Origin of the sequence: Pseudomonas sp. KBW05 (genome assembly GCF_003852405.1) — a bacterium.
Lineage (GTDB): Bacteria > Pseudomonadota > Gammaproteobacteria > Pseudomonadales > Pseudomonadaceae > Aquipseudomonas.
Window position 1 is genome coordinate 1 of the sequence record NZ_QAJM01000055.1, and the last position, 55,949, is coordinate 55,949.

The following is a 55,949-nucleotide window of genomic DNA, read 5'->3' on the forward strand; positions in this document are numbered from 1 at the left end:
CGCTCCCACACAAGCCCGCTCTCACATTTGCACCGTGTACATTCTTTGGGCACAAAAAAACGCCCCGAACCAGTCGGGGCGTTTTTGCTAGCAACCGATCAATGCATCAATCAGTGCTGGTGACCGCCTTCACCGTGAACGTGGCCGTGAGCCACTTCTTCCTGGGAAGCGTCGCGGATGGCAACGATCTTCACTTGGAAGTTCAGGCGCTGGCCAGCCAGCGGGTGGTTGCCGTCAACGGTGACGTCGTCGCCGTCCAGATCACGGATGGTGACGATCTGCATTTGGCCGTCCGGCGCGGAAGCGTGGAACTGCATGCCCACTTCCAGCTCGTCAACGCCTTCGAACATGCTGCGGCTCAGGGTGCTGACCAGTTCGGCCGAGTACTCGCCGTAGGCATCTTCAGGTTCTACGGCAACCGTCAGTTCATCACCGACGTTCTTGCCTTCCAGAGCCTTTTCCAGGCCTGGGATGATGTTACCTGCGCCTTGCAGGTAGACCAGCGGCGCGCCGCCGGCGGAGCTGTCGATGACCTCACCAGCGTCGTTGGTCAGGGTATAGTCGATGGAGACAGCCTTGTTAGCGGCGATCGTCATGGGGCGAGACCTTTTGCATAAGAATGAAGAACGGACAAGTCTAAACAAGGATTTGCCCGAAAGCGAACAGAACCCGGACAGACGGGGTCGCACACGCGACTCGACGGTCACCGGTTTTCATCTGGACGACGACCAGCATTGGGTTGCCGAGCTTTCTTGCGGCCACACCCAGCACCTGCGCCACCAGCCGCCATGGCAGTCCCGCGCCTGGGTGCTCGACCCCGCACAGCGTCAGAAAAAAATAGGCCAGCCCTTTGCCTGCGGCTGGTGTGCGCAAGCGCACGAATAACGATAACCTTGGCGCCTGATTCGCGGTAGACACTCAGCCATAGAGCGTCACCCAAGCCATGCACCTCTAGAGAATTCGCATGCAGACTTTTTTTATCGCGCCCACCGATTTTGGTGTGGGTCTGACCTCCATCAGCCTTGGGCTGGTGCGTACCCTTGAGCGGGCCGGGCTGAAAGTCGGGTTCTTCAAGCCCATTGCCCAGCCGCACCCCGGCGACACCGGCCCCGAACGCTCCACCGAACTGGTGGCGCGCACCCACGGCTTGAAGCCGCCACAACCCCTGGGCCTGGCCCATGTGGAGCGCATGCTCGGCGACGGCCAGCTCGATGAGCTGCTCGAAGAAATCATCACCCTGTATCAACAGGCCGCCGTGGGCAAGGATGTGCTGATCGTCGAAGGCATGGTGCCGACCCGCAGCGCCAGCTATGCCGCCCGGGTCAACCTGCACCTGGCCAAGAGCCTGGATGCGGAAGTGATCCTGGTCTCGGCCCCGGAAAACGAAGTGCTCACCGAACTCTCCGGCCGTGTGGAATTGCAGGCCCAGCTGTTTGGCGGCCCAAAAGACCCGAAAGTGCTCGGCGTCATCCTCAACAAGGTGCGCACCGACGAAAGCATGGAGGTCTTCTCCGCACGCCTGAAGGAACATTCGCCCCTGCTGCGCAGCGGTGATTTCCGCCTGCTTGGCTGCATTCCCTACCAGCCGGAACTCAACGCCCCACGCACCCGCGACGTGGCCGACCTGATGGGCGCGCAGATCCTCAACGCCGGCGACTACGAAAGCCGGCGCATGACCAAGATCATCATTTGCGCGCGCACCATGCGCAACACCGTGGAACTGCTCAAGCCCGGCGTGCTGGTGGTAACGCCCGGCGACCGCGATGACATCATCCTCGCCGTCAGCCTGGCCGCGATCAACGGCGTGCCCCTGGCCGGCCTGCTGCTGACCAGCGACACCCTGCCCGACCCGCGCATCATGGACCTGTGCCGTGGCGCGTTCCAGGCCGGGCTGCCGGTGCTGTCGGTGAGCACCGGCTCCTACGACACCGCCAACCAGCTCAACAGCCTCAACAAGGAAATCCCCATCGATGACCGCGAGCGCGCGGAGATCATCACCGATTTCGTCGCCAGCCACCTTGATGCGCGCTGGCTGCACCAACGCTGCGGCACGCCACGGGAGATGCGCCTGTCGCCGGCGGTGTTCCGCTACCAGTTGATCCAGCGCGCCCAGGCGGCCAACAAGCGCATCGTCCTGCCAGAAGGCAGCGAGCCGCTGACCGTGCAAGCCGCCGCCATCTGCCAGGCGCGTGGGATTGCCCGTTGCGTGTTGCTGGCCAAACCGGCGGACGTGGAAGCCGTCGCCCGCGCCCAAGGCATCGAATTGCCCGAAGGCCTGGAGATTCTCGACCCGGACTTGATCCGCCAGCGCTACGTCGAACCGATGGTGGCCCTGCGCAAGAGCAAAAGCCTCAACGCGCCGATGGCCGAGCAGCAACTGGAAGACACCGTGGTGATCGCCACCATGATGCTGGCGCTGGATGAAGTGGACGGCCTGGTCTCCGGCGTCATTCACTCCACCGCCAACACCATCCGCCCCGCCCTGCAGCTTATTAAAACGGCGCCGGGCTGCACCTTGGTGTCGTCGGTGTTCTTCATGCTGTTCCCGGAGCAGGTGCTGGTGTACGGCGACTGCGTGATGAACCCGCACCCAAGCGCGGCGGAACTGGCGGAGATTGCCTTGCAAAGCGCCGACTCGGCCGCCGCGTTCGGCATTACGCCGCGCGTGGCGATGATCAGCTATTCCAGCGGCGATTCGGCCAGCGGCGAAGAAGTGGAAAAAGTCCGCGAAGCCACCCTGCTCGCCCACGAACAGCAAAGCTCGCTGCTGATCGACGGCCCGCTGCAATACGACGCCGCCGCCAACGAAAACGTGGCCCGCCAATTGGCGCCGAACAGCCTGGTCGCCGGCAAAGCCACCGTGTTCGTATTCCCCGACCTGAACACCGGCAACACCACCCACAAGGCCGTGCAACGCAGCGCCGATTGCGTGAGCCTGGGGCCAATGCTCCAAGGCCTGCGCAAACCGGTCAACGACCTGCCACGCGGCGCCCAGGTGGATGACATCGTGTACACCATCGCACTGACTGCGATCCAAGCCGCCAACCGACCTATGGATATCTAAATGCTGGATTTTCTACCTGCCGCCCTGCGCGGGGTGATCGCGTCGTTGTTGCTGACGCTGAACACGATCCTGTTGTGTTCGTTCCTGTTTATCGTCGCGCTGTTCAAGGCGCTGCCGTTCTCCAAGCGCTTCAGTGAATGGCTGATGAACCACACCCACGAAGCCTGGGTGACCAACAACAAAGGCTGGATGAACCTGGTGCGCCGCACACGCTGGCACATCAAGGGCCTGGAAGGCCTGGACTACCAGCACTCGTACCTGGTGACCAGCAACCACCAGAGCTGGGTCGACATCATGGTGTTGCAGTACGTGCTCAATCGCCGGATTCGCCCACTCAAATTCTTCCTCAAGCAGGAACTGATCTGGGTGCCGGTGATTGGCTTGGCGTGGTGGGCGCTGGGCTTTCCGTTCATGAAGCGCTACACCAAGGCGTACCTGGAAAAGCACCCGGAGAAGAAAGGCAAGGATCTGGAAACCACCCGCAAGACCTGTGCGAAGTTTCGCGACAACCCAGTGGGCATTTTCAACTTTGCCGAAGGCACGCGGTTTACCCCGGGCAAGCATGCGCAGCAGAAATCGCCGTTCCGTTATCTGCTCAAGCCCAAGGCCGGCGGGATCGCATTTGTGCTGGACGCCATGGGTGAGCAGTTGAAATCACTGGTGAACGTGACCATTCACTATCCTGCTGGGCGCCCTGGTTATTGGGATTTGTTGTGCGGGAATGTGCAGGACGTGGTGGTGCAGTTTGAAGAGGTGCAGATCCCGGCTGAGTTCATTGGCAAGAATTATGAGCAGGATGGGGAGTATCGGACGGCGTTCCAGGGTTGGATCAATAAGCTGTGGGAAGACAAAGACCAACTGCTGGAAAAACTGCACACACAATTCCCAGGCAAACAGTAATCCAAATGTGGGAGCGGGCTTGCTCGCGAAAGCGATGTGTCAGTCAGCAAATGTATCGACTGATCCACCGCATTCGCGAGCAAGCCCGCTCCCACATTTGACCGAGTTGTTTTCAAGCCCTACAAAAAAGCCCGCCACCGATTACTCGATGGCGGGCTTTTTTGTAGCCGCAACCCTTAGATCGCGCCGCGCTGACGCAACAGCTCCAGCACTTGCTTGACGCTCTCTTCCAGCGACAACGCCTGGGTGTCGATCACCAGGTCGGCATTCAACGGCACGTCGTACGGGAAGGACTCACCTGGGATGTTATCCCCACCGGCAGCATACAAGCCCTGCGGATCACGCTCGGCACACACCAGCGGCGACGCCTGCACGTAGACCGTCAGCAAACGATCACCGCCGATCAGGGCCTTGGCCTGTTCACGGCCTTCGGCATCCGGTGCGACAAACGCCGCCAGGGTCAGCAGGCCCGCTTCGTTGAACTGACGCGCCACGTGCGCGGCACGACGCCAGTTCTCGGTGCGGCCGGCACGGTCTTGCGGCAAGCCTTTGTTCAGGTCGTGACGCAGGTTCTGGCCATCCAGGACGAATACCGCACGGCCCATGTCGAACAGCTTGCGCTCAACCGCATAGGCCAGGGTGCTCTTGCCCGCGCCCGACAGGCCGCTGAACAGCACGGTGGCCGGTTGCTGGCCGAAGCGCTGTGCACGTTCTTCGGTGGCCACGTGGGCCAACTTGCCGTGCTGCGCCGAACTGCCGTGGGTCACCGGCGGCGCGATGATCATGCCCGCCGCCACGGTGCCGTTGGTCAAACGGTCGATGACGATGAACGCACCGGTGGTGCGGTTGCTGTCGTAACCGTCCAGGGCGATGGCGGCGTCGAGGCTGACCTTGACCCGGCCGATCTCGTTCAATTGCAGCGAACTCGCCGGGCCTTCGGCCAGGGTGTTCACGTCCACGCGGTGCACGATGCTGGTGATGGAACCCGGCACGTAGCTGGTGGCGCGCTTGATGTCGTATTTCTTGCCCGGCAGCATCGGCTCTTCGGCCATCCACACCAGCATGGCGTCGAAGGCGTCGGTCACTTGCGGCACGTTGTCGGCATGTACCAACAGGTCGCCACGGGAGATGTCGATCTCGTCTTCCATGGTCAGGGTCACGGCCTGACCAGGACCTGCGTGCTCCAGTTCACCTTCAAAGGTGACGATGGATTTGACGCGGCTGCTCTTGCCCGACGGCAGCACCACGACTTCGTCGCCCTTGTGCACAATGCCGCTGGCCAGGGTGCCGGCAAACCCACGGAAGTTCAGGTTCGGACGGTTGACGTACTGCACCGGGAAACGCAGGTCGGTGTAGTTGCGGTCGTTGGCGATCTCGACGGTTTCGAGGATCTCCATCAGCGACTGGCCGGTGTACCAAGGCGAACGCTCGCTCTTGTTCACCACGTTGTCGCCCTTGAGCGCCGACATTGGCACAAAGGCCATGGTGCTCGGTTTGAACGCGATACCTTCGGCGAACTTCAGGTAATCGGCCTTGATCGACTCGAATACGCTTTGGTCAAAGCCGTTGATGTCCATCTTGTTGACGGCAATCACGATGTGCTTGATGCCCAGCAACGAGGCGATATAGCTGTGGCGACGGGTCTGGGTCTGCACGCCATAGCGGGCGTCGATCAGGATGATCGCCAGGTCACAGGTGGACGCACCGGTGGCCATGTTGCGGGTGTACTGCTCATGGCCGGGGGTGTCGGCGATGATGAATTTGCGCTTGGCGGTAGAGAAGTAGCGGTACGCGACATCGATGGTGATGCCCTGCTCACGCTCGGCCTGCAGGCCGTCGACCAGCAATGCCAGGTCGATGTCGTCACCGGTGGTGCCGACTTTCTTCGAATCGCGGGTGATGGCTTCCAGGTGATCTTCGTAGATCATCTTGGAGTCGTGCAGCAGGCGCCCGATCAGGGTGCTCTTGCCGTCGTCGACGTTGCCGCAGGTCAGGAAGCGCAACATTTCCTTGCGCTCGTGCTGGCCCAGGTAGGCGAGGATGTCCTCGCTGATCAAATCAGATACGTGCGACATGACAACCCCTTAGAAATAACCCTGACGTTTTTTATCTTCCATCGAGCCTGCACCATCGTGGTCGATGACACGGCCCTGGCGCTCGGAAGTTCGCGTCAGGAGCATTTCCTGAATGATGTCCGTCAGCGTCTCGGCTTCGGACTCCACCGCGCCCGTCAACGGGTAGCAGCCAAGGGTACGGAAACGTACTTTCTTTTTGACGATTCGGGCTTTGTCTTCGTCGGACAAGTGCTCAAGGATGCGGTCGTCGTCGATCATGATCAACGTGCCGTTCTTCTCGATCACTTCACGCTCGGCGGCGAAGTACAGCGGCACGATCGGAATGCCTTCGAGGTAGATGTACTGCCAGATGTCCAGCTCGGTCCAGTTGGACAGCGGGAACACACGGATCGACTCACCCTTGTTGACGTTGCCGTTGTAGACGTTCCACAGCTCCGGGCGCTGGTTCTTCGGGTCCCAGCGGTGCTTGCTGTCGCGGAACGAGTACACACGCTCTTTGGCGCGGGATTTCTCTTCATCGCGACGGGCACCGCCAAATGCTGCGTCGAAACCATGCTTGTCCAGGGCTTGCTTGAGGCCCTCGGTCTTCATGATGTCGGTGTGCTTGGCGCTGCCGTGGGTGAACGGGTTGATGCCCTGCGCCACGCCATCCGGGTTGACGTGGGTGATCAGGTCCAGGCCAAGCTCTTCGACCATCTTGTCGCGGAACTTGTACATCTCCTGGAATTTCCACTGGGTGTCCACGTGCATCACCGGGAACGGCAGCTTGCCCGGAAAGAACGCCTTGCGTGCCAGGTGCAGCATCACGGCGGAGTCTTTACCGATCGAGTAGAGCATCACCGGGTTATCGAACTCGGCGGCGACCTCGCGGATGATGTGGATGCTTTCCGCCTCCAGCTGTTTCAGATGCGTCAGTTTGTCGACCATGGTTACTCACGGAAAAACGATCTTATGGACGGCCAGCGGGCCGTGTTCGAGCGGGGCATGCTAGCACAGCACCTTCTTCTAATCAGGGAGCTGGCTAGATCGAAACGGTATATGAATATGCCCCCAGGTTTGGGCCGAACTCGGTCAACTGTGGGAGCGGGCTTGCTCGCGAATGCGGTGGTTCAGTCAAAACATCTGTGACTGATACTCCGCCTTCGCGAGCAAGCCCGCTCCCACACAAGCCCTTTCCACATGAGTTCTGTGGTGGGGCTTAGATCGGATTTGGACAGTCGATGAACAGATGCTCCAGCGCAAACCGCCGCGCCAGGTAATCCCCCAGCGCCTGCACACCGTAACGCTCGGTGGCGTGATGACCGGCGGCAATAAAGCTGATGTCGTTTTCCCGCGCACTGTGAAAGGTCTGCTCGGACGCTTCGCCGCTGAGGAACAGATCGACGCCAGCTGCAATCCCATGGTCGATGTAACCCTGGCCACCGCCAGTGCACCAACCCACGCGCCGGATCATCTCGCTGCCTTCTATCAGCAGCGGCTCGCGGCCCATGACTTCCTGTACGCGGCGGGCGAAATCACGCGGCGACAACGGCTCGGCAAGGGAGCCGACCAGGCCGACGACCTTGGCGTCATTGGGGTCCAGCGGGCCTTCGACGGTGATGTCCAGCTGGCGCGCAAGCTGCACGTTGTTGCCCACATCGGGGTGCAGGTCCAGCGGCAGGTGGTAGGCCAGCAGGCTGATGTCGTGCTTGAGCAGGGTTTTCAGGCGGCGCTGCTTCATGCCGGTGATGCAGGGGTTTTCGCCTTTCCAGAAATAACCGTGGTGCACCAGCACCAGGTCAGCCCCGGCTTCGACGGCGGCGTCCAGCAGGGCTTGGCTGGCGGTCACGCCGCTGACGATGCGCATTACCTGCGGGCGCCCTTCCACTTGCAAGCCATTGGGACAGTAATCGGCGATTTTGGAGCTGTTCAGGTAGCGGTCAGCTTCATCGACTAATGTGCTCAGGGCAACGGCCATAAAAGACTCCTAAATATCCCGTTCGAAGGCACTCACAGCCTCGTATAATGCGCGACATTATGGGCGCTCTCCCGCCCCCTGCAACCTGTCAGGACTTACTTGATGCTCAAGGCACTGCGTTTTTTTGGATGGCCATTGTTGGCTGGCGTGCTGATCGCGATGCTGATCATTCAGCGTTATCCCCAGTGGGTGGGCTTGCCCAGCCTGGATGTAAACATGCAGCAGGCACCGCAAACCAACGCGGTGGTGCAAGGCCCGGTGACCTATGCGGACGCGGTGGTCATCGCTGCGCCAGCCGTGGTCAACCTGTACACCACCAAGGTCATCAACAAACCGGCGCACCCGTTGTTTGAAGACCCGCAGTTCCGTCGCTATTTCGGCGACAACGGGCCCAAGCAGCGGCGCATGGAGTCGAGCCTGGGTTCGGGCGTGATCATGAGCCCGGAAGGCTACATCCTCACCAACAACCACGTGACCACCGGCGCCGACCAGATCGTGGTGGCCTTGCGTGACGGCCGCGAAACCCTGGCCCGCGTGGTCGGCAGCGACCCGGAAACCGACCTGGCGGTGCTCAAGATCGACCTGAAAAGCCTGCCCTCCATCACCCTCGGCCGCTCCGACGGCCTGCGCGTGGGTGACGTGGCATTGGCCATCGGCAACCCGTTCGGCGTCGGCCAGACGGTGACCATGGGCATTATCAGCGCCACCGGACGTAACCAGCTCGGCCTGAACAGCTACGAAGATTTCATCCAGACCGACGCCGCGATCAACCCCGGCAACTCCGGCGGTGCGCTGGTGGATGCCAATGGCAACCTGACCGGCATCAACACGGCGATTTTCTCCAAGTCCGGCGGCTCCCAGGGCATCGGCTTTGCGATCCCGGTGAAGCTGGCGACGGAAGTGATGAAGTCGATCATCGAGCACGGCCAGGTGATTCGCGGCTGGCTGGGCATTGAAGTGCAGCCGCTGACCAAGGACCTGGCCGAGTCGTTTGGCCTGACCGGGCGCCCGGGCATCGTGGTCGCGGGGATCTTCCGTGACGGCCCGGCGCAGAAAGCCGGCCTGCAACTGGGCGACGTGATCCTCAGCATCGACGGCGAACCGGCCGGCGATGGCCGCAAGTCGATGAACCAGGTGGCGCGGATCAAGCCGACCGACAAGGTGAGCATCTTGGTCATGCGCAATGGCAAAGAGATCAAGTTGTCAGCGGAAATCGGCCTGCGCCCACCGCCGGCGCCAGTGAAAGAAGAGGAATAAATACCCTCGCCCAGGTGCCTGTTCGCAGGCACCTGTAAGCTTATATTTCATAGCGATTCATTCTCATCTGTCATGTTATATTGTTTCAATATCGCTATTGGAACGCTCTATCATGCCGTCTCGAAGAATCGCCCCCTTGGCTGGCCTGGCCTTGGGCTTGCTGCTCGACCCCGCCTTTGCCGAAGACAACACCCTGGAACTCGACACCATCAGCGTCACCAGCGACGCCTACGAGTCCGCCACCAGCCCGGTCAAAGGCTACCTCGCCACCCGCTCGGCCAGCGCAACCAAAACTGACACGGCGCTACGCGACATCCCACAATCCATCAGCGTGATTCCCGCCACGGTGCTCAAGGACCTGGGCAGCACCAGCGTCGAGCGCGCCCTGGAATTTGCCGGCGGCGTGTCCAAGCAAAACAACTTCGGCGGCCTGACGCTTTACGAATACAGCGTGCGCGGCTTCACCACGTCCGAGTTCTACCAGGACGGCTTCAGCGCCAACCGTGGTTACCCGAGCACCCCGGACGCGGCCAATATCGAGCGCATCGAAGTGCTCAAGGGCCCCGCCGCCAGCCTGTACGGGCGTGGCGATCCTGGCGGCACGGTGAATATCGTCACCAAGAAACCCCAGCCCGAGGCCTTCACCACCCTGCAAACCAGCGCCGGCAGTTGGGACCGCTACCGCACCGCCCTCGACGTCAACACCCCGCTGGACAGCGAAGGCCACGTGCTGTCGCGGGTCAACCTGGCGGTGGAAGACAACCACAGCTTCCGCGATCACGTGCAGAGCAAACGGGTATTCGTCGCGCCGTCGTTCAGTTGGCAGCTGGACCCGGACACCACGCTTCTTGTCGAAAGCGAATTCGTACGCCACAGCTCCACCTTCGACCGTGGCATCGTCGCCGCCCCTGGCGTATCGCGTTCCACCTTCCTCGGCGAGCCCAACGACGGCGACATCGACAACCACAACAACCGCCTCCAGGCCGCCCTCGAGCATCACCTCAACGATGCCTGGAGCCTGCGCCTGGCCAGCCACTACAAACAAGGCAGCCTGTGGGGCGACGCCTCGGAAAACCGTGCGCTGAACGCCGATGGCCACACCCTCAACCGCCGCTACCGCGAACGCTCCATGGGCTGGCACGACAGCATCACCCAGTTGGAACTGCGCGGCCTGTTCGACATCGGCAGTTGGCAGCATGAGTTACTGGTGGGCACGGAATACGAGGACTACCGCAAGAAGGAACGCGTGACCGCGATTGCCGGCAGCCCCTACGCCATCGACCTCTACAACCCGGTCTACGGCCAGGCCAAACCCAACGGCGCGCGCGGCGGCACCGACTTCTTCGAGCAAACCAAAAGCCACGCGCTGAACCTGCAAGACCAGATCGTCTTCACCGACCGCCTGCGCGGCATGCTCGGTGCGCGCTTCGAGCACTTCGAACAACACATCGACAACTACATCGGCAACACCCCGCCGACCAAGCAAACCCACGACGCCCTCACCCAGCGCGCCGGCTTGCTATACCAGCTCACGTCGCAAGTCGGCGTGTTCGCCAACGCCTCCACCTCGTTCAAACCCAACAGCGGCCTGGACGCCAACAACAAAGGCTTCAAGCCCGAGGAAGGCGTGGGCTACGAAGTGGGGATCAAGAGCGAGCTGTTCGACGACCGCCTCAGCACCACCCTCGCCGCGTTCCATATCGAAAAGGAAAACGTGCTCACCCTGGACCCGGCCACCAACCTCAACCGCGCCATGGGCAAGGCCCGCAGCCAGGGCTTTGACCTGCAACTGACCGGGCAAGTGACGGATGCCGTACGGGTGATTGGCGCGTTTGCCTACATCGATGCCGAAGTGACCAAGGGCGATAAAGCCATTCCCGCTGGCAGCCGCATCCTCGGCGTGGCCAAGCGCAGCGGCAGCCTGTTGGGGGTGTATGAATTCCAGGACGGCGCGTTGCGCGGGTCGGACGTGGGCGCGGCGTTTACTTATGTGGGGGATCGTTCCGGTGAGGCCGGCACGAGCTTTGAGCTGCCGGCGTATCACACCGTGGATTTGTTGGCGCATTACAAGGCCACGGAGAATGTCACCGTGGGTTTGAACCTGAATAATCTGTTCGATGAAAAATATTACGAGCGGTCCTACAGCAGCTATTGGGTCAACCCGGGTGAACCGCGCAACCTAACCGTCAGCCTAACCCTCAATTTGTAACGCGGTAAAAACTGTGGGAGCGGGCTTGCTCGCGAATGCCGTATGTCAGTCACTTATTATTTGACTGATCCACCGCATTCGCGAGCAAGCCCGCTCCCACATTTTGATCTTCACTTGGTTCGGTTACAGCGTTGCCGGCGCCCGCTCACACAAGGCATTCAACGCCTTCGCCCATTGCGGATCATCATTCAGGCACGGCACCAGCACCAACTCCTCGCCCCCCGCCTCGCGGAACTGCTCCAGCCCGCGATCACCAATTTCCTCCAGCGTCTCGATGCAGTCGGCGACAAACGCCGGGCACATCACCAGCAGCTTTTTCACGCCTTGCTGGGCCAGGGTTTCCAGGCGAGCTTCGGTGTAGGGTTCAATCCATTTCGCCCGGCCCAGGCGCGATTGAAAGGCCACCGACCATTTATCTTCCGGCAAGCCCATGCGCGCGGCAAAATCCCGCGCCACGCTGAAACACTGCCCGCGATAACAGGTAGCGCGCACTTGCGCCGAGGCGTTCGCGCAGCAATCGGTGGCGCCGTCGAAGGTGTGGCCAGGGTTGAGCTTTTGCAGGTGCCGCTCCGGCAAGCCGTGGAAGCTGAACAGCAGGTGATCGTAATCCTGCTGCAAATGCGGCTTGGCGCTGGCCACCAGGGCGTCGAGGTATTCCGGTTGGTCGTAGAAGGGTTGCAGGATCGCCAACGGCAGGTCGAGCTTTTTCTCTCGCAGCACGCGGCGGGCTTCCTCGACCACGGTGGTCACGGTGCTGTCGGCAAACTGCGGGTACAACGGCGCCAGGGTGACCTTGCGAATGCCCTGACTGGCGAGACGGGTCAGCACGCTTTCAATCGACGGCTCGCCGTAGCGCATCGCCAATTCCACCGGGCCGTGGGTCCACTGCGTGGTCATTTGCTGTTGCAGGCGGCGGCTGAGCACCACCAGCGGCGAGCCCTCCTCCCACCAGATCGAGGCGTAGGCGTGGGCCGACTGCTCGGGGCGCTTGATCAGGATCAGCGACACCAGCAAGCGCCGCACCGGCCACGGCAGGTCGATCACATAAGGGTCCATCAGAAACTGATTGAGGTAGCTGCGCACATCAGCCACCGAAGTGGACGCCGGTGAACCCAGGTTGACCAGTAATAACGCGTGATCCGTCATGCAACATCCTATGGCTAGAGGCGGCTGGACAAGTCGTCCAGGGCCGCGCGCAACTCAGTGAACTGAAAAGTGTAACCGGCCGCCAGCAGCCGTTCGGGGACGGCCTTCTGCCCGCCCAACAGCAACCCGGACAACTCGCCCAGCCCGACCTTCAGCGCAAACGCCGGCATGGGCATGAACGCCGGGCGGTGCAACACCTGGCCCAAGGTCTTGGCAAACTCGCGGTTGCGCACCGGGTGCGGCGCGCACGCATTATAAGGACCGCTGGCCTGTGCGTTGTGCAGAAGAAAATCAATCAGGCCGATTTGATCCTTGATATGCACCCACGGCATCCACTGCCGACCGTTGCCAATCGGCCCGCCCAGCGCCAGTTTGAAGGGCAGCAACAGGCGCGACAAAAAGCCGCCCTCGGCCGCCAGCACCAGGCCGGTGCGCACCAGTACCACACGAAGCCCCAAGGCCTCGGCGCGCTGGGCGGTTTCTTCCCAGGCGACACACAACTGGCTGGGAAAATCGTCTTGCACCGGGCCGCTGGCTTCGGTCAATTCGCGCTCGCCACCATCGCCGTACCAGCCCACCGCCGAACCAGAGATCAACACCGCCGGTTTTTGCGCCAGACTTTCCAGCCACGCCAGCAGGGTTTCGGTCAGGCCGATGCGGCTGCTCCACAACAGTGCCTTGCGCTTGTGGGTCCACGGGCGGTCGGCAATGGGCGCGCCGGCCAGATTAATGACCGCGTCCACCGGGCCGATAACCTGTTGTAGGCGGCCGACTCCCGACACCTGAGCGCCGCAGACCTTGGCGACCTGTTCCGGGTGGCGGCTCCACACGGTCAGGCGATGACCCTGGGCAAGCCAGTGTTGGCAAAGTTGGCGGCCGATCAAGCCGGTACCGCCGGTCAGCAAAATATGCATGGGACGCTCCTCATGTAACGTTCGCTGCCGATCACTGGTCTATTTTATAGGCAGGGATCATTTGTAATCGGGCGTAACGTTGGCTTAAGCCTCTGCTTTAACCATAGGTCACACCGTATAGAACAGGTACGCCAAAACTTATACCAAAAAACAATATTGTACAGCTATTGGTGTCGGCGTAGTCTGTACCCAACGGTAAAACGAGGCCTCCCATGACTGTTCCCATCGCGATCATCGGCACCGGCATCGCCGGTCTCTCCGCCGCCCGAGCGTTACGAGACGCGGGGCACGTTGTACAACTCTTCGATAAAAGCCGCGGCAGTGGCGGCCGCATGTCCAGCAAGCGCAGCGATGCCGGCGCCCTGGACATGGGCGCGCAATACTTCACCGCCCGCGACCGGCGCTTCGTCAACGAAGTGCAGCGCTGGCAAAGCAACGGCTGGGCCGCGCAGTGGAAACCCCAACTGTACAACTTCAAATCCGGCCAACTCACCCCCTCCCCCGATGAACAGATCCGCTGGGTCGGTACACCGCGCATGAGCGCGATCACCCGCGCCCTGCTCGACGACTTGCCGGTGACGTTCGGTTGCCGCATCACCGAAGTCTTCCAGGGCACCCAACACTGGAACCTGCTCGATGCCGACGGCGGCAACCACGGCCCGTTCAGCCATGTGGTCATCGCCACGCCCGCGCCCCAGGCCACCGCCCTGCTGGCGGCCGCGCCCAAGCTGGCCAGCGCCGCCGCCGGCGTGAAGATGGACCCGACCTGGGCCATCGCCCTGGCGTTCGACACGCCCTTGGACACGCCGATGGAAGGCTGCTTCGTGCAAGACAGCCCCCTCGACTGGCTGGCCCGCAACCGCAGCAAGCCGGGGCGCGACGACACCCTCGACACCTGGGTACTGCACGCCACCAGCGCCTGGAGCAAGGCCCACCTGGACCTGCCCAAAGAAGCGGTGATCGAACACCTGCACGGCGCTTTCGCCGAACTGTTGCACAGCGCCATGCCCGCGCCGTCCTTCAGCCTGGCGCACCGCTGGCTCTACGCGCGCCCGTCCGCCAGCCATGAATTCGGCGTGCTCGCCGACGCCGACCTCGGCCTGTACGTGTGCGGCGACTGGTGCCTGTCCGGGCGCGTGGAAGGGGCCTGGCTCAGCGGCCAGGAAGTGGCACGGCGCTTGATCGAGCACCTGCAATGAACCGCATCAACCCCGCCAAATTGCTGCTGTCCAAATGGACAGCAGCGCACCCGCGCAACAAGGAAAAACACTTCCTGGTGACCGAACTGTTTCGCGACGACGAAGGCACCGTGCTGGCTATCGAACTGCAAGCGGTGATGACCCGGCGCGCCGAGCGCCTGGCGTGGCAGACCCTGCAAAATGCCGACGACTGGAAGATCGGCTGGCAATAGTCCGACCGCACAACCTGTACAAATAATTTGACTTGTACAACATCGGACCTATGATGAGATTTAGTTGTACAAGATAAACATCTTGTACAGGAATCTTGCCGGGGTTTGCCTATGTCCAGCACCAAACCGAAGATCGCCATCAGCGCCTGCCTGCTCGGCGAGAACGTGCGCTTCAACGGCGGGCACAAACAATCCCTGCTGTGCAGCCAGACCCTCGCCGACTATTTCGACTTTGTGCCGCTGTGCCCTGAAGTCGCCATTGGCCTGGGCATTCCCCGCGAGCCGATCCGCCTGGTGGGCGACCCCGCCCACCCGCAAGCCGTCGGCACCGTACACACCGAGCTGAACGTAACCCAGCCCCTGCACGACTACGGCCTGCAGATGGCCGAACAACACACCGACCTGTGCGGCTACATTTTCATGCAGAAGTCGCCGTCCTGCGGCCTGGAACGGGTCAAGGTCTACCGCGCCAACGGCACGCCAGTGGACGGTGGCGGACGCGGCATCTACGCCCAGGCCTTCTGCGCCCAGCACCCCAACCTGCCGGTAGAAGAAGACGGTCGGCTGAATGACCCGGTGCTGCGGGAAAACTTCCTGACCCGCGTGTTTGTCTACGCCAGCTGGCAGCAACTGCTCGCCGACGGCCTGAGCCGCCACCGCTTGCTGGCCTTTCACTCGCGCTACAAATACTTGCTGATGGCCCACAGCCCGGCGCACTACAAGCGCCTCGGCCACTTGCTGGGCAGCATGGGCAAAGGCGTCAACCTGGATGAACTGGCCGCCTGCTATTTCAGCGACCTGATGACCGGCCTGACCCAGTGCGCCACACGAGGCACCCACACCAACGTGCTGCAACACATCAGCGGCCACCTCAAACAGGCCATCAGCGCCGACGACAAGCAGGAAATGCAAACCGTCATCGGCCAATACCGCCACGGCATCGTGCCGCTGGTGGTGCCGTTGACCTTGCTCAAGCATCACTTTCGCCAACACCCGGACCGCTACATCGCGCAGCAGGCCTACCTGCAACCGCACCCGGAAAACCTCAGCCTGCGTAATGCGATCTAACCCATGAAAGTTGCCCCACCAGAAGACCTCGCCCAAGCCTTCGAAGACGGCTGGCTGCCGATCCGCGAAGTGGCGCGCCAGACCGGCGTCAACGCTGTGACCCTGCGCGCCTGGGAACGCCGTTACGGCCTGATCGTGCCCCAGCGCACGCCCAAGGGGCATCGGCTGTTCAGCGCTGAACACGTGCAACGCATCCACACCATCCTCACCTGGCTCAACCGTGGCGTGCCGGTCAGCCAGGTGAAAACCCTGATCGACTCCGCCCAGACCAGCCCTGATGCCGTCGAAAACGAGTGGCATGCCCTGCGCCAAAACCTGCTGCACGCCATCAGCGAGTTGGCCGAGCGGCGCGTCGATGACGTCTTCAACCAAGCCATGGCGCTCTACCCGCCGCGCACCCTGTGCGAGCAATTGCTGTTGCCGCTGCTCAACGACCTGGAGCAGCGCTGGCAAGGCCAGTTCGGCGCGCAGATGGAGCGGGTGTTTTTCCTCTCGTGGCTGCGCAGCAAATTCGGCGCGCGCATCTATCACAACAACCGCCAGCTCCAGGGCGCGCCGCTGCTGCTGGTCAACCAGTCCGACCTGCCGCTGGAGCCGCACCTGTGGCTCAGCGCCTGGCTGGCCAGCAGCGCCGACTGCCCGGTGGAAGTCTTCGACTGGCCGCTGCCGGCCGGCGAGCTGGCGCTGGCGGTGGAACACCTGCAACCACGCGCCGTGCTGTTGTATTCAAGCAAGGCCCTGCATCTGCCGACCCTCGGCAAGCTGCTGGCCGGCGTGCCGTGCCCGACGCTGATTGCCGGACCAACGGTATGCATCCACCAGGCCGAGTTGGCCGTATTAACCGGTGACCTCCCCCAATTGTGCGTGGCCGAAGACCCGTTGTCGGCCCACCAGCTACTGATCCAGCGTGGAATCGTCTAAATGCATTTGATCTGGCTGCGCACCGACCTGCGCCTACACGACAACACCGCCCTGGCCGCCGCGAGCCAGCGGGGCCCGATCGCGGCCGTTTACCTGATCACGCCTGAACAATGGCTGGCCCATGACGATGCGCCGTGCAAAGTGGACTTCTGGTTGCGTAACCTGCGCGAACTGAGTGCAACCCTTGGCCAACTGAACATTCCCCTGCTGATCCGCCACGCCGCAACTTGGGACCAGGCGCCCGCCGCATTGAGCGAGCTGTGCCGCGAACTGGCGGTGGCGTCTGTACACGTCAACGAGGAATACGGCATTCACGAAAGCCGCCGCGATGCCGCTGTGGCCACGGCGCTGGAAGCCGACGGTGTGACGTTCCACAGCTACCTCGACCAACTGTTTTTCCAACCCGGCAGCGTGCTGACCAAGACCGGCACCTACTTCCAGGTGTTCAGCCAGTTCCGCAAGGTCTGCTACACCCGCCTGCACAGCGCCTTGCCGCGCCTGGTCCCGACGGCCAAGACCCAAGCAAAGCTGAACGTTGAAAGCGATCCGATTCCGCAGACCGTCGCGGGTTTCGAGCCACCCAGCGATACCCTGCGCGCCCTCTGGCCCGCCGGCGAAGACGAAGCGCGCCGTCGCCTCGACGCGTTCGCCGACCAGCAGATCAGCTACTACAAGGACGAACGCGATTTCCCGGCCAAGCCCGGCACCAGCCAACTCTCGGCGTACCTCGCCGCCGGCGTGGTATCGCCGCGCCAATGCCTGCACGCCGCGCTGCAAACCAATCAGGGCGAGTTCGAAAGTGGCGACATCGGCGCCATCACCTGGATCAACGAGTTGCTCTGGCGCGAGTTCTACAAACACATCCTGGTGGGTTACCCACGGGTGTCGCGCCACCGCGCGTTCCGCCCCGAGACCGAAGCCGTGGCCTGGCGCGATGCGCCCAAAGACCTCGCCGCATGGCAAGAAGCGCGCACCGGCCTGCCGATCATCGACGCGGCCATGCGCCAACTGCTGGAAACCGGCTGGATGCACAACCGCCTGCGCATGGTGGTGGCGATGTTCCTGACCAAGAACCTGCTGATCGACTGGCGTGAAGGCGAGCGTTTTTTCATGCGCCACCTGATCGACGGCGACCTGGCCGCCAACAACGGCGGCTGGCAGTGGAGTTCATCTACCGGCACCGACTCAGCGCCGTATTTCCGGATTTTCAGCCCGCTGAGCCAGTCGGAAAAATTCGACGGCGAAGGCGTGTTCATCAAGCGCTGGCTGCCCGAACTGGCCGCGCTGAATAAAAAGGAAGTGCACAACCCCGAAGCGGTAGGCGGCCTGTTCGGTGTGGCGGATTACCCGCGCGCCATCGTCGACCTGAAAAAATCCCGCGAACGCGCCCTGGCCGCCTTCCGCAGCCTGCCCTCGCGCGAAGCCGCCGGAGGCATTCATGAGTGACTTCCTGCGCCGGTTCGCCCAAGCCTTTGCCACGCTGGACAAGCACAACCTGCACCTGCTCGACAGCCTCTACAGCCAGGACATCGTCTTCGCCGATCCGCTGCATCAAGTCCACGGCCTGCCCGCCATGCACCGCTACTTTGCCGAGCTGTACAGCAATGTCAGCCAGTTGCGCTTCGACTTTCACGGCTTCGACCAAGTCGCCGAAGGCGAAGGCTACCTGCGCTGGAAGATGAGTTTCTGCCACCCGCGCCTGGCCGGCGGCCAGTTGATCCGCGTGCAAGGCTGCTCGCACCTGATGTGGCACGACAAGGTCTACCACCACCGCGACTACTTCGACGCCGGTGCCCTGCTCTACGAACACCTGCCGGTACTCGGCCGCGTCATCCGTTGGCTGAAAAGGAGAGTGGCATGAACCTGACCCCGCCCCGCCGTTATTGGCTGACCGGTGCCAGCAGTGGCATCGGCGCCGCGCTGGCCGTGGAGTTGCTCAACAGCGGCGCCCACGTGGCGCTCAGCTCACGCAGCAAAGGCCCGCTGGAAGCCCTCGCCCAACGTTATCCGGGGCAAGTACTGGTGGTGGCCGGCGACCTCACCAACAGCCAGACCGTGCGCGAGATCGGCGAGCATATCGCCGTGGTCTGGGGCTCATTGGACACGGTGATCCTCAATGCCGGCACCTGTGAATATGTGGATGCCAGACAGTTCGACTCGTCGATCATCGAACATGTGGTACGCACCAACCTGCTGGCCAGCAGTTACTGCATCGAGGCCGCGCTACCCCTGTTGCGCGCCGGGCAAACCCCGCACCTGGTCGGCGTGGCCAGCGCCGTGACGTACCTGCCCATGCCCCGCGCCGAAGCCTATGGCGCGTCCAAGGCCGGCTTGCGTTATCTGTTCGAAGCGCTGCGCATCAGCCTGTCGCCGGAAAACATCGACGTCACGGTGATCAGCCCGGGTTTTGTCGAAACGCCACTCACCGACCGCAACGATTTTCCCATGCCCCTGAGCTGGACGGCCGACAAAGCCGCGCGGCATATCTTCGCCAAGCTGGACAAGCGCCCGCTGGAAATCGCCTTCCCCGCGCTGTTTATCGCCACCCTGTGGCCGCTGTCGAAACTGCCCAAGCGTGCGCAGTTGTTCATCGGCAAACGCATGTTGCGCAGCCCGCCACCGCAGAAGGACCGCCTGTGAAAATCGCCATTATCGGCAGCGGCATCGCCGGGCTGACCAGCGCCTATCTGCTCAGCCGTCGCCATGACATCACCCTGTTTGAAGCCGGCGACCGCATCGGCGGGCATACCCACACGGTCAACGTCAGCGTCGAAGGCAAAAGCTATGCAGTGGACACCGGTTTTATCGTGTTCAACGACTGGACCTATCCCAATTTCATCCGCCTGTTGGGGCAGATCGGGGTGAAGTTCAAACCCACAGAGATGAGTTTTTCGGTCCACGATGAGCAGCAGCTTTTCGAGTACAACGGCAACAACCTCAACAGCCTGTTTGCGCAGCGACGCAATATCCTGTCGCCGGGGTTCTGGGGCATGTTGCGCGATATCCTGCGTTTCAACCGCCAGGCGCCGCTGGACCTGCAGGAACAGCGCATCAGCGCCGAAATGACCCTGGGCGATTACCTGAAGGCTGGCGGCTATGGCGAGCGGTTTATCCGTCACTACATCGTGCCGATGGGGGCGGCGATCTGGTCGATGTCCCTGGCGGACATGCTCGGTTTTCCCTTGCAGTTCTTTGTACGTTTCTTCAAGAACCACGGCTTGCTGTCGGTGAGCAACCGCCCGCAGTGGTGTGTGATCGAGGGCGGTTCCAGCAGCTACATCGAACCACTGACCCATAGATTTCGCGAACAGATCCGTCTCGATTGCCCTGTGGATAAAGTCGCGCGCAGTGAGGCTGGCGTGGTTATCCACAGCTCGGCCGGTGTCGAGCATTTCGACCGCGTGGTGTTCGCCTGTCACAGCGACCAGGCCCTGGCGTTGCTGGCCGACCCGAGCCAGGCCGAGCAGGAGGTCCTCGGTGCCCTGCCCTACGCCGACAACGATGTGGTGCTACACACCGACACCCGCCTGCTGCCGGATCGCAAACTGGCCTGGGCCAGCTGGAATTATCGCCTGAGTGGCAATGCGCAGAGCCAGGCCGCCGTGACTTACGACATGAACATCCTGCAAGGCATCGACAGCGCCACCACCTTTTGCGTCAGTCTCAACCAGACGGCGATGATCAACCCGCTGAAGATCCTCGCCCGCTACACCTACGCCCACCCGCAATACAGCCTGGCGGCGGTGGCGGCGCAGGCGCGCTGGCAGGAAGTGTCCGGCGTGCGCAATACCTTTTATTGCGGCGCCTACTGGGCCAACGGCTTCCACGAAGACGGCGTGGTCAGCGCCCTGCGCGTAGCCGACGCCTTTGGGGAAAGCCTGTGAACAGCGCCCTGTACAGCGGCTGGATTGCCCATCGCCGGTTTGCGCCCAAGGCTCACGCCTTTCGCTACCGCATCGGCCTGCTGTACCTAGATTTGAGTGAAGAACAGCAAGTGCTGGGGCTCTCACCCCTGGCCGGGCCGAGCCGTTTTGCGCCCTTTGGTTTCCGCCAGCAGGATTACCTGCGTGCATTCACGCGCAGCGGCATGAGCTTGAGCGATGCCGTGCGCCAGGAAGTCGGCAAGGCCCTGGGGCATACACCCCAGGGCGTTATCTGCCTGCTGACCCAGGCCCGCAGTTGGGGCCTGGCGTTTAACCCAGTGAGTTTCTTCTACTGCTTTGAGGCTGACGGACAACTGGCCGCGATCCTGTGTGAAGTGACCAACACCCCATGGCGCGAGCGCTACCACTACGTGCTACCGGCCCAGGCCCTCGGCGCGGACGAGCACCAGCACTTCGCCGTGGCCAAGGCCTTCCATGTGTCGCCGTTCCTGCCCCGGGACCTGGAATACCGCATGAGCTTCAGCCCGCCCGCCAGCAAACTCGGCGTGCACATGGCCGACTGGCAGGGCACGCAAAAGGTCTTCGATGCCACCTTGAGCCTGGAAAAAGAAGCCCTCGACCGCGCCAGCCTGCACCGTTACCTGTGGCGCTTCCCGTGGATGACCGCCAAGACCTGCGTTGCGATCTACTGGCAGGCCCTGCGCCTGTTGCTCAAACGCACGCCGATTTTCCCCCACCGAGCCGCCGATGGCGCCTCCCGTACTGCAGTCGGGTATACCAAGGATCGCCGCCATGAAAACCCCTAGCTTATCGGTCAAAACCCATCGCCTGAACGTCAACGGCATGACCAGCGCCCTGCTGCGCAAGGCCGTGCTGCGCCAACTCAGCCAACTGCGCCACGGCCAATTGGTGGTGATCGAAGACGGCGAACGCCAGGTCTTCGGCGCACGGGAAGCGCACCTGCTGGGGGAAATTCACATCCTCGATTCGGCCGTGTGGGGCCTGGTGGCGGCCAGCGGTTCCATCGGCGCGGGCGAAGCGTTTATCCACGGTTACTGGAGCAGCCCGGACCTGACCGCCGTGGTGCGCGTGATGGTCAGCAACCTCGACGTGCTCGATGCGATGGAAGGCGGCCTCGCGCGCCTGGCCCGCCCGTTTACCCAGGGTCTGCACTGGCTCAACCGCAACACGCGCAAGGGTTCGCAGAAAAACATCGCCGCCCATTACGACCTCGGCAACGACCTGTTCGAAGAATTCCTCGACCCGACCATGATGTATTCGGCGGCGCAATTCCTCACCGCCGACGACACCCTGGAACAGGCACAACTGAACAAACTGGAGCGCATCTGCCAGAAACTCGCGCTCAAACCCGCCGACCATCTGCTGGAAATCGGCACCGGCTGGGGCAGCATGGCGCTGTACGCGGCGCAGCATTACGGCTGCAAGGTCACCACCACGACGTTGTCCAAGGAGCAGTTTGCCTACACCGAACAACGCATCGCCGCCCTGGGGCTGGGTGATCAGGTGACGCTGCTGTTGCAGGACTACCGCGACCTGAGTGGCCAGTACGACAAGCTGGTGTCCATCGAGATGATCGAAGCGGTGGGCCACCGCTTCCTGCCCACCTACTTCAAACAGTGCGCGCAGTTACTCAAGAGCGATGGCTTGATGTTGCTGCAAGCCATCACCATCCGCGACCAGCGCTACGAACAGGCGAAGACCAACGTCGACTTTATCCAGCGCTATATCTTCCCCGGCGGCGCCTTGCCCTGTGTGCAAAAGATGCTCGAGATCGTCAGCCGCGATACCGACATGAACTTGCTGCACATGGAGGATTTCGGTCTGCACTACGCACGGACCCTACGCTTGTGGCATGAGAATTTTCGCCGCGCCCATGGCCGCCTCGCCGAGCTGGGCTACGATGAGTACTTCCTGCGCTTGTGGGAATTCTACCTGTGCTACTGCGAAGGGGGCTTTATGGAGCGTACGATCGGTACCGCACAATTGCTGCTGGCCAAACCCGCCGCAATCAACCCGCCGCTGCTCGGGCGTTTTGATGCTTAAACCGCTGGCCAATGCCGTCCTGTTCCAGTGCGGCTGGTTCGCCTGCGTGCTGGGCGGCAACAGCCCCTGGTTGCTGGTCGCGGCGGCCGCACTCGCCGTGCATCTGCTGTGGATCAGTTCATGGTCGCGCGAGGGCCAGGCGATACTCGCCGTGACCCTGCTGGGCACGGTGATCGACACCTCGTTGCGCATCTTTGGCGTGTTTCATTTCAGCATGCCCGGGCCGTTGATTCCGCTCTGGCTGGTGGTGCTCTGGGCGCTGCTGGCAACCACCTTGCGCCATTGCCTGGCCTGGAGCGCACGCCCCTGGTGGCGGGCCAGCCTGCTGGGCGCGGTGGGCGGGCCATTGTCGTATTACGCGGGCAGCCAACTGGCCGGGGTGAGTTTCGGCTACGGCACCACGCCGACCGTGATCGGCCTGGCGTTGCTGTGGGCCCTGTTGTTCCCGGTCCTGCACTGGGTGGCCCGACAACTGGAGCACTGACGCCCGTCAGAGCATTCATACGCGCAACAGCGGCTTGCCTTACACTGCGCGCCTATGACTAACATCCCCCACACCCAAATCGCCGAACCCGCCGTCACCTGCTCGACATGTGCGGCCTGCTGCTGCCAGCTGGAAGTGATGCTGATCACCGACACCGGCGTACCGGAGCGTTACATCGACACAGACGATTGGGGCGGCGAAGTGATGCTGCGCCTCGACGACGGTTGGTGTGCGGCGCTGGACCGGGACACGATGATGTGCACGATCTATGAGCGGCGGCCGTTGATTTGCCGGGAGTTCGAGATGGGGGCGCCGGAGTGTCTGGAGGAAAGGCAGGGGATTGCGACGGCGTACCGCTGATCCTGAGACAAGTGGGTATCCAAATGTGGGAGCGGGCTTGCTCGCGAATGCGGTGGGTCAGCAACAGATGCATTGACTGACACACCGCATTCGCGAGCAAGCCCGCTCCCACACAAGCCCACTCCCACATGGGATTTTCAGTGGCCAGAAAATTTAAAGCGCCAGGGTGTAGTGCAACGCGTAGCTCTCGACCCCATCGTTATTACTGCTCAGCCCCGCATTGGAATAGTGCGTGGCGCGAATGCCGACTTCATGCCCCCCATTGAAGCGCAAGCCAAAGCCCAGCCGGTCTTCGAACTGAAAGGCCTGGCCAATATTGTTGTCTTCGACCCGCGTACGCGAAAACACCGCCAGGCCAACCCCCGCCTCGATGTACGGCTTGACCGCCTCCCCGGCAAATTCATACACAAACACTGGCGAGAACGACAGGCTGCTAACGCTCGCACGTTTGTCACCGTCCCAGTAGGTGTAGGCGCCGCTCCAGTAACCGGTCAAGCGACCGGTTTCGCTCTGCCACCAGCTTTTATCCCACTGCGATGTCAGCCCCAACCGGTAGGTCATGGTTGAATCACTGGTACTCCCCACCCCCAATTCCAGGCCCGCGGCCTGGGCTGAAACGGAGTGTCCTACAACGACGGCCGCAATCGCAGCCAAACAGAACAAGCGCTTCATAAGAAACATCCCTTCCGAACGTAGTTATATGGTTTGTGTACAGGCTATCTCGCTAATAGAAGCCGGCGCGTAGACAGAAGTTCCCGCCGATAACGCCGTCATTTCACGAAATTTTCACGCCCCGAAGCTTCGCACAACGCCGGGATATTTCCATAGTGTTGGTAGGATATTTCTTAGGTGATACACATCGCCGCTGGTCCAGAACTGTGCAGGCTCGGGGTTACCGCTGGCCAAGAGGTCGCGCTCGCCCAACAAACGCTTGAGCTGGCGGGCCACTGCGGCGCCGGTGTCGATGAGAATGATGCTGGGAGGCAGCATCTGTGCCAGGAGTGGCTTGAGGAAGGGGTAATGGGTGCAGCCGAGAATAATGGTGTCGCACCCGGCGCTGAGCAACGGGTCGATATAACCCTGCAACAACTGGCGCAGCGCAGGGCTGTTCAGGTCGCCGGTCTCGATCAGCTCTACCAGGCCCGGGCAAGGCTGGGTGATCACGCGCACATCGGTGGCGAAGCGGTCGAGCAAGGCGGCGAACTTGGCGCTTTGCAATGTGCCGGTGGTGGCGAGCACGCCGACCACACCGCTGCGGGTCGCGGCGGCAGCGGGTTTGACGGCGGGCTCCATGCCCACCAGCGGCCAGTCGGGAGAATCCAGGCGTAGGTCGGCCACGGCCGCGACGGTGGCGGTATTGCAGGCAATCACAAACGCCTTGGCGCCCTTTTCGCGGAAAAACTCAGCGACCCGGCGCGAACGATCAAGAATGAATGCAGGCGTTTTCTCGCCGTACGGGATATGCCCGCAATCGGCCACATACAGCAGCGATTCGTGGGGCAGCAGTTGCTGGATTTCGTCCAGCACCGTCAAGCCGCCGATGCCGGAATCGAACACACCGATCGGCGCGTCCTTAACCATGTTGCGGCCCACACACGCTGCAACCGGGGTCGCGCTTGACGCGCAGCTCACGGAAACGGGTGGTCAAGGCATCGATCAACAGCAGGCGCCCCACCAGTGGCTCGCCGAAACCGGCCAGCAGCTTCAGGGCTTCCAGCGCTTGCAGGCTGCCGACCAGGCCCACGAGCGGGCCGACCACGCCGGCTTCGCTGCAGGTCAGTTCAGTGTCGCTGCCGTGCCCATATAAACAGTGGTAACACGGGCTTTCGGCGCGACGCGGGTCGAACACCGACAACTGCCCTTCCAGGCGAATCGCCGCGCCGCTGATCAACGGCTTGTTCGCGGCGACGCAGGCGGCGTTGACCGCTTCGCGGGTGGAAAAGTTGTCGCTGCAATCGAGCACCACATCCACCGCCGCCACCGCGGCCGCCAGCGAATCGGCATCCAGCGCGCTGCGATGGGCCACCAACTTGATTTGCGGGTTGATCGCGCTCAGGCGGCGCAGGGCCGAATCGACCTTGGTCTGCCCGACGCTGTCGGTGTCGTGGATGATCTGGCGTTGCAGGTTGGTCAGGTCGACAGTGTCGAAGTCCGCCACGTGCAACTCGCCAACACCGGCCGCCGCCAGGTACAACGCCACCGGCGCGCCCAGGCCGCCGAGGCCGATGATCAGGGCGCGGCCATGCTTGAGGCGCAACTGGCCGTCAATGTCGACCTGCTGCAACAGAATCTGTCGGCTATAGCGCAACAGCTCCTGATCGGTCAGCACGGCCGGCGTCCCAGGGTGATGCGTTCGTGGCCGCCCAGGTCGATGCGGCTGTGGACGTCTGCAAAGCCTTGGCTCAGCAACAGATCACGCACGGCCGGGGCCTGGTCGTAACCGTGTTCGAGCAGCAACCAACCACCGGCATTCAGGTGCTTTGGTGCTTCGTGGATGATGTGGCGCAAGTCATCCAGGCCGTCGCGGCCCGCCACTAGAGCGCTGGCCGGTTCGAAGCGCACGTCACCGGCGACCAGGTGCGGGTCATTGTCGGCGATGTACGGCGGGTTGCTGATGATCAGGTCGTAGGTGTGGCCTTGCAGGGCGCTGAACCAATGACTATTCAGTACCGTGACATTATTCAGGTGCAGGCGTTGGCGATTGCGTTCGGCCAGGGCCACGGCTTCCAGCACGCGGTCGACGGCGGTGACCTTCCAGGCCGGGCGCTCGCTGGCCAAGGCCAGGGCGATGGCGCCGCTGCCGGTGCCGAGGTCGAGGACCTGGGTCGGCGAGGCCGGCAATAATTCCAGGGCCGCTTCCACCAGCAACTCGGTGTCCGGGCGTGGAATCAGGGTGTGGGGCGCGACCTCCAGGTCCAGCTTCCAGAAGCCTTGCTGGCCGAGGATATACGCCACTGGCTCACCGCCACGGCGACGTTGCAGGTAGCTGGCAAAGGTCAGCGCGTCTTCGCTGCTGACGATTTTTTCTGGCCAGGTGTGCAGGTAGCTGCGGGGTTTGCCCAGGGCCGCCGCCAGCAGAAGCTCGGCGTCCAGGCGCGCGGTGGGCGAGTCGGGCAGGTCGGCGGCGCGCAGCAGGCTGGCAATGATGGTCATTTATTCACCTATCGCCGCTAATTGATCGGCCTGGTATTCGGCGAGCAACGGCTCGATCACGGCATCGACGCCACCGGCGAGAATCTCGTCGAGGGAGTACAGCGTGAGGTTGACCCGGTGGTCGGTGACCCGGCCCTGGGCAAAGTTGTAGGTACGGATGCGCTCGGAGCGGTCACCCGAGCCCACCAGCAACTTGCGCTCGCTGGCAATCGCGTTGGCGGCGGCGCTGGTCTGCTGGTCGTTGAGTTTGGCCGACAGCCAAGACATGGCCCGCGCGCGGTTCTTGTGCTGGGAACGTTCTTCCTGGCACTCCACCACGATGCCGGACGGCAAGTGCGTGATGCGGATGGCCGAGTCGGTCTTGTTGACGTGCTGGCCACCGGCACCCGACGAGCGGTAGGTGTCGACGCGCAGGTCAGCCGGGTTGATCTCGATGGCTTCCTGCTCGTCCGGCTCGGGCAACACGGCCACGGTGCACGCGGAGGTGTGGATGCGGCCCTGGGACTCGGTGGCCGGCACGCGCTGTACGCGGTGTGCGCCGGATTCGAACTTGAGCTTGCCGTAGACGTTATCGCCTTCGACCCGTGCGATGACTTCTTTATAGCCGCCGTGCTCGCCTTCGTTCTCCGAGAGGATCTCGACCCGCCAGCCGCGACGTTCGGCATAGCGCGAATACATGCGGAACAGATCGCCGGAGAAGATCGCCGCCTCGTCGCCACCGGTGCCGGCGCGGATTTCGAGGAACACGTTGCGCCCGTCATTCGGGTCTTTGGGCAGCAGCATGCGTTGCAGGTCGCCTTCCAGCGCGACGAGCTTTTCCTTGGCCTCGCGGACTTCTTCCACGGCCATTTCGCGCATGTCCGGGTCGCTGTCCTTGAGCAGTGCCTGGGCACCTTCGAGGTCGGCCTGGGTTTTCAGCCACTGGCCGTAGGTGGTCACAATCGGCTCAACTTCCGCGTATTCCTTGGAATAGGTGCGGAACTTGGTCTGATCGGAGATGACTTCGCCATCGCCGAGCAAGGCGGTCAGTTCTTCGAAACGGTCCTGGAGCACGTCCAGTTTATTGAGCAGTGACGCTTTCATTGCGGTTTTTTATCCGAAGAGCTATCTGACGCGCCCTCACCGAGGGCAAAGAGTTCCTGGGCCATGGCCAGCGCATCGAGGCGGCCTTCGGCGGTAAGCTTTTTCAGTTGCACGCTGGGAGCATGCAGCAATTTGTTGGTCAGGCCACGGGCCAGCTGCATCAGCACCTCTTCGGCGCTGCTGCCGTTGGCCAGCAAGCGCTGGGCCTTGCTTAGTTCCTCGTCGCGCAGGCGTTCGCCCTGCTGACGATACGCCTTGAGCACGTCCACCGCTGCCAGTTCACGCAGGCGCACCATGAAATCGTCGGCGCCGGTGCTGACCATCTCTTCGGCAGCCTGGGCAGCACCCTGGCGACTCTTGAGGTTTTCGGCGACCACTTCGTGCAGATCGTCGACGCTATAGAGGTAAACGTCGTCCAACTCGCCGACTTCTGGCTCGATATCCCGGGGAACGGCGATATCCACCATAAAGATCGGCTTGTGCTTGCGCAGTTTCAGCGCGCTCTCGACCGCGCCTTTACCGAGGATCGGCAACTGGCTGGCGGTGGAGCTGATGACGATATCGCTGCGCACCAACTCGGCCGGGATGTCCGACAGCAACACCGCGTGGGCGCCAAACTGCTCGGCGAGGATGCTCGCGCGTTCCAGCGTGCGATTGGCGACGACGATGCGCTTCACGCCCAGGTCGTGCAGGTGGCGGGCCACCAGGGTGATGGTTTCACCGGCGCCGATCAACAGGGCCTGGCTGCGCTGCAAGTCACTGAAAATCTGTTTGGCCAGGCTGACCGCGGCAAACGCCACGGATACCGGGTTTTCGCCGATGGCGGTGTCGGTGCGCACCTGCTTGGCCGAATTGAACGTGGCCTGAAACAGGCGGCCCAGCAGCGGCCCCACGGTGCCGGCCTCACGCGCCACGGCGTAAGCGGACTTCATCTGGCCGAGGATCTGCGGCTCGCCCAACACCAGCGAATCGAGACCGGCGGCCACACGCATCATGTGACGAACTGCCGCATCTTCTTCGTGCACATAAGCACACGCGCGCAGCTCTTCGAGGCTTAAATGGTGATAATCGGCCAGCCAGCGCAGCACCACATCCGCTGAAAGATGTTCCTGCTCTATATAAAGCTCGCTGCGATTGCAGGTTGAAAGGATTGCAGCTTCGCGGCTGTCGGTGAGCCGGCAGAGCTGTTGCAAGGCCTCAACCAACTGCTCTGGCGTGAACGCCACGCGCTCGCGCACGTCTACGGAAGCAGTCTTGTGGTTAATACCGAGTGCGAGGAAGGCCATTCAATATCGCTGATGATGTCGGGAAGCCGACAATTGTCCTACTTCGAAAGATTCAGAACAACCACCGTCGTCTATTGTCCCTATACGTTGTGCCTATAAATACACCAACTGAGTCTCGGTTATGTTTGGCCGAAGGCTTGTGTCATGATGATCCGACCGCAGGTTAGTCGTCCTCTTCCTATATGAATAGATCTTCCGCGTTGCTCCTTGCTTTTGTCTTCCTCAGCGGCTGCCAGGCCTTGGCCCCGGTGTCGCCGGACGGTACGCCGCCGGTGGAAGACAGCACCCCCGCCCCTGAAAAGCCCAAGGTTTATTCCTCGTTCAGTGAAGAAACGGTGTTCAGCCTGCTGAGCGCGGAGCTGGCTGGCCAGCGCAATCGTTTCGATATTGCGCTGGATAACTACGTGACCCAGGCCATCAACACCCAGGACCCGGGCATTTCCGAGCGGGCGTTTCGCATCGCCGAGTACCTGGGCGCCGATCAGGCTGCGCTTGATACCTCGCTGATCTGGGCGAAAAACGCCCCGGATGACCTTGAAGCGCAACGCGCGGCCGCCGTGCAATTGGCACGCGCCGGGCGCTACGACGACTCCATGGTCTATATGGAGAAGGTCTTGCAGGGCAAGGGCGACACCCATTTCGACTTCCTCGCGCTGTCGGCCGCCGACACCGACCAGGACACGCGCAATGGCCTGATGAAGAGTTTCGACCGCCTGCTGCAAAAACATCCAAAGAACAGCCAGCTGATTTTCGGCAAGGCTTTGCTGTTGCAACAGGACGACGAAGCCGATGCGGCCCTGAAGCTGCTGGAGCAGAACCCACCGGAAGAGGGTGAAATCGCGCCGATCCTGCTGCGCGCGCGCCTGCTGCAAAACCTCAATCGCGGCAAGGAAGCGATTCCACTGCTGGAAAAAAGCATCAAAAAGTACCCGGACGACAAGCGCCTGCGCCTGACTTACGCGCGCATGCTGGTCGAGCAGGACCGCATGGAGGACGCCAAAGTGCAGTTCGCCAACCTGGTCCAGCAATACCCGGACGACGATGAACTGCGTTATTCCCTGGCGCTGGTGTGCCTGGAAGCCAAGGCCTGGGACGAGGCCAAGGGTTATCTGCAAGAGCTGATCGAACGCGAAAGCCATGTGGACTCCGCACATCTGAACCTGGGTCGCATTGCCGAAGAGAAAAACGACCCGCAGGCAGCCCTGCTCGAATATGCCCAGGTCGGCCCCGGCAACGACTACTTGCCGGCGCAACTGCGCCAGGCCGATATCCTGATGAGCAATGGCCGCACCGATGAGGCGGAAAAACGCCTGGCGGCCGCGCGCGATGCGGAACCGGACTACGCGATCCAGCTTTACCTGATCCAGGCTGAAACCTTGTCGGCCAACAAACAGGGCGAGCGCGCCTGGAAATTGCTGCAACAAGCGCTGCTGCAATACCCCGACGACTTGAACCTGCTGTACACCCGCGCCATGCAGGCGGAAAAACGCAATGACCTGGCGCAGATGGAAAAAGACCTGCGCCTGATCATCAAGCGCGACCCGGACAACGCCATGGCCTTGAATGCCCTGGGCTACACCTTGTCCGACCGCACGACGCGCTACGACGAAGCCAAGGCGCTGATCGAACAAGCCCACGCACTCAACCCGGAAGACCCGGCCGTACTCGACAGCCTCGGCTGGGTGAATTACCGCCTGGGCAACCTCGATGAAGCCGAACGTTTGCTGCGCCAGGCCCTGGAGCGGTTCCCCGACCAGGAAGTCGCGGCGCACCTGGGTGAAGTGTTGTGGGCCAATGGCAAGCAGCGCGAAGCCCGTCAAATCTGGGAGAAGTTCCTCAAGGAACAACCCGAAAGCCCTATCCTGCGCGGCACCATCAAGCGCCTGACCGGATCCGAGACCCTTTAAGCTTATGTTCTTGCGCCACGTTGTAGTGTTCAGCCTTATCGCCCTGCTCGCCGGTTGTGCGGGCATCGGCAGCCGTGAATCCGTCGAGGGCCAGGGCAACCCGGCGCAATGGAAACAGCACAAGGACCAGCTCAGCAGTATTGATGGCTGGCAGATCGAAGGAAAAGTCGGCGTTCGCGCGCCGAAAGATTCCGGCAGCGGCACCTTGTTCTGGCTGCAACGCCAGGACTACTACGATATTCGCCTGTCTGGCCCGCTGGGCCGTGGCGCCGCACGCCTGACCGGCCGGCCGGGGCAAGTGAGCCTGGAAGTGGCCAACCAGGGCCGCTATGAGGCGACGTCACCGGAAACGCTGCTGGAAGAGCAAATCGGCTGGAAGCTACCGGTATCGCATCTGGTCTGGTGGGTACGCGGCCTGCCCGCGCCGAACAGCAAAAGTCGCCTGAGCCTGAACGGCGACAGCCGCCTGGCCACCCTGGAGCAGGATGGTTGGCAGGTCGAGTATTTGAGCTATGTGCAGCAGAGCGGTTATTGGCTGCCGGAGCGCATCAAGCTGCATGGCACCGACCTGGATGTCACGTTGGTGATCAAGGACTGGCAACCGCGCAAGCTGGGGCAATAACGTGACCGTACAAAAGCTGACCCTGCCCTCTCCCGCCAAACTCAATTTGATGCTGCATATCCTCGGTCGCCGTGAAGACGGTTATCACGAGTTGCAGACGTTGTTTCAATTTCTCGACTACGGCGATGAAATGACCTTCGCCGTTCGCGACGATGGCGTGATCCAACTGCATACGGCATTCGAAGGCGTGCCCCACGACAGCAACCTGATCGTGAAGGCTGCAAAAAAACTTCAGGAACAATCTGGCTGCACGCTCGGCATCGACATCTGGATCGATAAAATCCTGCCCATGGGCGGTGGTATCGGCGGCGGCAGTTCGAATGCGGCCACCACGTTGCTGGGTCTGAATCACTTGTGGCAGCTGGGTTGGGACCACGATCGCCTGGCGGCGCTGGGCCTTGCGCTGGGCGCCGACGTCCCGGTTTTCGTGCGTGGACACGCCGCATTTGCTGAGGGTGTCGGGGAAAAACTCACCCCTGTAGAGCCCGAAGAACCGTGGTATGTCGTACTTGTGCCGCAAGTATCTGTAAGTACAGCAGAAATTTTTTCAGATCCGTTGTTGACACGTAACTCTTCTCCCATTAAAGTGCGCCCCGTTCCCAAGGGAAACAGTCGAAATGACTGCTTACCGGTTGTAGCAAGGCGTTATCCAGAGGTACGTAACGCTTTGAATTTGTTAGGTAAATTTACCGAAGCAAAATTAACCGGAACTGGAAGTTGTGTGTTTGGGGGCTTCCCAAACAAAGCTGAAGCTGATAAAGTCTCGGCCCTTCTTACAGAGACCCTTACAGGGTTTGTAGCAAAGGGAAGCAACGTTTCGATGTTGCATCGCAAGCTGCAAAGTCTGCTCTGAAAGGAACCGAGTGTTAGGCACTCGTTGCAACAGATACAGGGGCGTCGCCAAGCGGTAAGGCAGCAGGTTTTGATCCTGCCATGCGTTGGTTCGAATCCAGCCGCCCCTGCCATTTTCTAATACTCATCCAGGTTACCCTCAGCCTCTAGGTACTGCGCGTGTCCAAGATGATGGTCTTTACGGGGAACGCCAACCCCGATCTGGCTCGACGTGTCGTACGTCAGCTGCATATCCCTCTCGGTGACATCTCTGTCGGTAAGTTCTCCGACGGCGAAATTACAGCCGAGATCAATGAAAACGTCCGCGGTAAAGACGTCTTCATTATTCAGCCGACTTGCGCTCCGACCAACGATAACCTGATGGAACTCGTCGTGATGGCTGATGCCTTCCGCCGCTCCTCAGCGACTCGAATCACAGCTGTAATCCCTTACTTTGGTTATGCCCGTCAGGATCGCCGTCCGCGTTCCGCACGTGTAGCTATCAGCGCGAAAGTCGTTGCTGACATGCTGACCGTGGTAGGTATCGACCGTGTTCTCACGGTTGACCTGCACGCTGACCAAATCCAGGGGTTCTTCGATATTCCGGTAGATAACATCTACGGTTCGCCAGTATTGGTGGATGACATCGAAGACCAGCGCTTTGAAAACCTGATGATCGTGTCCCCGGACATTGGTGGCGTCGTGCGTGCACGGGCTGTTGCCAAATCCTTGGGCGTGGACCTCGGGATCATCGACAAACGCCGTGAAAAAGCCAATCACTCTGAAGTGATGCATATCATCGGTGATGTCGAAGGGCGTACCTGTATTCTGGTTGATGACATGGTCGACACCGCCGGCACCCTGTGCCACGCGGCGAAAGCCTTGAAAGAGCACGGTGCAGCAAAAGTCTTCGCCTACTGCACACACCCTGTGCTGTCGGGCCGAGCGATCGAGAACATCGAGAACTCCATGCTGGACGAACTGGTGGTGACTAACACCATCCCGTTGTCCGCAGCAGCTCAAGCCTGTTCGCGTATCCGTCAACTGGATATCGCACCGGTAGTTGCCGAGGCGGTTCGCCGCATCAGCAATGAAGAATCGATCAGCGCGATGTTCCGTTAAGGGTCAAACCTTCGGATCATTTCACTGACGAAAAGCGCCCCGCCCCAGCATTCTGCCGGGGCGGGGCTTTTTTGCCCATATCGCCTTTAGCGCTGGTCGCAAACGCTGGGGCGAATGTGGTTATTTTGGAGATACAACATGAACGATTTTACTCTGAATGCTGAAGCGCGTTCCGACCTGGGGAAAGGTGCGAGCCGCCGCCTGCGTCGTCTCGCAAGCCTGGTTCCAGCTGTAGTTTACGGTGGCGAAAAAGCCCCTGAATCCATCAGCATGCTGGCCAAAGAAATCGCCAAACTGCTCGAAAACGAAGCTGCCTACAGCCACGTTATCGAACTGAACGTTGGCGGCACCAAGCAAAACGTAATCATCAAAGCTCTGCAACGTCACCCGGCCAAAGGCCACGTGCTGCACGCTGACTTTGTACGCGTTGTTGCTGGTCAGAAACTGACCGCGATCGTTCCAGTTCACTTCGTTGGTGAAGCGGCTCCGATCAAGAAAGGCGGCGAAATCTCGCACGTTGTTGCTGAGATCGAAGTAACTTGCCTGCCGAAAGACCTGCCTGAGTTCATCGAAGTCGATCTGACTAACGCTGAAGTCGGCACCATCATCCACCTGTCCGACCTCAAAGCCCCTAAAGGCGTTGAGTTTGTTGCACTGGCTCACGGTGATGACAAAGCTGTTGCAAACGTACACGCTCCACGCGTTGCACCAGAAGCAGACGCTGCAGAGTAATTCACTCTGTAACGTCGGAGCTTGAGGAAACATCGCGGACCGGAACGTAGCGAGAAAGCGGGCGATAACGCGGCGTTTTACTCTTGAGTAAACAGCTTCTGTCGTCCACTTTCGCCGCACAACGGTTGCGGCGATGTTATCCACAACTCCAAAGGAAGGGCCCCTGTCGTGACTGCCATTAAACTGATCGTTGGCCTGGGAAATCCAGGCGCCGAATACGAACAGACCCGGCATAACGCGGGGGCCCTTTTTGTTGAGCGTATCGCCCACGCGCAAGGTGTGAACCTTGTGGCCGATCGCAAGTATTTTGGCCTGACCGGGCGCTTCTCGCACCAGGGTCAGGATGTTCGTCTGCTGATTCCCACCACCTACATGAACCGCAGCGGCCAGGCTGTCGCGGCGCTTGCGAATTTCTTCCGGATCAAACCCGAAGAAATCCTGGTGGCCCATGACGAGCTGGACCTGCCACCCGGTGTTGCCAAGCTCAAGCTCGGCGGCGGGCATGGCGGGCACAATGGCCTGCGCGACATCATTGCGCAGTTGGGTAATCAGAATAATTTCTACCGTCTGCGGCTCGGCATTGGCCACCCAGGCGTCGCCAGTATGGTTTCAAATTTCGTCCTGGGTCGTGCGCCACGCGCCGAACAGGAAAAACTCGATGCCAGCATCGACTTTGCCCTCGGCGTGCTGCCGGATATCTTCGCCGGTGAATGGAACCGCGCGATGAAAAACCTGCACAGCCAGAAGGCCTGACTCTTACCGAGGGGAAACACCATGGGATTCAATTGCGGCATCGTCGGCCTGCCCAACGTCGGCAAATCCACCCTGTTCAACGCCCTGACCAAGTCCGGTATTGCGGCGGAGAACTTCCCCTTCTGCACCATCGAGCCCAACAGCGGTATCGTGCCGATGCCGGACGCTCGCCTGGATGCACTGGCGGCCATCGTCAATCCCAAGCGCATCCTGCCGACCACCATGGAATTCGTCGACATCGCGGGCCTGGTTGCCGGCGCGTCGAAAGGTGAAGGCCTGGGCAACAAGTTCCTGGCCAACATCCGCGAAACCGATGCCATCGCCCACGTGGTCCGCTGCTTTGAAGACGAGAACGTGATTCACGTCTCCAACAGCGTCGACCCGAAACGCGACATCGAGATCATCGACCTGGAACTGATCTTCGCCGACCTCGACAGCTGCGAGAAGCAACTGCAGAAAGTCGCGCGCAACGCCAAGGGCGGCGACAAGGACGCAGTGGTCCAGAAAGGCCTGCTGGAACAACTGATCGCGCACTTCACCGAAGGCAAGCCTGCACGCAGCCTGATGAAGAACATGGGCGCAGATGAGAAGGCCGTGATCAAGGGCTTCCACCTGCTGACCACGAAGCCGGTGATGTACATCGCCAACGTCGCCGAAGACGGCTTCGAGAACAACCCGCTGCTGGACGTGGTCAAGGCCATCGCCGACGAAGAAGGCGCGATCGTGGTGCCGGTGTGCAACAAGATCGAAGCGGAAATCGCCGAGCTTGATGACGGCGAAGAGAAGGACATGTTCCTTGAAGCCCTGGGTCTGGAAGAACCTGGCCTGAACCGTGTGATCCGCGCCGGTTACGAAATGCTCAACCTGCAGACCTACTTCACCGCCGGTGTCGAAGAAGTCCGTGCATGGACCGTCAAGGTCGGCGCCACCGCGCCACAGGCCGCCGGCGTGATCCACACCGACTTCGAAAAAGGCTTTATCCGTGCCGAAGTGATCGCCTACAACGACTTTATCCAGTTCAAGGGTGAGGCCGGTGCCAAGGAAGCCGGTAAATGGCGTCTGGAAGGCAAGGATTACATCGTTAAAGATGGTGATGTGATGCACTTCCGCTTTAACGTATAAGCTTCACCTGCGGCCTTGCCGCAAACAAAAAGCCGATGCCATGCATCGGCTTTTTTGTGGGCGCTGAACGCGCAGATAACACTATATCGTCGCCTTTTAAATCAGAGTTTAAGATTTATCTTACTGACACCTCGCACAACTTCGCACCTAGTAACAAGCACCCCACTCCAGCAGCAAACACCTCTTACTTTTCGTACAGCATCTTGGCCATTTGGCCCTTACATGCTCAAAGACAAACTTGTTAAGTTAAATTGTCCTGGTTGATATCGACAGAGCATCAGACCAACAATGAAGTGATAGCGATAGTGGAGCACCCTCATTATGTCGGCCTCGTTTCAAATAGACAAGGAAGTGGACCCTCTCTTTATTGAAGGGTCAGATATTGAAGAAACGATCAATACCACTGCGATCCTCAACATTGACCTCCTGCTGCTGGGGGAGACCGGCACAGGTAAGGACACCCTGGCACAACGGGTGCACCTTCTCTCAGGACGGCGAGGCAGTTTCATTGCAGTGAACTGCGCGGCCATCCCGGAAAGCCTTGCGGAAAGCCAATTGTTCGGCGTCAACAGCGGTGCCTATACCGGGGCCATGCAATCAAGGGCCGGGTTCGTGGAGGCGGCTCACCTGGGCACTCTATACCTGGATGAAATCGACAGCATGCCGCTGCCCCTGCAAGCCAAGCTATTACGGGTGCTGGAGTCGCGCGGCGTGGAGCGCCTAGGATCGACCCGCTTCATCCCCGTCGATATGCGCGTCATTGCATCGGCCCAACACTCGCTGCACGCGATGGTCGAGCAAGGCACGTTCAGGCGCGACTTGTACTTTCGCCTGAATGTCGTCCATATCCAACTTCCGGCCCTAAGAAACCGACGCGAGCGCATCGTCCCGCTCTTCCTGGAAATGATTCAGCAAGAAGCTGAACATTTTAAGTGCCCTGCGCCTCAACCTTCGAGCAAGTTACTGCAGCAACTGCTGTGCCACGCTTGGCACGGAAATGTCCGCGAATTGCGCTCGACAGCAAAGCGATTCGTGTTAGGCCTACCACCACTTACGGCCTCAGTGAGCCCCCCTTCAAACAGCGATTTGACATTGAAGGAACGCTTGCAACAGATCGAAAAATCGCTGATTGAGGAGTCGCTGTTGCGCCACAACCATGATATCGACAGGGTGGCGATCGAGTTGGACATTGGACGCCGCACGCTTTACTACCGAATGAAACAACTCAGCATACAACGCGGACAAAAAAGCCTGATCACCCCAATGACACAAATTGAAATATTCAATCCCAGCAACAAATGAACCACTCAGCACCGGCTGACCACTCATAGTACGGCAAGGGCTTTGGTATTCAGCATTGACCATTCCTAATGGGATAAACATCAAAGCCTTCGCCGCCCTAATAACCTCTGTAGATTCAAAGTGGAGAAAAGATATGGCTATCGGACCAATTGGAAATCCCCCGACTCTTCCAGCTTCGAATTACGACTCAGAACGAGATCGCATCAAAGCGGAGACGGAAGCAGAGCATCTGGAAAGCATGAAAGAAACATTAGAGGCAAAAAAAGCATCGTGGGATAAGCAAGCCATGAATGCCTACCAATAAAAAAAACACCTCCCCGATATATTTATCGGGGAGGTTTATTGAAGAGCGAAGTCGTCATTTAACTTCTCGCCACTTGCTGCACCAGGAGGTCTTACATGCTGCTGGAAATAATACCTTCTTCTGAGCAACCCTCCTCATCGTCATCTGATGGCGCACCATCAGCATCAGCATCAGCATCAGCCGTCGATGTGAGTTTTTTCGCATCCCAACTGGATGGGCCAGCCCGGTCGATAAATACGTCCTCTCGAGTACAAATCCCCGGCCTGTTGGCACAAGCATCAGGCTACCTCATCAACTCAACCAATGACCTGTCCACAAGCCTGCTGGCGTTCAGCAAAAACAAGGGGAACGACGCAATGCACAAATACACGACTCACTTCTCCACCACACTGTTGACGTCTCATGTATTGGTCAAGACCATTGGCAAGACCGCTCAGTGCATAGATAAAATCTGCAACCTTCAGTAAGCCAACATGACCTCTCTCCTCTCTATCGCCTTTGCCCTCTCGCTAACTGTCATATTGGCCGGGTGCAGCGATCGTGCTGAACTACATCGTCAACTGTCCGAGCAAGAGGCCAATGAGGTCGTTGCGGAGCTTGCGGACAAGCATATTCGTGCGCAAAAAGTGCCCGCAAAAGACGGCGTAGTGATTGTGGTCAATGCCGCCGACATTGGTCGCGCAGTGCGCACCTTAGAGGCTGTGGGCCTTCCCAGAGTATCCCGCGCCACTTTGGGCGACACTTTCCGAAAGGAAGGGGTCATCTCAACACCGCTTGAAGAGCGTGCCCGCTATATCTACGCATTGTCCCAGGAGCTTGAAGCAACCCTATCGAATATTGACGGCGTCATTATTGCTCGGGTTCACGTCGTGCTGCCCGAACGCATAGCGCCAGGAGAACCAATCCAACCCGCTTCGGCCTCTGTATTCATCAAGCATGATCATCGGCTGGACCCGGACAACATCCTCGCACGTGTTCGCCGAATGGTGTCCAGCAGTATCCCGGGCATGACGACGGTGGCTGATAACCCGCAAAAGCTTGCAGTCATATTCGTACCCGCTGCGGCTTATCAGGAAAAACAGAACCTGATGTATTTCGGCCCTTTCCTTGTCCCCGGGGACGACCTTGGTTTTTGGCGCGTATGCGCACTACTCTCAGTGATCGGTTTAGTGCTATCGGTGGTGGGGGCGATGTTACTGCTCGTCCGACAACAGCAGCGATTGCAGAAGCTGTCTGTCGATAATGACTCAATAACCCCACCCCATGTCGCCTGATCCCGCACACGCGATGAGCGAGCAACTGGCATGGGCCCGGTGGTGGGCGTATCCCTGGAAACACTCGCATGCAGATTGGCGAACCGACCCCGCAATCAATGCGCTTTATCGCACCAACGGCTTGGCAGCAATCGCCATCAACGGTATCACCCCGTGCCTGCCTCCGCGCGCCCACTCTACCGTGCTGCAGATTGCCCTTGCCTCCACTGAGCAGCTCAACCTGATCCTCGCGCTGATTCACAACATCCTCAACCCTGACACCACCACTCAATTGAGTGAAAGCCATTACTTGTGGTGCGTGCGCTTATCCCGAGCATTGCCCCACGAAATACGAGTCGCCGAAGAGAACCCGCTGCGATCACTACGCTCATGGGTAGACCCTCTCACGTGGCAGCGCCTGCGGTTGCGCTTTCCCTGTGAGCCGGTACGGGAAATAGAAGAAAAAACGATTGAACCCGGGAACCGGCCCAGTCAACTAGACACGCTCTGGCAAGCCGTCGTGTGGCGAACCATCGCAGGTGATAACAAGAATCCGGGCCAACAGGAATGGAGAAACGGGAATGCTTTGCAAGCATAGAATCGAATTGCACGAGAGCGCACGTAACCTTTCGGGCCCCCTGATAACACGAGAAACGCTTGCAGACTTCACCCAAGCAAAAGACGTGATAAATCGCGCAAATACCCAATCAAAAGAGTTGTTGCATCAGGCAGAAATAAAGCACAAGGAACTGCTGGAGCAGGCAGCGCTCGAGATGTGGAAACGCGCAGATGCCCAACTCAGGCGCTGGGAAAGTGACCGCCTGGCAATGTGCCAAAGCCTTGAACACTACGCGACCTCAGTGGCGAACGAAGCCATTCGTAGCCTGCTTGAAGAGACGCCCGCGCCGAAACGGCTCGCCGCATTGATCAAACAACTGCTGACAGACCACGTCCATGCGGTCAAGGCAACCCTCTTCTGTCACCCGTTGGAACTTGACGAAATCGAGCACTATCTGTCCAGAAATACACCCGCGTTATGGAAGCTCCAGCCGGACGACATGATCACCCTCCAGACGCTTGTTCTGAAAACCGATGAGGGCGATTTCGTCATCAGTTGGCGTTCGATGCTTGAGGCTTTTTTTACAAAACATGAAACATCATGAAAGAAATCGAGCCTGTCGCTCTTTAAATTCCCAGTTATCCGCGGAACCATTTTGCAATAACAAACCACAACAAGAATACACACAATAGGAGAGCATCATGTATTTCTACACCGACTTATCTGACAGGCTTCTCAAACGCGTCACGAGCGTTGCACACGACTACCAGAACGGCCTGAAAACGCTTGGCGAGACCGAGGATGATTCACGTTTTTTCACCCAGATGACGGCAGATATATTCCACTCCAAGACGGCTTTCAATGAGCGGTCTCGTATCAATCATCTGATGCTGAAAGCAACTATCGACAGTGTCCCTTAACTTACAAAACGCGCTGACTGGCTGGCTGCTCAGCCGTAAAGAACACCTCTCCTTGTCTGAAAACCACGACAACATTGTTCTGCAGCGCCACCCCCAATGCCTGATGTTGAGAGTCCAACTTCACCAGGCGCCGTTACCCTCGCAACTACAAAAGTGGATGCGGTTGGGAGGTGCCAGCCTGAACCACTTCGACGGCTCGCTTTCCATGGGGCCAGACGGCGCTCTCTGGCTTACTCAGTGCCTTCACGAAGAGCAGGGGCAAGCGTCCTTGGAACATTGCCTGGAAGCCCTCCTTAATCAACGTGATACCTGGCGAGCCGTGATTTCTCGCCTGGCAAACTCGAAGAGTTTCACTCCCACTTCGCTGCGTCAGAACCTGTATTAACCAGAGAACACTCTATGCATAACAAGACCTACAAACGCAGCAACTTGCGCCTCGATTCGCCTGGCACTTCAAAAAAACGACACACTTTGCACGGCACGATCTTGCTTTCCTGGCTGCTAGTCTCTGGCGGATACGCGCAAGCGGCCGTCCCTCTCGAATGGAAAAACACCGCCTACGCCTACGAGGCCCAACACAAACCGCTGCGCGAGGTACTCGAAGACTTCGCCCAAACCTTTGGTACCCAATTGCAAATCGAGGGACTGCTGGAAGGCGACGTCAACGGTAAGATCCGCGCGAATACCCCACAGTCCATGCTAGACAGACTGGCCGTTGAGCATCGCTTTCAATGGTATCTCTACAACAACACCCTATTCATCAGCACACTTGACCAACAGGAATCAGCGCGCCTGGAGGTCTCTTCAGAGACGATTGCGGACCTCAAGAAGGCCCTGACGGACATCGGTTTGCTCGATAGCCGTTTCGGTTGGGGAGAGTTGCCGGAAGACGGTGTGGTACTCGTCTCCGGCCCCAAGCGTTATATCGAACAGATCAAGCATTTCAGCAGCCAGCGCCGCTCACCAGATGAAAAACAGAGCGTGCTGAGTTACCCGCTGAAGTTTGCCAATGCGGCAGACCGCCACGTGGATTACCGCGGAGAAAAGCTCAGCGTACCTGGCGTTGCCAGTATTTTACGTGGGCTGCTGGAGCCGCGTTCCAGCTCGACGCTCACTGGACTGACTCAACGCCCACTCCCCCCACCCGCCCCTCTCACACCTAATACGCCGCGGTTGGGCAACCCGCTGCTGGGCCAAATGCTCGGTGAAAATAGCAGAGTGGACACAGCGCCGGCACTGACGCCACGCGCCTCGGTACCCGCCGGCCGGATCCGCGTCGAAGCCGATATTCGCAACAACGCGGTGTTGATCTATGACCTGCCGGAACGTCAGACCATGTATCGCGAACTGATCGCTCAACTCGACGTTGCACGCAAATTGATCGAGATCGACGCAATCATTCTGGATATCGAGCGTACGCAACTACACGAATTCGGAGTGAACTGGGGCTTCCAGAACAGCCGCTTCCGGGGTGGCGTCAACATGGCACCCGGCACCTCGTCACAGTTGTCGATTGAAAACCGCGATCGTTTCTACGCCGATATCCGCGCGCTGGAAGAAAAGGGACTGGCAACCATGGTCTCGAACCCTTCCGTACTCACCCTGGAGAACCAACCCGCGGTGATCGATTTCAACCGCACCCAATACCTCACCCCCGGCAGCGAATACGCAACCATTTTACCCGTCATCGTGGGCACCAGTTTTCAGGTCGTACCCAGAGTTACCACCAGTCGCGGCGGCCATCAAATCCATTTGGCTGTGGACATTGAAGATGGCAACTTCGACGAAACCAATCCAGACCCCAAACACCTTGATGTGCGCCGGGGCAAGGTCAGTACCCAAGCCGTAATGGCGGAAAAACGTTCGCTGGTGGTCGGAGGTTTCCACGTCACGGAACGTACCGACAAGCAAAAAAAAATCCCCTTGCTGGGGGATATTCCGTTGCTGGGCAAAGCGTTGTTTTCCTCGAGCGAGCGCCAGAACAACCGGCGTGAACGCCTGTTCATCCTCACTCCGCGCGTCATCGGCGACCAGAACGACCCGTCGCGCTACTTGCCGCAAGCCGACCAGGCCGAGTTACAGGCCGCCCTCGCGCCGCTGGCCAGACGCTATTCGCCCCATCAGCCGGTAATCAAACGCAGTGACATCATTACGACATTGGCGCATCTGGTCAGTGGGGAAGTACCCAAGGCTTTCAAGGCGGCGCCAATGCCGCTGGGACTGAACACTTTATGCAACACCCGTGACATGCTGGCGCTGAATACCGAACGCAGCCAGTGGTACGCAGGCCCGGAATACAACGTGGCCGTCGTGGTGCTGCGCAACCAGTTCAACCGCAACGTACGTATTGACGAAAAAGAGTGCAGCAACTCGCAGACGCTGGCGGTCACCCTGTGGCCCCGCGCCTGGCTCAAGCCAGGTGAAGAAGCCGAGGTATTTATCGCCATGCGTCCTGTGGTGAAGGATGAACACCTCAGTGTGCCTCGCCCCTCCTTGATCAGTCCCGCTCAGAAGGCCATGCCATGAAACAAAGACTGTTGTTCGTAACCTTGGTTGGCGCAGCGTTACTCGTCACCGGCTGCACGCCCACCTGCAAAGGCGATTCCTGCTCACGTCCGCAATCGACCAAGGACAAGATGGTGATTTGGTGGCCACCACAGATGCGCATCGAGCCCGGCCCCGCTGGCGAGCGGTCGGACTACCAGACAGTGTCGCTGGAACGATGAGAAGCCAGAAAATGCCCGACGATCAACGCCAGGCGTTTCTGGAGAGGCTGGTGAGTGGCACTGCCGCTCATCTGCCCCTCGCCCCCGGAATCCAAGTGCGTGCAGAGCGCGCAGGAAACCGCCCGGGACTTGCCTTGCACGTCGCCCGCGAAGCGTTGCAGGCCGGGCAATTGCAACGAATTCTAGAACGGCGCTTTGAACAGGCGTTGGCATTCGATGGTTGTTTTGTCTACCTCGACGCTCAGGACATGCTGGTGATCTGGCACGCATTACCTGCAAGCAACAGCACGTTGGACAGGACGCTCAGCCAAATGCTCTCACTGGCCCTGCTGCATGCCCTGGACGTGGTTTCAAACCACTGATCAACGCTGCTCAAGCTCCGGCAGTTCCAGGGTCTCGCGCTTGGCTTCATCATCAAGCTCACGCAAGGTGCGGTAAATCAGCGCCACCGCCTGCAGGGTCTCGCGGGGGATGCTTGCTCCCAACTTCTTCGTGTAGATCGTGCGGGCCAGCCATACACATTGGATCACTGGCACATCAGCCGCCTTGGCACGCTGGATCAACTTGCGAGCTTCGTCATCCGTGCCTTTGCTGACCAGCAACGGCAGCGGTGTTTTACCAGGGCGGAAATACAAGGCGACAGCAAAGTGCGTCGGGTTGATCACCAGCATGTCGGACTCCTCCAGCTTGGGCAACTTGACCTTGGGTTCCTCCTGGGCCAATTGTTGGGCCAGCGAGCGCCGCTGCCCCTTGACGTGGGGGTCGCCTTCCATGTCCTTGTACTCTTTGATGACCTCTACCTGGGTCATGCGCATCCGCTTGGCGAAAAAATGCTTCACCATGATCAGGTCGATCAGCGCCAACACCAGCAGCATGCCCAGGCAAACATGCAACAGGTGACGAAACAGCGCAATCAACGCCAGGATGTAACTGTGCAGATCACTGGTCGCCAAGTTGATCAGCGTACCCAATGAAGGCCAGATCACCACATACAGAACCAACGCGATAAGACAGGCTTTCACGATGCTCATCAGCAGGTTCATCAACTGTTGGGCAGAAAACATTTGCTTGATCTGACTGATCGGGTTGAGGCGGTTGAAATCCAGCTTCAGGGTCTCCGGTGCAAACAGCAAACCGAACTGCATCCAACTGCTGATCAGCTTGGTGGCAATCGCCACCCCGGCCATCAACAGGGCGAACGAGAAAAACACCACCAGCCCTTCAAGCAACACCTCCTCCAACGCTCGCGCGAAGGGCTGAGTCAAGCGTGACATCGGCAACAGCATCAATTGCTGAAAGCGTTGCAGGCTGGTTTCGGCAGTGAATAACGCAATCTCGCTGATGGCCGCCAATGCCAGGAGCTTTGCCACATCCTGGCTTTGGGCGACCTGGCCTTTCTTGCGTTGGTCACGCAGTTTCTTGGCTGACGCCGGGTGTTTTTTTTCGCCGGAATCGCTCATGGGATGGCGACCTTGATCAACTGGCCCAGCGAATGTTTAAGATCGCTCAGAAGCCCCATGCGCCCGACGATCAGGTCCTGCAACAACGCAAAGTAGAGCAAGAGAATACCGATCCCCGCCAGGCTTTTGATCGGTGGCGCCAGCGTACTCACTTGTAACTGCTGGCTGTAGACCCCCAGCAGCGCGACACCGAACTCCAGCAACAACAGCAATGCGATAAACGGCGCGGCGTAAAGCATCATGTGCATAAAGGTATCGCCCAACACGTCGATAAACACGCTCATTCCATTCGCCGCCGGCAGCGGGAACCAGGCAGTGGGAGGCCAGATCAGGTAACTGTCCCAGATCACTTGGGTCAACGTGCCCAACCCCAGGCTCACCATCAGCAGGAAAATCGCCAGCTGCTTGAACAAGTGCCCGATCGGCGTCGCATCCGGGCCCAACGACGGGTTGAGCTGACCACCGGCCAAGGCGCCGCGCTGGTTATCCAGCAGCGCCCCCACTGACTCAAACATCCAGAACGGCATCGCTAGCAGAACGCCCAATAGAAGCCCCAGCGCCACCTCCTTGAAGATCATCGCTACCAGCAGCAGCGCGGAGTAATCCTGGCCTGCCAACGCAGCATGAATACCCGGAGCAGGCATCAATGCCAAGACCATCACGATGGTATGTCGCGGCATGCCCCGTATATGCTGAAAACAGAATGCCGCCACCAGGATGCCACAGGGGTAGATACGCGCCATGCCGATCAGCAGGCTGGGCAAGTACTCGAGATAGAGCAGCAAGGGCAGGGTCTCAGTTGAGGGCCGATCGGCCGATCATGTCAAAGGTCAGGTTGATCAGTTGAATCAACTCCACGCCAATCCAGCGGCCGGTCATGATCAACGTGATCCCCACCGCCACCAACTTGATGCCGAAGGGCAGCGTCTGGTCTTGCACCTGCATCAGCGCCTGCACCAGAGAGGTCATCACGCCTACGACCACCGCCACGATCAACGGCGGTGCCGACAGCACGACCACCAGCAACATGCCTTGCTTGAATAGCACGATGGGTTCCATAAGCCACTCAGAGATAGGAGAGGAACAAACTGTCGAGCAACCGCGACCAACCGGACACCATCACGAACAACAGTAATTTGAGCGGCAGGGAAATGGTCATCGGCGAAACCATTTGCATGCCCAGCGCCAACAGCAGGTTGGAGACAATCAAGTCGATGACGATGAAGGGGATATAGATCAGGAAGCCGATCTCGAACCCCGCCTGCAGCTGCGAAAGTACAAACGCCGGGATCAACAGGATCAAGTCTTCGCGTTGCACATCCTGGGCCATCTGGGCGGGCCACAGGCGTGCGGTGTTTTCCAGCAAATGTGTGAGCACATTCGCGTCGATGTTGCGCAACATGAAGGCACGCAACGGCTTGATGGCTTCATTTCCCGTCTGCAGGAGCGTTTGTACGTTGCTCAGGTCAAGCGGCGAAGCTTTGACGCTCTCGGCGATTTCATACCCCACCGGTGCCATGATGAATAGCGTGGCAGCTAGCGCGATGCCATAGATAGCCATGCTCGGCGGCACCTGCTGCACACCAATGGCGTTTCGGGTGATCATCAGCACAATCACGATCTTCAGGAACGCCGTGCAGACGATCAACAGCATGGGCATCAACGACAATGACGCCAGGAATACGGCCAGGACCAAGGGGTCCAACCCCTGCAGTATCATCGGCTGAACATCACGCGGGACAGTTGCAACCCCAGGCGCCCATCGACTTCCACCAACTGTCCCTCGCCAATCGGTCGGTCACCGTAGTAAAGGCCTGCCATGCCTGGCGCGTACCCGCCAATGCCCAACACCGCGCCCGGCGCGAGGTTGCGTAACTCGCCCAGGGTCAGGTTCAACGTGCCGCAGCGGATGTTCAGCGCCATGCTCAGCTCATCGAATGGTTCGTGGCCGAATACATCCACCACCGGCTCATCGTCCTCCTCCCCTGCGTAGTGGGGGGCCATGAATTCTTCGTCCACAGACGTATCCTCGATTGAAGTAAGGGTCAGGCACAACAGCCCGCTGCTATCGTCAATGCATCCCTGCAGTCGCCGCTTGCCAACCTGTACATAGCCTCGGCCCTGGGCTTGAAAAAAGGCCTGCTCAGGCACCAGCACATCCCCAGCCCGCAGGCTGCATGTTTGCGCGGTCGGTAGCTGCAAACGCCCAAGGGGCACTGCAACCGCCAACCGAAACGAGGCGGGCCATGGCCCGGCCGTGGCCCGCCATGGCCCGGCGTCACATAACGCCAGGAAGCTCTCGGGGGTTGCCCATAGATACCCCTCGATACGGGACTCCCCAAGGGTCACGCGGAGCCGACAGCCAAACGTCCTGGGTGGGGCTGCCTCCAGCAATCGCACATAACCCAGCAGTTTTTTTATCTGGGAACTCAGGTGATGGTGAAACAACGCCCAAAGCCAGGAGTCCGGGTCGTTGCCCGACGGGGCCAGCGTTACAGGACACTCACCGAGCAGGCTGAGCAGCGGCCCGGCCTCGGCAAACGCCAGAACGCCACACACCGTCTCGAAGCACGCCACCTCACCCCGTGCTGGGGCCGGTCCGGGCTCGAGGCGCAGCTGACCGCTCTGCCCAGCCACCTGAAATGCCAGGCACAGGCCACGTCCCAGCCGTCGTCGTGCAACAACGGTGTTTCCATTGACCGAAGGTAATGTCAGAAACGGCACTATCATGCGCGGCCGGCATCGGACAGAAACAGACTGACCGGCTGCCCCAGCCTGAGTGCGAAGCGGTCCTCGCACTGTTGCCGCAGACCGCTGAGCCAGCGCGTCGTAGCCTCCTCTTGTGCCTCCAGGTCGATACCCCAATGGCTCTGCTCGCGGCGCACACAGGCATTGATTCGCCCAAGGCGAGGCAAGTACAACACGGCTTGAAGCGGCCACTGCGAAGCACCCTGGAGGCGAGGCGCCAGTTGCTCGGCAAGCGCCTCGATCATCACTGCACTGCCCAACGCCGTAGATTTCAGCAGGGAGTACCCCGTACCTGAGCCCCCACCGTCATCGGACCACAACTGGTTGAACAATCGCATCGACTCCCCTGGTATTACGTTTCCAGCTCCCGGCTCACGTTCATCCCGTTGCTCACGCACACGAGGACGCTCAGCAGGCTTATTTGAGACCTGAGTCATATCCGCTCCTCCGTCAGTAAAAGGGATAATTCCTGTAGCTTTTCCACTTGTCGCAGGCATTCAGTGACCTGTCTCTGGGCACTGCCGACGCGATTCTGCTTCTGTTCTTGCTGGCCCTGCAAAACCTCCAACTCCCCAACCTCCCGTCGGGTATTGGCAGACAAGCCACGCTCCTGCGCACCCCAGGCTTTCAGCGCCTGCAGGCTCAGTACCTGGCCCTGGTGCTGGTTGAGCAACCGAGCACCCTGCCGGGTCTCTTCTTGCCGGGTTTGCTCAAGGGCGTCCTGGGCCCGCTGAATATGCGTAAGAAGGGCCTGCTGGTCCCGCTTCGCTTCACGCAGGGCACGCTCGGCCCGGTCTGCCCGGTGCCGGCGCAGGCGTCGCAGCGTATCGACTTCACCGAGCAACTCGTCAGAATGGGACATAGGCGGTCAGCCCCTTGAGTTGTTCCAACGTCGTAGCCATCAGCGAAGGCTCACGCAAGTCCTGGCGCAGGAAACCATCGACGGCCTGGCGACTGTCGACTGCCAGGTCGGTCAACGCATCACTCCCTGGCTGGTATTCCCCCAGCTTGAGCATCAGTTCAATCTGTTGATAAGCCGATAACAACCGTCGCAACGCTGTACCCGCCTGGATATCCGCAGGCTCGGCGACGTTGCTCAGGATCCGCGACAAGCTCGCCAGTACATCCACCGCCGGGTAGTGCCCGCGCTCGGCCAACTTGCGGGACAGCACGATATGACCGTCGAGCAGCGAACGAACTTCGTCAGCCACCGGGTCGTTCATGGAGTCCTGCTCGATCAGCACCGTATAGATCGCCGTGATCACACCCTCACGAGTCAACCCAGCGCGTTCTACCAGTCGCGGTAGCAGGCTGTAGACCGAAGGCGGCAAGCCGCCGCGACCGAGGGGTTCACCGGCGGCCAGGCCAATTTCGCGCTGGGCCCTGGCAAAACGGGTCAGTGAGTCGATCAGCAGCAACACGCGCTGCCCTTTGCGGCGAAAACCTTCGGCCAGTGCGGTCGCCGTAAATGCCGCACGGGCCCGCTCCATGCTGGAACGATCAGACGTGGCACACACCAGCACTGCCTTGGAGCGCAGCTGTTCATCTAACTCATGATCGAGAAACTCACGTAGCTCGCGGCCCCGCTCACCGATCAAACCGAACACGATGACGTCGCACTCGACGTTGCGAGCGATCTCGGCCAACAGGGTGGTCTTGCCGCAACCCGCCCCGGCGAACAGGCCCACACGCTGGCCTTCGCCGAGCGTCAGCAGACCGTCGATCGAACGCACCCCGGTAGCGAGCGCGCGATGGATCCGGGGTCGCTCGGTAGGCAATGGCGCTTCACATAGCACCGCGCTGGTATCGGGCAAGTCGGCTTCGACAAACGCGCTGGGGCCCTCTCCCGTGATCGGGCGCCCGAAACCATCCAGAACCTGACCCAGCAACGCTTCGCTGACCTGCACCCGATGAGAGACCCCCAGGCGCTCTACACCCGCCCCCACCCGCACGCCTTCCAAGTTGCCCAAGGCACTGAGCACGGCATCCTGCTGATCAAAACCGATGATCTCGGCGAGCATGTAGTCCCCTGGCTTTTTCTCAACCTGGCACAGATCCCCGATACGCGCCTGAGGCAGTCGACACTGCAGCAACATGCCATTAACGCGCTGGATGCGCCCACGCATTGTCACGGGCGCAAAAGAGGCCAACAACTGGGCCTGACGCTGCTGCCAAGCGTCCAGACGTGCTTGCATTTCCATGCTCACCAGCGCACCTCATAACGCTGCGCGCCGTCGAACACCACTTTGCTGTTGTCGATCAGCACCAGGCGCAGGCCATCCACTTCATCGCCGACAAACAGCCGGCCGCCCTCTTCCAGGACCACATGGCCATTGGGCCCGCCCACGATCTGCACAATCTTGAACGGCAGGCTCGCGTCGCGCACACGCACACGGCTGATCACCGGAACCGCGCTGTCGAATTGTTCGCCAAAACGACTGAGCATGCGCGCGACCAGCTCTACATCATCCTGTGATACATCGCCGTCGAGCGCGACCTGTCCATTGATCACCTGCAAGTTGACGCGTTGCCTCAGCTCGCGTTCGTTGAGCATCTTCAACAGCTGTTGGCGCACCTCGAACGGTGAGGCGAGCTCCTGCTTCTGCGCCACCGGCGGCATCAGAGAAGCCTTGGCCTCAGGCTCCCCGGTGGACGCCATGCCCACCACGATGAAGATGACAGTAATCGCCAATACCATGCTAATCAGGCGCTTTTGTTGGAAGTGGGGGATAGTCGAAAACGTGAGCCCTCTCGCCGGCTCATTCAACACCGGCGACGATGCCGGGGCCGGGGCCGGCGATTGGGGCCAAGGTTCATCGGCCACGCTGACACACAGCCGCACGCTACCCAACCAAAACACTGCATTGAGCGCCAGGCACGCGATCTGAGCCAGTACCTGACCATCAGCCCCGTGTAGCAACCCAGCCTCGGCCTGCACCGACCAGTTGGCGTCGATGAGCCGCAGCCACGCATGCTGCTCGGCAATACCGGGATCACTCAGTACCAGGTCTGCATTGGTATGTGCCCCTATGCTCCACTGCTCCCCAAACAAGGGTAACGCCGCCCCCTGATGCAGCCCATCAAGCACTCGCAACTCGAACATCATCCAGTCCTCATGCCACCGCACCGTGCATCAACTCATCCTGAGCCAAGTCGAAGCGCCCCAGCACTTTGACCTTTGAGGTGCTGCTCAGCTCGGCAAAGGACAGCACCGGTACGTGGTTGAATTCTTCCAGCAACAAGGTGCGCAAAGGGCTGCGCAAATCCTGCGCAACCAACATCACGCTCTTGAGTTTGGGCCGTATGGAGAAGGCTCGGTTGAGCAGGCTGATCAGTGTTGCGCTGTGCTCGTCGTCGAGTGCGAAGAACACCCCGGTCTGGGTCTGGCGCAGCGCCTCGCGCAGGATATTTTCAGTCTGTGGCGACAGCAGCCAGGCATGCAGGCCATCGGCTTCGCTGTATTGATGGTAAATCTGAGCCTTGAGCGCAATGCGCGCGTAGTCGGCCAACGCGTCAGGTTCACGCTCATGCTGACCGTACTCGATCAGTGACTCGACAATCAGCCGCACCGCCCGTAACGGCACCCCTTCGCTTGCCAGGCGCTGCAACACCGCCGAAAACCGCGACAGAGGCATGATCCGCTGAAGCTCCTGAACCAGTTCCGACTGGTTTTTCTCCAGCCAACCGAGGATCGACTTGCTCTCCTGGACCCCCAGAAACTGCGGCCCGCTGAACAGCATCGCCTGCTTCATGCGCCCAACGATCAGGCTCGCAGAGGTGAAGCGCTCCAACTGAGGATCATCGAGCAACGGATCATCCGGCTCCAGCCAGACCCACGCCTGCTCATCGCGCTCCGCCAACCCAGGTATGGCATGCGCAGGCTCAACTGTCAGCGCCTTGCGTTCAACCGCGACCTGGCTGACAACCGATGCCTTGATCATTGGCACCTCATGCACACAAAAGCGCATTTCATCGGCGGCCAGCGCATCATCAAGCTCCACCTCGAATGGCGGTAATGTCAGCCCAATATTGGCCACCAGCGCATTTCGCGCCTGGCGAATCGCGTGGATAAGATCCGTCACCTCGGGCGTGCCTCGCAGCACTGGAGAGAACTGCAGCAGGTACGGCCTCGAAGGGTCAAACCCACGCAAGTCCTCACGACCGTTCTCTTCGGGGCGCACCGCCTCTGCGGCTTGAGCCTGGGGTTGTTCCTGCCGTTGGCGCTGACGCATCAGGTAATAGCCCAGGCTGCCGGTGACCAACGCTATCAGGACAAACACCCCAGTAGGCATGCCAGGCACCGCAGCGAAGGCGAGCATCCCCACCGAAGCGATCATCCAGCTCTTGGGCTCGCTGGTCATCTGCCGAGCAATTTCGGCGCCCATATTGGTGACGCCCCTGCGTCCGTCCGGCGCTACACGGGTAATGATCATGCCAGCGGTGAGGGAGATCAGCAGCGCCGGGATCTGCGCAATCAGGCCGTCGCCAATGGTCAGTACCGAGTACAGCGCCATTGAATCGGCAGCGCTCAAGCCGTGCTGGAACATGCCCGTGGTGAACCCGCCCAGCAGGTTGACCACGACGATGATCAAGCCCGCGATGGCATCCCCCTTGACGAACTTCATGGCCCCGTCCATAGCCCCGAACAATTGACTCTCACGGGACAACTGCTCTCGTTTGTCCCGTGCTTGCGTGCCGTCGATCAAGCCGGCACGCAAGTCACTGTCAATGGACATCTGCTTGCCAGGCATCGCATCCAGGCTGAAACGCGCCGCCACTTCAGCCACCCGCTCCGAACCTTTGGTGATCACCAGAAAATTGACCAGGGTCAGGATCAGGAAGATCACCATCCCCACGGCGAGATTGCCGCCGACCACAAAATTGCCGAAGGCCTCGACGATGTCACCGGCATCCTGCTCCAGCAGGATCAAGCGCGTCGTCGCAATTGAGAGTGCCAGGCGAAACATGGTGGTCAACAGCAGGATCGACGGGAACGATGAGAACGCCAAGGGCCCCGGAAGGTAAAGCGCCAACACGATCAACAGGCAGGAGATGCAGATATTGAGCGCGATCAGAATGTCCACCAGCCAGGTGGGCAGCGGCACGATAAAGATAAACACAATGGCCATCACCACCACGGCGCCCAGCACTTCGGCGCGCTGAGCCACCTTGAGCAACAAGCGATTGATGACCGAAAGTACTGTCACGCCGAGGCCCCCAGCACACTTGAATAGTGTGCAGGATTACGTGTAACCCGGTCCAGCTCCCCTATCACCGACAGGAAGCCACGCAAGGCTTCCTCACGTACACGACCATCGAGCCATAACGCCAAGGGCATCTGCCGGAGCAACGGGTAAAGCGCATTGAGGGCCAACAATTGCTGCAACTTTGAACCTCCCTGCAAATCAGCCCCGAGCCGAAGGATCTCGGCAGCGGCAATACCGCTGCCCGCGACCCCCAAGAGGCGCTGCAGCAGAACGACCGCGTCATGATCGAGGCCAAGGCGTTGAAGCAACCCGTGACACCCTGCGAGCACCCCACCCAACTGCCCACAGCTTTTCAGCCCCAGCAACAAGGTTCGCAACAGAGGGGTGGGCATTGACGACACCTTGGCCGCGATATCATCCGCCAAAGCCTTTCGCATCACGTTGAGGCCCTCGGCAAACCGCTCGCCACCGTACAGGCCCAGCAGCGAATGCATCATTGTCGCCAACGATTGTCGCGTGACCACATTGGTGTAGTAGAGCGTACGTAGCGCCTGACGCTCCTGTGGATCGATAGCAGACGCCAGCAACGCCCCGGCGGTGTTCAGGCCGGCCTGGATCTCCCGCTTGTAACGTACATCCAACTCGGCAATGGCACGCCGCGCCATGTCAGCCAAGGACACTTCAACTTGAGTACCCTCACGGGTGTCCACATAAGTGCGCGCCTCAGCGCCTGGCTGGGCAACCACATACTGAAGCACCACGAATGCACGTGCAGGGTCGCCTTCGGAGAGATTCAACAATTCTCCCACTCCGACCCGCTGCCTTAATGCCTCCCTGACCATCAGCGAAATCATTGCCAAGGTCTTTTTGGCCGGATGACCCAACTGACGATAAAGCTCCGCCATATTCTCGACTGGGATAACCCGCAGGCTCATCGCTCGCTGGCTCAGCGGCTGGCTATTGTTTGCAACTTCCAGGCTGAACAGATGAGCAAGTTCTTCCGTGCCATGAACGGGCTGGGGCGTTGGTGGCTGACTGGCGGCAGGCTGATCCAGGGATTGGGCCCTTTGCACATCGGAGGAGAGTTCAACTTTCATGGACAGACCTGAACAAGAAGAGTGTTTCCCTGTGTGGCAAGGCCTGCCGATCTGGTTCCATCGAAAGCATTCGTACAGCTAAATTGAAAAGACTTGCACTCGCTTCTCACGGCCTATGCAAATAGCCGCACAAAATCCTGTCAATTCAAGATATTTATACTCATAAATCAATAAGTTAAGAAATTATTTTCCTTGGCACAACCAGTGCAAACGAGGTTCCCGTCGAAACCATTTCGACAGCGCCTACCCTGAGGAAAAAATCATGAGTATCCCTATCGAAGCGTTGGTTCACCTTGTTGGCAGCTCGCCTCAATTCATGCTTCAACTCACGGACGAGCAGCAAAAAAAGCTGCGCCGTTTCATCCACAAGCGCGTGCTCAACCCCGAAGATGCGGATGATCTTCTACAACTGACCTACCTGGAGGCCTGGCGCAACAGGGAGCGCTTCAGCGGCCAGGCAACCCTCAGTACATGGATGTGCGGCATCGCGCAGAACCTGATCCGCAACCATTTCCGACGCATGTTTGCCAAGCCGATCCATTGCGAGTTCGATGAAGCGCTGTGGCATGGCCAGGAGGACAGCCGCAACCTGGACTGGGAATTCGAGATCAACCGCCGCTTGGAGAAAACCTTAAATGCCATCGACCTGCTACCGCAGGAAATGCGTAAAACCCTGTATGCATCGCTGGAAACCGACGGCAGCTACCAGGACACCGCCGACGTGCTGGACATTCCGATCGGCACCGTTCGCTCACGCTTGTCACGGGCACGCGAACAGCTCAAGCGCGTTACCCACAACTCGCTGTACCCGTAACTCGTAACTCAGACCACGCGTTGGGCGACAGGGATATCTGCCCAACCGGTTCACACCGCCACCGCCCTCGACTACCGCACTCGCTGAAAACTGCCGCTGCCCGGATAAAATCCTCACTGCCGAAACACCCACGCCCACCGCACCACTCGTCGCGGTTTAGCCCTATTTCGCTTAAACAATTGAAAGCGTAGATAAAAATTTAAAATAAACGCTTGACGCTTTCCCGTTCTCCGCGAATAATGCGCGCCACTTGGCTACATAGCTCAGTTGGTTAGAGCATAGCATTCATAATGCTGGGGTCCGGGGTTCAAGTCCCTGTGTAGCCACCAAGTACTAAAAACGGCTTACCGAAAGGTAGGCCGTTTTTTTATGCCCGCAGAAAAGTCCCAGGCCAATAACGCCTGCGGCCCACTCGGCGAAGGGCTGCGCTTGCGACCAACACCAACAGATGCGCTCGAAAAAAACCGCGATCTGTATTTTGACGCTCCCCTGACCCACTGTTAGTGTCCAGCCTCCCCCACACGGAGTGCCCCGATGAAACTGGACATCTACCAAGTCGACGCTTTCAGCCAACACACCTTCGGTGGCAACCCGGCGGCCGTCTGCCCGCTGACCGAATGGCTGCCCACCGAGCAACTGCACAACATCGCCGCCGAGAACAACCTCTCGGAAACCGCTTTTTTTGTGCCACGTGGCGATATCTATGAGCTGCGCTGGTTTACCCCGGAAGTCGAAGTGGACCTGTGCGGCCATGCCACGCTGGCAGCCGCTTGGGTGTTGATCAACACGTTCGCAAACGCCCCCGAAGTCCTGCGTTTTGCCACCCGCAGCGGCGAGCTTCGTGTGACACGCAATGGCGACGAGCTGGCGATGGATTTCCCGGCCAAGCTCCCAGCGCCTTGCGAACCGCCGGCGGGGATGTTGAGCGCACTGGGCATCGAGCGCGCCGAAGTCTTCGGCACCGATGACTACATTGTGCTGGTGGACGATGAAGCCCAGATCGCCGCGCTGACCCCGGACTTCGCCCGCCTCAAGGGCCTGCCCAAACGCGGTATCGCCGTGACCGCCAAAAGCGCGCGGTTCGATTTTGTCTCGCGCTGGTTCGGGCCGAACGTGGGCGTCAATGAAGACCCGGTCACCGGTTCGGCCCACACCTCGCTGGCACCGTTCTGGGCCGAGCGCCTGGGCAAGCAGCAATTGAGCGCCGAACAAGGCGGCAAGCGCCGTGGCCAGT

General features: G+C 60.1%; 59 protein-coding genes and 2 tRNA genes (1 of these 61 running past the window's edge). 38 read left to right on the plus strand and 23 right to left on the minus strand.

The genetic code is table 11. The annotated features are described in order from the left end of the window. Window positions 1–110 precede the first annotated feature (110 nt). Window positions 111–596: a peptidylprolyl isomerase gene (locus DBR46_RS29420; RefSeq protein ID WP_016976314.1), complete on the minus strand. Its 486-nt coding sequence runs from the start codon at window positions 594–596 to the stop codon at window positions 111–113. On the opposite strand from DBR46_RS29420, the gene DBR46_RS29425 reads away from it, so the two are divergent. The 3 genes from DBR46_RS29425 (at window position 595) to DBR46_RS29435 (ending at window position 3,964) form a co-directional block, all read left to right on the plus strand. Then, on the plus strand, window positions 595–885 hold the full coding sequence (locus tag DBR46_RS29425; protein WP_124529956.1) for a DUF3565 domain-containing protein: 291 nt from the start codon (window positions 595–597) through the stop codon (window positions 883–885). The genes DBR46_RS29420 and DBR46_RS29425 overlap by 2 nt on opposite strands. Before the next feature lie 79 nt (window positions 886–964). Beyond that, window positions 965–3,064, plus strand: a complete 2,100-nt coding sequence (gene pta / locus DBR46_RS29430) for a phosphate acetyltransferase (protein WP_124529837.1) — start codon at window positions 965–967, stop codon at window positions 3,062–3,064. Next, window positions 3,065–3,964 carry an acyltransferase gene (locus DBR46_RS29435; RefSeq protein WP_124529839.1) on the plus strand — a complete coding sequence of 300 codons (900 nt, stop codon included), beginning with the start codon at window positions 3,065–3,067 and terminating at the stop codon, window positions 3,962–3,964. 176 nt (window positions 3,965–4,140) lie between these two features. Here DBR46_RS29435 and cysN read toward each other — a convergent pair whose 3' ends face one another. The 3 genes from cysN to DBR46_RS29460 form a co-directional block, all read right to left on the minus strand. Continuing rightward, complete coding sequence (gene cysN, locus DBR46_RS29445; RefSeq protein WP_017735180.1) at window positions 4,141–6,039, minus strand: sulfate adenylyltransferase subunit CysN; 1,899 nt, start codon at window positions 6,037–6,039, stop codon at window positions 4,141–4,143. A gap of 9 nt (window positions 6,040–6,048) precedes the next feature. After that, entirely contained in the window at window positions 6,049–6,966 is a 918-nt protein-coding gene (cysD, locus tag DBR46_RS29450) for a sulfate adenylyltransferase subunit CysD (protein ID WP_124529841.1), read from the minus strand. Between the two features lie 271 nt (window positions 6,967–7,237). Further along, a complete protein-coding gene (locus DBR46_RS29460; protein ID WP_124529844.1) occupies window positions 7,238–7,996 on the minus strand; it encodes a Nif3-like dinuclear metal center hexameric protein in 759 nt (252 codons plus the stop codon). Between the two features lie 102 nt (window positions 7,997–8,098). Here DBR46_RS29460 and algW point away from each other — a divergent pair, with 102 nt between their 5' ends. Both algW and DBR46_RS29470 read left to right on the plus strand, forming a co-directional pair. Continuing rightward, window positions 8,099–9,253, plus strand: a complete 1,155-nt coding sequence (gene algW / locus DBR46_RS29465; RefSeq protein ID WP_124529846.1) for a Do family serine endopeptidase AlgW — start codon at window positions 8,099–8,101, stop codon at window positions 9,251–9,253. Window positions 9,254–9,365: 112 nt separating this feature from the next. Then, on the plus strand, window positions 9,366–11,462 hold the full coding sequence (locus DBR46_RS29470; protein WP_124529848.1) for a TonB-dependent siderophore receptor: 2,097 nt from the start codon (window positions 9,366–9,368) through the stop codon (window positions 11,460–11,462). Between the two features lie 123 nt (window positions 11,463–11,585). Here DBR46_RS29470 and hemH read toward each other — a convergent pair whose 3' ends face one another. Then, window positions 11,586–12,608 (minus strand): ferrochelatase, encoded by a 1,023-nt coding sequence (hemH, locus tag DBR46_RS29475; RefSeq protein ID WP_124529850.1) that lies wholly within the window; start codon window positions 12,606–12,608, stop codon window positions 11,586–11,588. Between the two features lie 14 nt (window positions 12,609–12,622). Next, window positions 12,623–13,522: a TIGR01777 family oxidoreductase gene (locus DBR46_RS29480; RefSeq protein WP_124529852.1), complete on the minus strand. Its 900-nt coding sequence runs from the start codon at window positions 13,520–13,522 to the stop codon at window positions 12,623–12,625. A 212-nt stretch (window positions 13,523–13,734) separates the two neighbouring features. Between DBR46_RS29480 and DBR46_RS29485 the strand changes: the two genes are divergently transcribed. The 12 genes from DBR46_RS29485 to DBR46_RS29540 all read left to right on the plus strand — a co-directional run bounded on the left by DBR46_RS29485 (window position 13,735) and on the right by DBR46_RS29540 (window position 23,714). Further along, window positions 13,735–14,721, plus strand: coding sequence for an NAD(P)/FAD-dependent oxidoreductase (locus tag DBR46_RS29485; RefSeq protein WP_124529854.1), 987 nt, complete (start codon window positions 13,735–13,737; stop codon window positions 14,719–14,721). Then, window positions 14,718–14,933 carry a TIGR02450 family Trp-rich protein gene (locus tag DBR46_RS29490; protein ID WP_124529856.1) on the plus strand — a complete coding sequence of 72 codons (216 nt, stop codon included), beginning with the start codon at window positions 14,718–14,720 and terminating at the stop codon, window positions 14,931–14,933. Before DBR46_RS29485 ends, DBR46_RS29490 begins: the two co-directional genes overlap by 4 nt. Before the next feature lie 111 nt (window positions 14,934–15,044). After that, entirely contained in the window at window positions 15,045–16,001 is a 957-nt protein-coding gene (locus DBR46_RS29495) for a DUF523 and DUF1722 domain-containing protein (RefSeq protein ID WP_124529858.1), read from the plus strand. A gap of 3 nt (window positions 16,002–16,004) precedes the next feature. After that, window positions 16,005–16,922 (plus strand): MerR family transcriptional regulator, encoded by a 918-nt coding sequence (locus DBR46_RS29500; protein WP_124529860.1) that lies wholly within the window; start codon window positions 16,005–16,007, stop codon window positions 16,920–16,922. Beyond that, on the plus strand, window positions 16,923–18,368 hold the full coding sequence (gene phrB / locus DBR46_RS29505) for a deoxyribodipyrimidine photo-lyase (RefSeq protein WP_124529862.1): 1,446 nt from the start codon (window positions 16,923–16,925) through the stop codon (window positions 18,366–18,368). Next, a complete protein-coding gene (locus DBR46_RS29510; protein ID WP_124529865.1) occupies window positions 18,361–18,783 on the plus strand; it encodes a nuclear transport factor 2 family protein in 423 nt (140 codons plus the stop codon). The genes phrB and DBR46_RS29510 overlap by 8 nt, the downstream gene beginning before the upstream one ends. Continuing rightward, complete coding sequence (locus DBR46_RS29515) at window positions 18,780–19,562, plus strand: SDR family oxidoreductase (protein WP_124529867.1); 783 nt, start codon at window positions 18,780–18,782, stop codon at window positions 19,560–19,562. Before DBR46_RS29510 ends, DBR46_RS29515 begins: the two co-directional genes overlap by 4 nt. Then, window positions 19,559–20,806, plus strand: coding sequence for an NAD(P)/FAD-dependent oxidoreductase (locus DBR46_RS29520; RefSeq protein WP_124529869.1), 1,248 nt, complete (start codon window positions 19,559–19,561; stop codon window positions 20,804–20,806). The genes DBR46_RS29515 and DBR46_RS29520 overlap by 4 nt, the downstream gene beginning before the upstream one ends. Beyond that, window positions 20,803–21,612, plus strand: coding sequence for a DUF1365 domain-containing protein (locus tag DBR46_RS29525; protein WP_124529871.1), 810 nt, complete (start codon window positions 20,803–20,805; stop codon window positions 21,610–21,612). The genes DBR46_RS29520 and DBR46_RS29525 overlap by 4 nt, the downstream gene beginning before the upstream one ends. Next, the gene (locus tag DBR46_RS29530; RefSeq protein WP_124529873.1) at window positions 21,599–22,870 is read left to right on the plus strand and encodes a cyclopropane-fatty-acyl-phospholipid synthase family protein; all 1,272 of its coding nucleotides are present in this window, start codon (window positions 21,599–21,601) and stop codon (window positions 22,868–22,870) included. Before DBR46_RS29525 ends, DBR46_RS29530 begins: the two co-directional genes overlap by 14 nt. After that, window positions 22,863–23,354, plus strand: a complete 492-nt coding sequence (locus tag DBR46_RS29535; RefSeq protein ID WP_124529875.1) for a DUF2878 domain-containing protein — start codon at window positions 22,863–22,865, stop codon at window positions 23,352–23,354. Before DBR46_RS29530 ends, DBR46_RS29535 begins: the two co-directional genes overlap by 8 nt. Before the next feature lie 54 nt (window positions 23,355–23,408). Next, on the plus strand, window positions 23,409–23,714 hold the full coding sequence (locus DBR46_RS29540; RefSeq protein WP_071491045.1) for a YkgJ family cysteine cluster protein: 306 nt from the start codon (window positions 23,409–23,411) through the stop codon (window positions 23,712–23,714). A gap of 153 nt (window positions 23,715–23,867) precedes the next feature. Here the strand turns inward: DBR46_RS29540 and DBR46_RS29550 are convergent, their stop codons facing one another. The 6 genes from DBR46_RS29550 to hemA form a co-directional block, all read right to left on the minus strand. After that, a complete protein-coding gene (locus DBR46_RS29550) occupies window positions 23,868–24,386 on the minus strand; it encodes an acyloxyacyl hydrolase (protein ID WP_124529879.1) in 519 nt (172 codons plus the stop codon). A gap of 114 nt (window positions 24,387–24,500) precedes the next feature. Then, complete coding sequence (murI, locus tag DBR46_RS29555; RefSeq protein WP_124529881.1) at window positions 24,501–25,295, minus strand: glutamate racemase; 795 nt, start codon at window positions 25,293–25,295, stop codon at window positions 24,501–24,503. Further along, window positions 25,288–26,043, minus strand: coding sequence for a molybdopterin-synthase adenylyltransferase MoeB (locus tag DBR46_RS29560; RefSeq protein ID WP_124529883.1), 756 nt, complete (start codon window positions 26,041–26,043; stop codon window positions 25,288–25,290). The genes murI and DBR46_RS29560 overlap by 8 nt, the downstream gene beginning before the upstream one ends. Continuing rightward, window positions 26,037–26,867, minus strand: coding sequence for a peptide chain release factor N(5)-glutamine methyltransferase (gene prmC, locus DBR46_RS29565; RefSeq protein ID WP_124529885.1), 831 nt, complete (start codon window positions 26,865–26,867; stop codon window positions 26,037–26,039). The genes DBR46_RS29560 and prmC overlap by 7 nt, the downstream gene beginning before the upstream one ends. Then, a complete protein-coding gene (gene prfA / locus DBR46_RS29570; protein ID WP_122489521.1) occupies window positions 26,868–27,950 on the minus strand; it encodes a peptide chain release factor 1 in 1,083 nt (360 codons plus the stop codon). Continuing rightward, window positions 27,947–29,236: a glutamyl-tRNA reductase gene (gene hemA, locus DBR46_RS29575; RefSeq protein WP_124529887.1), complete on the minus strand. Its 1,290-nt coding sequence runs from the start codon at window positions 29,234–29,236 to the stop codon at window positions 27,947–27,949. Before hemA ends, prfA begins: the two co-directional genes overlap by 4 nt. 182 nt (window positions 29,237–29,418) lie before the next feature. On the opposite strand from hemA, the gene DBR46_RS29580 reads away from it, so the two are divergent. From DBR46_RS29580 to DBR46_RS29665, 18 genes are all read left to right on the plus strand, one after another. Continuing rightward, on the plus strand, window positions 29,419–31,143 hold the full coding sequence (locus DBR46_RS29580; protein ID WP_124529889.1) for a tetratricopeptide repeat protein: 1,725 nt from the start codon (window positions 29,419–29,421) through the stop codon (window positions 31,141–31,143). Between the two features lie 4 nt (window positions 31,144–31,147). Further along, window positions 31,148–31,765, plus strand: a complete 618-nt coding sequence (lolB, locus tag DBR46_RS29585) for a lipoprotein insertase outer membrane protein LolB (RefSeq protein WP_124529891.1) — start codon at window positions 31,148–31,150, stop codon at window positions 31,763–31,765. Window positions 31,766–31,814: 49 nt separating this feature from the next. Then, window positions 31,815–32,618, plus strand: a complete 804-nt coding sequence (gene ispE, locus DBR46_RS29590) for a 4-(cytidine 5'-diphospho)-2-C-methyl-D-erythritol kinase (RefSeq protein ID WP_256659425.1) — start codon at window positions 31,815–31,817, stop codon at window positions 32,616–32,618. Between the two features lie 37 nt (window positions 32,619–32,655). Further along, a tRNA-Gln gene (locus DBR46_RS29595) sits at window positions 32,656–32,730 on the plus strand. A 46-nt stretch (window positions 32,731–32,776) separates the two neighbouring features. Then, window positions 32,777–33,718 carry a ribose-phosphate pyrophosphokinase gene (locus DBR46_RS29600; RefSeq protein WP_003208392.1) on the plus strand — a complete coding sequence of 314 codons (942 nt, stop codon included), beginning with the start codon at window positions 32,777–32,779 and terminating at the stop codon, window positions 33,716–33,718. A 138-nt stretch (window positions 33,719–33,856) separates the two neighbouring features. Then, on the plus strand, window positions 33,857–34,450 hold the full coding sequence (locus tag DBR46_RS29605) for a 50S ribosomal protein L25/general stress protein Ctc (RefSeq protein WP_124529895.1): 594 nt from the start codon (window positions 33,857–33,859) through the stop codon (window positions 34,448–34,450). A 168-nt stretch (window positions 34,451–34,618) separates the two neighbouring features. Then, a complete protein-coding gene (gene pth / locus DBR46_RS29610) occupies window positions 34,619–35,203 on the plus strand; it encodes an aminoacyl-tRNA hydrolase (RefSeq protein ID WP_017735148.1) in 585 nt (194 codons plus the stop codon). Between the two features lie 21 nt (window positions 35,204–35,224). Next, the gene (gene ychF / locus DBR46_RS29615; RefSeq protein WP_124529897.1) at window positions 35,225–36,325 is read left to right on the plus strand and encodes a redox-regulated ATPase YchF; all 1,101 of its coding nucleotides are present in this window, start codon (window positions 35,225–35,227) and stop codon (window positions 36,323–36,325) included. 321 nt (window positions 36,326–36,646) lie between these two features. Beyond that, complete coding sequence (locus tag DBR46_RS29620) at window positions 36,647–37,627, plus strand: sigma 54-interacting transcriptional regulator (RefSeq protein WP_124529899.1); 981 nt, start codon at window positions 36,647–36,649, stop codon at window positions 37,625–37,627. 133 nt (window positions 37,628–37,760) lie between these two features. After that, entirely contained in the window at window positions 37,761–37,931 is a 171-nt protein-coding gene (locus DBR46_RS30260; RefSeq protein WP_158619166.1) for a hypothetical protein, read from the plus strand. A gap of 95 nt (window positions 37,932–38,026) precedes the next feature. After that, entirely contained in the window at window positions 38,027–38,398 is a 372-nt protein-coding gene (locus DBR46_RS30655; protein ID WP_256659423.1) for a hypothetical protein, read from the plus strand. Between the two features lie 6 nt (window positions 38,399–38,404). Further along, a complete protein-coding gene (sctJ, locus tag DBR46_RS29630) occupies window positions 38,405–39,205 on the plus strand; it encodes a type III secretion system inner membrane ring lipoprotein SctJ (RefSeq protein ID WP_124529901.1) in 801 nt (266 codons plus the stop codon). A 13-nt stretch (window positions 39,206–39,218) separates the two neighbouring features. Further along, entirely contained in the window at window positions 39,219–39,782 is a 564-nt protein-coding gene (locus DBR46_RS29635) for a type III secretion protein (protein ID WP_124529903.1), read from the plus strand. Continuing rightward, window positions 39,766–40,347, plus strand: a complete 582-nt coding sequence (sctL, locus tag DBR46_RS29640) for a type III secretion system stator protein SctL (RefSeq protein ID WP_124529905.1) — start codon at window positions 39,766–39,768, stop codon at window positions 40,345–40,347. The genes DBR46_RS29635 and sctL overlap by 17 nt, the downstream gene beginning before the upstream one ends. A 97-nt stretch (window positions 40,348–40,444) precedes the next feature. Further along, a complete protein-coding gene (locus DBR46_RS29645; RefSeq protein ID WP_124529907.1) occupies window positions 40,445–40,663 on the plus strand; it encodes a hypothetical protein in 219 nt (72 codons plus the stop codon). 399 nt (window positions 40,664–41,062) lie between these two features. After that, window positions 41,063–43,189, plus strand: coding sequence for a type III secretion system outer membrane ring subunit SctC (gene sctC, locus DBR46_RS29655; RefSeq protein ID WP_124529909.1), 2,127 nt, complete (start codon window positions 41,063–41,065; stop codon window positions 43,187–43,189). Then, complete coding sequence (gene hrpT / locus DBR46_RS29660) at window positions 43,186–43,389, plus strand: HrpT family type III secretion system protein (RefSeq protein WP_124529911.1); 204 nt, start codon at window positions 43,186–43,188, stop codon at window positions 43,387–43,389. Before sctC ends, hrpT begins: the two co-directional genes overlap by 4 nt. Window positions 43,390–43,400: 11 nt before the next feature. Then, complete coding sequence (locus tag DBR46_RS29665) at window positions 43,401–43,751, plus strand: transcriptional regulator (protein ID WP_124529913.1); 351 nt, start codon at window positions 43,401–43,403, stop codon at window positions 43,749–43,751. On the opposite strand, the gene sctU is transcribed toward DBR46_RS29665, so the two are convergent. The 11 genes from sctU to DBR46_RS29720 form a co-directional block, all read right to left on the minus strand. Beyond that, complete coding sequence (gene sctU / locus DBR46_RS29670) at window positions 43,752–44,849, minus strand: type III secretion system export apparatus subunit SctU (RefSeq protein ID WP_124529915.1); 1,098 nt, start codon at window positions 44,847–44,849, stop codon at window positions 43,752–43,754. It abuts the gene before it with no gap. Beyond that, the gene (gene sctT, locus DBR46_RS29675) at window positions 44,846–45,634 is read right to left on the minus strand and encodes a type III secretion system export apparatus subunit SctT (RefSeq protein ID WP_124529917.1); all 789 of its coding nucleotides are present in this window, start codon (window positions 45,632–45,634) and stop codon (window positions 44,846–44,848) included. Before sctT ends, sctU begins: the two co-directional genes overlap by 4 nt. Window positions 45,635–45,644: 10 nt before the next feature. Further along, a complete protein-coding gene (gene sctS / locus DBR46_RS29680) occupies window positions 45,645–45,908 on the minus strand; it encodes a type III secretion system export apparatus subunit SctS (protein ID WP_065888055.1) in 264 nt (87 codons plus the stop codon). 7 nt (window positions 45,909–45,915) lie between these two features. After that, window positions 45,916–46,569, minus strand: coding sequence for a type III secretion system export apparatus subunit SctR (gene sctR / locus DBR46_RS29685; protein ID WP_124529919.1), 654 nt, complete (start codon window positions 46,567–46,569; stop codon window positions 45,916–45,918). Further along, a complete protein-coding gene (locus tag DBR46_RS29690; RefSeq protein WP_124529921.1) occupies window positions 46,566–47,579 on the minus strand; it encodes a FliM/FliN family flagellar motor switch protein in 1,014 nt (337 codons plus the stop codon). The genes sctR and DBR46_RS29690 overlap by 4 nt, the downstream gene beginning before the upstream one ends. Next, a complete protein-coding gene (locus DBR46_RS29695) occupies window positions 47,576–47,935 on the minus strand; it encodes a type III secretion system HrpP C-terminal domain-containing protein (RefSeq protein WP_305955613.1) in 360 nt (119 codons plus the stop codon). The genes DBR46_RS29690 and DBR46_RS29695 overlap by 4 nt, the downstream gene beginning before the upstream one ends. Before the next feature lie 95 nt (window positions 47,936–48,030). Continuing rightward, the gene (locus DBR46_RS29700) at window positions 48,031–48,459 is read right to left on the minus strand and encodes a YscO family type III secretion system apparatus protein (protein ID WP_124529925.1); all 429 of its coding nucleotides are present in this window, start codon (window positions 48,457–48,459) and stop codon (window positions 48,031–48,033) included. Next, window positions 48,446–49,804: a FliI/YscN family ATPase gene (locus DBR46_RS29705; protein WP_124529927.1), complete on the minus strand. Its 1,359-nt coding sequence runs from the start codon at window positions 49,802–49,804 to the stop codon at window positions 48,446–48,448. The genes DBR46_RS29700 and DBR46_RS29705 overlap by 14 nt, the downstream gene beginning before the upstream one ends. Further along, window positions 49,801–50,700, minus strand: a complete 900-nt coding sequence (locus DBR46_RS29710; protein WP_124529929.1) for an FHA domain-containing protein — start codon at window positions 50,698–50,700, stop codon at window positions 49,801–49,803. Before DBR46_RS29710 ends, DBR46_RS29705 begins: the two co-directional genes overlap by 4 nt. Before the next feature lie 10 nt (window positions 50,701–50,710). Next, complete coding sequence (gene sctV / locus DBR46_RS29715) at window positions 50,711–52,804, minus strand: type III secretion system export apparatus subunit SctV (RefSeq protein ID WP_124529931.1); 2,094 nt, start codon at window positions 52,802–52,804, stop codon at window positions 50,711–50,713. Further along, window positions 52,801–53,901, minus strand: coding sequence for an HrpJ domain-containing protein (locus DBR46_RS29720; RefSeq protein ID WP_124529933.1), 1,101 nt, complete (start codon window positions 53,899–53,901; stop codon window positions 52,801–52,803). The genes sctV and DBR46_RS29720 overlap by 4 nt, the downstream gene beginning before the upstream one ends. 262 nt (window positions 53,902–54,163) lie before the next feature. Between DBR46_RS29720 and DBR46_RS29725 the strand changes: the two genes are divergently transcribed. From DBR46_RS29725 to DBR46_RS29735, 3 genes are all read left to right on the plus strand, one after another. Further along, entirely contained in the window at window positions 54,164–54,715 is a 552-nt protein-coding gene (locus DBR46_RS29725; protein WP_124529935.1) for an RNA polymerase sigma factor, read from the plus strand. A gap of 252 nt (window positions 54,716–54,967) precedes the next feature. Continuing rightward, a tRNA-Met gene (locus DBR46_RS29730) sits at window positions 54,968–55,044 on the plus strand. 205 nt (window positions 55,045–55,249) lie between these two features. Next, on the plus strand, window positions 55,250–55,949 hold the 5' portion of the coding sequence (locus DBR46_RS29735; protein ID WP_124529937.1) for a PhzF family phenazine biosynthesis protein. It continues 80 nt past the right edge of the window; 700 of the gene's 780 nt are visible here — the first part of the coding sequence; it begins with the start codon at window positions 55,250–55,252; its stop codon lies off the right edge, out of view.

Excerpts from the sequence above, each read along its gene's own strand:
- DBR46_RS29425 (WP_124529956.1), top strand. The coding sequence starts at position 595 with ATGGGGCGAGACCTTTTGCATAAGAATGAAGAACGGACAAGTCTAAAC.
- DBR46_RS29420 (WP_016976314.1), bottom strand. The coding sequence starts at position 596 with ATGACGATCGCCGCTAACAAGGCTGTCTCCATCGACTATACCCTGACC.
- pta (WP_124529837.1), top strand. The coding sequence starts at position 965 with ATGCAGACTTTTTTTATCGCGCCCACCGATTTTGGTGTGGGTCTGACC.
- DBR46_RS29435 (WP_124529839.1), top strand. The coding sequence starts at position 3,065 with ATGCTGGATTTTCTACCTGCCGCCCTGCGCGGGGTGATCGCGTCGTTG.
- cysN (WP_017735180.1), bottom strand. The coding sequence starts at position 6,039 with ATGTCGCACGTATCTGATTTGATCAGCGAGGACATCCTCGCCTACCTG.
- cysD (WP_124529841.1), bottom strand. The coding sequence starts at position 6,966 with ATGGTCGACAAACTGACGCATCTGAAACAGCTGGAGGCGGAAAGCATC.
- DBR46_RS29460 (WP_124529844.1), bottom strand. The coding sequence starts at position 7,996 with ATGGCCGTTGCCCTGAGCACATTAGTCGATGAAGCTGACCGCTACCTG.
- algW (WP_124529846.1), top strand. The coding sequence starts at position 8,099 with ATGCTCAAGGCACTGCGTTTTTTTGGATGGCCATTGTTGGCTGGCGTG.
- DBR46_RS29470 (WP_124529848.1), top strand. The coding sequence starts at position 9,366 with ATGCCGTCTCGAAGAATCGCCCCCTTGGCTGGCCTGGCCTTGGGCTTG.
- hemH (WP_124529850.1), bottom strand. The coding sequence starts at position 12,608 with ATGACGGATCACGCGTTATTACTGGTCAACCTGGGTTCACCGGCGTCC.
- DBR46_RS29480 (WP_124529852.1), bottom strand. The coding sequence starts at position 13,522 with ATGCATATTTTGCTGACCGGCGGTACCGGCTTGATCGGCCGCCAACTT.
- DBR46_RS29485 (WP_124529854.1), top strand. The coding sequence starts at position 13,735 with ATGACTGTTCCCATCGCGATCATCGGCACCGGCATCGCCGGTCTCTCC.
- DBR46_RS29490 (WP_124529856.1), top strand. The coding sequence starts at position 14,718 with ATGAACCGCATCAACCCCGCCAAATTGCTGCTGTCCAAATGGACAGCA.
- DBR46_RS29495 (WP_124529858.1), top strand. The coding sequence starts at position 15,045 with ATGTCCAGCACCAAACCGAAGATCGCCATCAGCGCCTGCCTGCTCGGC.
- DBR46_RS29500 (WP_124529860.1), top strand. The coding sequence starts at position 16,005 with ATGAAAGTTGCCCCACCAGAAGACCTCGCCCAAGCCTTCGAAGACGGC.
- phrB (WP_124529862.1), top strand. The coding sequence starts at position 16,923 with ATGCATTTGATCTGGCTGCGCACCGACCTGCGCCTACACGACAACACC.
- DBR46_RS29510 (WP_124529865.1), top strand. The coding sequence starts at position 18,361 with ATGAGTGACTTCCTGCGCCGGTTCGCCCAAGCCTTTGCCACGCTGGAC.
- DBR46_RS29515 (WP_124529867.1), top strand. The coding sequence starts at position 18,780 with ATGAACCTGACCCCGCCCCGCCGTTATTGGCTGACCGGTGCCAGCAGT.
- DBR46_RS29530 (WP_124529873.1), top strand. The coding sequence starts at position 21,599 with ATGAAAACCCCTAGCTTATCGGTCAAAACCCATCGCCTGAACGTCAAC.
- DBR46_RS29535 (WP_124529875.1), top strand. The coding sequence starts at position 22,863 with ATGCTTAAACCGCTGGCCAATGCCGTCCTGTTCCAGTGCGGCTGGTTC.
- DBR46_RS29540 (WP_071491045.1), top strand. The coding sequence starts at position 23,409 with ATGACTAACATCCCCCACACCCAAATCGCCGAACCCGCCGTCACCTGC.
- DBR46_RS29550 (WP_124529879.1), bottom strand. The coding sequence starts at position 24,386 with ATGAAGCGCTTGTTCTGTTTGGCTGCGATTGCGGCCGTCGTTGTAGGA.
- murI (WP_124529881.1), bottom strand. The coding sequence starts at position 25,295 with ATGGTTAAGGACGCGCCGATCGGTGTGTTCGATTCCGGCATCGGCGGC.
- prmC (WP_124529885.1), bottom strand. The coding sequence starts at position 26,867 with ATGACCATCATTGCCAGCCTGCTGCGCGCCGCCGACCTGCCCGACTCG.
- prfA (WP_122489521.1), bottom strand. The coding sequence starts at position 27,950 with ATGAAAGCGTCACTGCTCAATAAACTGGACGTGCTCCAGGACCGTTTC.
- hemA (WP_124529887.1), bottom strand. The coding sequence starts at position 29,236 with ATGGCCTTCCTCGCACTCGGTATTAACCACAAGACTGCTTCCGTAGAC.
- DBR46_RS29580 (WP_124529889.1), top strand. The coding sequence starts at position 29,419 with ATGAATAGATCTTCCGCGTTGCTCCTTGCTTTTGTCTTCCTCAGCGGC.
- lolB (WP_124529891.1), top strand. The coding sequence starts at position 31,148 with ATGTTCTTGCGCCACGTTGTAGTGTTCAGCCTTATCGCCCTGCTCGCC.
- ispE (WP_256659425.1), top strand. The coding sequence starts at position 31,815 with ATGCTGCATATCCTCGGTCGCCGTGAAGACGGTTATCACGAGTTGCAG.
- DBR46_RS29605 (WP_124529895.1), top strand. The coding sequence starts at position 33,857 with ATGAACGATTTTACTCTGAATGCTGAAGCGCGTTCCGACCTGGGGAAA.
- ychF (WP_124529897.1), top strand. The coding sequence starts at position 35,225 with ATGGGATTCAATTGCGGCATCGTCGGCCTGCCCAACGTCGGCAAATCC.
- DBR46_RS29620 (WP_124529899.1), top strand. The coding sequence starts at position 36,647 with ATGTCGGCCTCGTTTCAAATAGACAAGGAAGTGGACCCTCTCTTTATT.
- DBR46_RS30260 (WP_158619166.1), top strand. The coding sequence starts at position 37,761 with ATGGCTATCGGACCAATTGGAAATCCCCCGACTCTTCCAGCTTCGAAT.
- DBR46_RS30655 (WP_256659423.1), top strand. The coding sequence starts at position 38,027 with ATGCTGCTGGAAATAATACCTTCTTCTGAGCAACCCTCCTCATCGTCA.
- sctJ (WP_124529901.1), top strand. The coding sequence starts at position 38,405 with ATGACCTCTCTCCTCTCTATCGCCTTTGCCCTCTCGCTAACTGTCATA.
- DBR46_RS29635 (WP_124529903.1), top strand. The coding sequence starts at position 39,219 with ATGAGCGAGCAACTGGCATGGGCCCGGTGGTGGGCGTATCCCTGGAAA.
- sctL (WP_124529905.1), top strand. The coding sequence starts at position 39,766 with ATGCTTTGCAAGCATAGAATCGAATTGCACGAGAGCGCACGTAACCTT.
- DBR46_RS29645 (WP_124529907.1), top strand. The coding sequence starts at position 40,445 with ATGTATTTCTACACCGACTTATCTGACAGGCTTCTCAAACGCGTCACG.
- sctC (WP_124529909.1), top strand. The coding sequence starts at position 41,063 with ATGCATAACAAGACCTACAAACGCAGCAACTTGCGCCTCGATTCGCCT.
- hrpT (WP_124529911.1), top strand. The coding sequence starts at position 43,186 with ATGAAACAAAGACTGTTGTTCGTAACCTTGGTTGGCGCAGCGTTACTC.
- DBR46_RS29665 (WP_124529913.1), top strand. The coding sequence starts at position 43,401 with ATGCCCGACGATCAACGCCAGGCGTTTCTGGAGAGGCTGGTGAGTGGC.
- sctU (WP_124529915.1), bottom strand. The coding sequence starts at position 44,849 with ATGAGCGATTCCGGCGAAAAAAAACACCCGGCGTCAGCCAAGAAACTG.
- sctS (WP_065888055.1), bottom strand. The coding sequence starts at position 45,908 with ATGGAACCCATCGTGCTATTCAAGCAAGGCATGTTGCTGGTGGTCGTG.
- sctR (WP_124529919.1), bottom strand. The coding sequence starts at position 46,569 with ATGATACTGCAGGGGTTGGACCCCTTGGTCCTGGCCGTATTCCTGGCG.
- DBR46_RS29690 (WP_124529921.1), bottom strand. The coding sequence starts at position 47,579 with ATGATAGTGCCGTTTCTGACATTACCTTCGGTCAATGGAAACACCGTT.
- DBR46_RS29695 (WP_305955613.1), bottom strand. The coding sequence starts at position 47,935 with ATGCGATTGTTCAACCAGTTGTGGTCCGATGACGGTGGGGGCTCAGGT.
- DBR46_RS29700 (WP_124529925.1), bottom strand. The coding sequence starts at position 48,459 with ATGTCCCATTCTGACGAGTTGCTCGGTGAAGTCGATACGCTGCGACGC.
- DBR46_RS29710 (WP_124529929.1), bottom strand. The coding sequence starts at position 50,700 with ATGTTCGAGTTGCGAGTGCTTGATGGGCTGCATCAGGGGGCGGCGTTA.
- DBR46_RS29720 (WP_124529933.1), bottom strand. The coding sequence starts at position 53,901 with ATGAAAGTTGAACTCTCCTCCGATGTGCAAAGGGCCCAATCCCTGGAT.
- DBR46_RS29725 (WP_124529935.1), top strand. The coding sequence starts at position 54,164 with ATGAGTATCCCTATCGAAGCGTTGGTTCACCTTGTTGGCAGCTCGCCT.